Source organism: Flavobacterium sp. 11 (assembly GCF_002754315.1).
Taxonomy (GTDB): domain Bacteria; phylum Bacteroidota; class Bacteroidia; order Flavobacteriales; family Flavobacteriaceae; genus Flavobacterium; species Flavobacterium algoritolerans.
The window spans coordinates 1,614,803-1,672,473 of the sequence record NZ_PEFE01000001.1 but is presented as its reverse complement, the minus strand read 5'-3'; the positions used below and the strand labels follow the sequence as shown (position 1 = coordinate 1,672,473).

52 protein-coding genes and 2 tRNA genes (1 of these 54 cut by a window edge) are annotated in these 57,671 nt (G+C 34.2%); 31 read left to right on the top strand and 23 right to left on the bottom strand.

What is annotated here, in order from left to right; translation table 11 throughout:
* Positions 1-79 precede the first annotated feature (79 nt).
* Entirely contained in the window at positions 80-421 is a 342-nt protein-coding gene (locus tag CLV00_RS07330; RefSeq protein WP_099714504.1) for a hypothetical protein, read from the bottom strand.
* Positions 422-544: 123 nt separating this feature from the next.
* On the opposite strand from CLV00_RS07330, the gene CLV00_RS16395 reads away from it, so the two are divergent.
* The 6 genes from CLV00_RS16395 (at position 545) to CLV00_RS07300 (ending at position 7,133) form a co-directional block, all read left to right on the top strand.
* Positions 545-721 carry a DUF5522 domain-containing protein gene (locus CLV00_RS16395; RefSeq protein WP_158234588.1) on the top strand — a complete coding sequence of 59 codons (177 nt, stop codon included), beginning with the start codon at positions 545-547 and terminating at the stop codon, positions 719-721.
* Positions 722-925: 204 nt separating this feature from the next.
* Entirely contained in the window at positions 926-2,908 is a 1,983-nt protein-coding gene (locus CLV00_RS07325; protein ID WP_099714503.1) for a urocanate hydratase, read from the top strand.
* 49 nt (positions 2,909-2,957) lie between these two features.
* On the top strand, positions 2,958-3,494 hold the full coding sequence (locus CLV00_RS07320) for a DUF4136 domain-containing protein (RefSeq protein ID WP_099714502.1): 537 nt from the start codon (positions 2,958-2,960) through the stop codon (positions 3,492-3,494).
* A 60-nt stretch (positions 3,495-3,554) separates the two neighbouring features.
* Positions 3,555-3,956 (top strand): group III truncated hemoglobin, encoded by a 402-nt coding sequence (locus tag CLV00_RS07315; protein WP_099714501.1) that lies wholly within the window; start codon positions 3,555-3,557, stop codon positions 3,954-3,956.
* Between the two features lie 38 nt (positions 3,957-3,994).
* A complete protein-coding gene (locus tag CLV00_RS07310) occupies positions 3,995-5,152 on the top strand; it encodes an esterase-like activity of phytase family protein (protein WP_233206868.1) in 1,158 nt (385 codons plus the stop codon).
* A 223-nt stretch (positions 5,153-5,375) separates the two neighbouring features.
* Complete coding sequence (locus tag CLV00_RS07300; RefSeq protein WP_099714498.1) at positions 5,376-7,133, top strand: aromatic amino acid hydroxylase; 1,758 nt, start codon at positions 5,376-5,378, stop codon at positions 7,131-7,133.
* 58 nt (positions 7,134-7,191) lie between these two features.
* On the opposite strand, the gene CLV00_RS07295 is transcribed toward CLV00_RS07300, so the two are convergent.
* The 5 genes from CLV00_RS07295 to alaS all read right to left on the bottom strand — a co-directional run bounded on the left by CLV00_RS07295 (position 7,192) and on the right by alaS (position 13,557).
* Positions 7,192-7,812 carry a DUF4230 domain-containing protein gene (locus tag CLV00_RS07295; protein WP_099714497.1) on the bottom strand — a complete coding sequence of 207 codons (621 nt, stop codon included), beginning with the start codon at positions 7,810-7,812 and terminating at the stop codon, positions 7,192-7,194.
* A 2-nt stretch (positions 7,813-7,814) separates the two neighbouring features.
* Positions 7,815-8,771 carry a GSCFA domain-containing protein gene (locus tag CLV00_RS07290; RefSeq protein ID WP_099714496.1) on the bottom strand — a complete coding sequence of 319 codons (957 nt, stop codon included), beginning with the start codon at positions 8,769-8,771 and terminating at the stop codon, positions 7,815-7,817.
* A gap of 134 nt (positions 8,772-8,905) precedes the next feature.
* Positions 8,906-9,763 carry a hypothetical protein gene (locus CLV00_RS07285; RefSeq protein WP_099714495.1) on the bottom strand — a complete coding sequence of 286 codons (858 nt, stop codon included), beginning with the start codon at positions 9,761-9,763 and terminating at the stop codon, positions 8,906-8,908.
* Positions 9,764-9,898: 135 nt separating this feature from the next.
* Entirely contained in the window at positions 9,899-10,678 is a 780-nt protein-coding gene (locus CLV00_RS07280; protein ID WP_099714494.1) for a hypothetical protein, read from the bottom strand.
* 242 nt (positions 10,679-10,920) lie between these two features.
* The gene (gene alaS, locus CLV00_RS07275) at positions 10,921-13,557 is read right to left on the bottom strand and encodes an alanine--tRNA ligase (protein WP_099714493.1); all 2,637 of its coding nucleotides are present in this window, start codon (positions 13,555-13,557) and stop codon (positions 10,921-10,923) included.
* Positions 13,558-13,900: 343 nt separating this feature from the next.
* Here alaS and CLV00_RS07270 point away from each other — a divergent pair, with 343 nt between their 5' ends.
* The 10 genes from CLV00_RS07270 to CLV00_RS07225 all read left to right on the top strand — a co-directional run bounded on the left by CLV00_RS07270 (position 13,901) and on the right by CLV00_RS07225 (position 23,156).
* Positions 13,901-14,878 (top strand): M23 family metallopeptidase, encoded by a 978-nt coding sequence (locus CLV00_RS07270; RefSeq protein WP_099714492.1) that lies wholly within the window; start codon positions 13,901-13,903, stop codon positions 14,876-14,878.
* Between the two features lie 74 nt (positions 14,879-14,952).
* Positions 14,953-15,285, top strand: coding sequence for a MerR family transcriptional regulator (locus CLV00_RS07265; RefSeq protein ID WP_099714491.1), 333 nt, complete (start codon positions 14,953-14,955; stop codon positions 15,283-15,285).
* Positions 15,286-15,352: 67 nt separating this feature from the next.
* Entirely contained in the window at positions 15,353-15,940 is a 588-nt protein-coding gene (locus CLV00_RS07260) for a LemA family protein (protein WP_099714490.1), read from the top strand.
* Between the two features lie 83 nt (positions 15,941-16,023).
* The gene (locus tag CLV00_RS07255) at positions 16,024-16,461 is read left to right on the top strand and encodes a TPM domain-containing protein (protein WP_099714489.1); all 438 of its coding nucleotides are present in this window, start codon (positions 16,024-16,026) and stop codon (positions 16,459-16,461) included.
* The gene (locus CLV00_RS07250) at positions 16,461-17,276 is read left to right on the top strand and encodes a YgcG family protein (protein ID WP_099714488.1); all 816 of its coding nucleotides are present in this window, start codon (positions 16,461-16,463) and stop codon (positions 17,274-17,276) included. Before CLV00_RS07255 ends, CLV00_RS07250 begins: the two co-directional genes overlap by 1 nt.
* 69 nt (positions 17,277-17,345) lie before the next feature.
* Positions 17,346-17,759 (top strand): Rrf2 family transcriptional regulator, encoded by a 414-nt coding sequence (locus CLV00_RS07245; RefSeq protein WP_099714487.1) that lies wholly within the window; start codon positions 17,346-17,348, stop codon positions 17,757-17,759.
* A 245-nt stretch (positions 17,760-18,004) separates the two neighbouring features.
* A complete protein-coding gene (locus CLV00_RS07240; RefSeq protein ID WP_099714486.1) occupies positions 18,005-20,548 on the top strand; it encodes a TonB-dependent receptor in 2,544 nt (847 codons plus the stop codon).
* 196 nt (positions 20,549-20,744) lie between these two features.
* Positions 20,745-21,929, top strand: coding sequence for a chromate transporter (locus CLV00_RS07235; protein ID WP_099714485.1), 1,185 nt, complete (start codon positions 20,745-20,747; stop codon positions 21,927-21,929).
* Positions 21,930-22,052: 123 nt separating this feature from the next.
* Positions 22,053-22,793 (top strand): DUF2490 domain-containing protein, encoded by a 741-nt coding sequence (locus CLV00_RS07230; protein WP_099714484.1) that lies wholly within the window; start codon positions 22,053-22,055, stop codon positions 22,791-22,793.
* Positions 22,794-22,919: 126 nt separating this feature from the next.
* Complete coding sequence (locus CLV00_RS07225; RefSeq protein ID WP_099714483.1) at positions 22,920-23,156, top strand: hypothetical protein; 237 nt, start codon at positions 22,920-22,922, stop codon at positions 23,154-23,156.
* Positions 23,157-23,255: 99 nt separating this feature from the next.
* Here CLV00_RS07225 and CLV00_RS07220 read toward each other — a convergent pair whose 3' ends face one another.
* From CLV00_RS07220 to era, 3 genes are all read right to left on the bottom strand, one after another.
* A complete protein-coding gene (locus CLV00_RS07220) occupies positions 23,256-24,047 on the bottom strand; it encodes an SDR family oxidoreductase (RefSeq protein WP_099714482.1) in 792 nt (263 codons plus the stop codon).
* A gap of 79 nt (positions 24,048-24,126) precedes the next feature.
* The gene (gene der, locus CLV00_RS07215; protein ID WP_099714481.1) at positions 24,127-25,437 is read right to left on the bottom strand and encodes a ribosome biogenesis GTPase Der; all 1,311 of its coding nucleotides are present in this window, start codon (positions 25,435-25,437) and stop codon (positions 24,127-24,129) included.
* 160 nt (positions 25,438-25,597) lie between these two features.
* Complete coding sequence (gene era / locus CLV00_RS07210) at positions 25,598-26,479, bottom strand: GTPase Era (protein WP_099714480.1); 882 nt, start codon at positions 26,477-26,479, stop codon at positions 25,598-25,600.
* 117 nt (positions 26,480-26,596) lie between these two features.
* Between era and CLV00_RS07205 the strand changes: the two genes are divergently transcribed.
* The 3 genes from CLV00_RS07205 to CLV00_RS07195 all read left to right on the top strand — a co-directional run bounded on the left by CLV00_RS07205 (position 26,597) and on the right by CLV00_RS07195 (position 27,831).
* Positions 26,597-26,669 (top strand) — tRNA-Met (locus tag CLV00_RS07205).
* A 136-nt stretch (positions 26,670-26,805) separates the two neighbouring features.
* Positions 26,806-26,878 (top strand) — tRNA-Met (locus CLV00_RS07200).
* Positions 26,879-27,120: 242 nt separating this feature from the next.
* Positions 27,121-27,831 (top strand): endonuclease/exonuclease/phosphatase family protein, encoded by a 711-nt coding sequence (locus tag CLV00_RS07195; RefSeq protein ID WP_099714479.1) that lies wholly within the window; start codon positions 27,121-27,123, stop codon positions 27,829-27,831.
* Positions 27,832-28,053: 222 nt separating this feature from the next.
* On the opposite strand, the gene CLV00_RS07190 is transcribed toward CLV00_RS07195, so the two are convergent.
* Positions 28,054-28,908 carry a leucine-rich repeat domain-containing protein gene (locus CLV00_RS07190; protein WP_099714478.1) on the bottom strand — a complete coding sequence of 285 codons (855 nt, stop codon included), beginning with the start codon at positions 28,906-28,908 and terminating at the stop codon, positions 28,054-28,056.
* 182 nt (positions 28,909-29,090) lie between these two features.
* On the opposite strand from CLV00_RS07190, the gene CLV00_RS07185 reads away from it, so the two are divergent.
* Positions 29,091-29,573: a DUF1761 domain-containing protein gene (locus CLV00_RS07185; protein ID WP_099714477.1), complete on the top strand. Its 483-nt coding sequence runs from the start codon at positions 29,091-29,093 to the stop codon at positions 29,571-29,573.
* A gap of 59 nt (positions 29,574-29,632) precedes the next feature.
* On the opposite strand, the gene CLV00_RS07180 is transcribed toward CLV00_RS07185, so the two are convergent.
* Positions 29,633-29,911 (bottom strand): 4a-hydroxytetrahydrobiopterin dehydratase, encoded by a 279-nt coding sequence (locus tag CLV00_RS07180; RefSeq protein ID WP_099714476.1) that lies wholly within the window; start codon positions 29,909-29,911, stop codon positions 29,633-29,635.
* Positions 29,912-30,009: 98 nt separating this feature from the next.
* Here CLV00_RS07180 and CLV00_RS07175 point away from each other — a divergent pair, with 98 nt between their 5' ends.
* Complete coding sequence (locus tag CLV00_RS07175; protein WP_099716274.1) at positions 30,010-31,158, top strand: 8-amino-7-oxononanoate synthase; 1,149 nt, start codon at positions 30,010-30,012, stop codon at positions 31,156-31,158.
* Here CLV00_RS07175 and CLV00_RS07170 read toward each other — a convergent pair.
* Complete coding sequence (locus CLV00_RS07170; RefSeq protein WP_099716273.1) at positions 31,151-32,041, bottom strand: diacylglycerol kinase family protein; 891 nt, start codon at positions 32,039-32,041, stop codon at positions 31,151-31,153. The genes CLV00_RS07175 and CLV00_RS07170 overlap by 8 nt on opposite strands.
* Positions 32,042-32,105: 64 nt before the next feature.
* Here CLV00_RS07170 and CLV00_RS07165 point away from each other — a divergent pair, with 64 nt between their 5' ends.
* Complete coding sequence (locus CLV00_RS07165) at positions 32,106-33,074, top strand: App1 family protein (RefSeq protein ID WP_099714475.1); 969 nt, start codon at positions 32,106-32,108, stop codon at positions 33,072-33,074.
* A gap of 32 nt (positions 33,075-33,106) precedes the next feature.
* Here the strand turns inward: CLV00_RS07165 and CLV00_RS07160 are convergent, their stop codons facing one another.
* Entirely contained in the window at positions 33,107-35,014 is a 1,908-nt protein-coding gene (locus CLV00_RS07160) for an ATP-binding cassette domain-containing protein (RefSeq protein WP_099714474.1), read from the bottom strand.
* Positions 35,015-35,087: 73 nt separating this feature from the next.
* On the opposite strand from CLV00_RS07160, the gene CLV00_RS07155 reads away from it, so the two are divergent.
* Complete coding sequence (locus tag CLV00_RS07155) at positions 35,088-35,471, top strand: DUF983 domain-containing protein (protein ID WP_099716272.1); 384 nt, start codon at positions 35,088-35,090, stop codon at positions 35,469-35,471.
* Between the two features lie 2 nt (positions 35,472-35,473).
* Here CLV00_RS07155 and CLV00_RS07150 read toward each other — a convergent pair whose 3' ends face one another.
* The 7 genes from CLV00_RS07150 to topA all read right to left on the bottom strand — a co-directional run bounded on the left by CLV00_RS07150 (position 35,474) and on the right by topA (position 45,278).
* Positions 35,474-36,526: an FAD-binding oxidoreductase gene (locus CLV00_RS07150; protein WP_099714473.1), complete on the bottom strand. Its 1,053-nt coding sequence runs from the start codon at positions 36,524-36,526 to the stop codon at positions 35,474-35,476.
* 100 nt (positions 36,527-36,626) lie between these two features.
* Positions 36,627-37,517: a gliding motility protein GldN gene (gene gldN, locus CLV00_RS07145; protein WP_099716271.1), complete on the bottom strand. Its 891-nt coding sequence runs from the start codon at positions 37,515-37,517 to the stop codon at positions 36,627-36,629.
* Positions 37,518-37,570: 53 nt separating this feature from the next.
* Positions 37,571-39,118: a gliding motility protein GldM gene (gene gldM, locus CLV00_RS07140; RefSeq protein ID WP_099714472.1), complete on the bottom strand. Its 1,548-nt coding sequence runs from the start codon at positions 39,116-39,118 to the stop codon at positions 37,571-37,573.
* 45 nt (positions 39,119-39,163) lie between these two features.
* Positions 39,164-39,811 carry a gliding motility protein GldL gene (gene gldL / locus CLV00_RS07135; RefSeq protein ID WP_099714471.1) on the bottom strand — a complete coding sequence of 216 codons (648 nt, stop codon included), beginning with the start codon at positions 39,809-39,811 and terminating at the stop codon, positions 39,164-39,166.
* Between the two features lie 46 nt (positions 39,812-39,857).
* Positions 39,858-41,267: a gliding motility lipoprotein GldK gene (gene gldK / locus CLV00_RS07130; RefSeq protein WP_099714470.1), complete on the bottom strand. Its 1,410-nt coding sequence runs from the start codon at positions 41,265-41,267 to the stop codon at positions 39,858-39,860.
* A gap of 267 nt (positions 41,268-41,534) precedes the next feature.
* On the bottom strand, positions 41,535-42,686 hold the full coding sequence (locus tag CLV00_RS07125; RefSeq protein ID WP_099714469.1) for a formimidoylglutamase: 1,152 nt from the start codon (positions 42,684-42,686) through the stop codon (positions 41,535-41,537).
* Positions 42,687-42,758: 72 nt separating this feature from the next.
* Complete coding sequence (topA, locus tag CLV00_RS07120; RefSeq protein WP_099714468.1) at positions 42,759-45,278, bottom strand: type I DNA topoisomerase; 2,520 nt, start codon at positions 45,276-45,278, stop codon at positions 42,759-42,761.
* A gap of 395 nt (positions 45,279-45,673) precedes the next feature.
* Between topA and miaB the strand changes: the two genes are divergently transcribed.
* The 8 genes from miaB (at position 45,674) to CLV00_RS07080 (ending at position 54,896) form a co-directional block, all read left to right on the top strand.
* The gene (miaB, locus tag CLV00_RS07115; RefSeq protein ID WP_099716270.1) at positions 45,674-47,119 is read left to right on the top strand and encodes a tRNA (N6-isopentenyl adenosine(37)-C2)-methylthiotransferase MiaB; all 1,446 of its coding nucleotides are present in this window, start codon (positions 45,674-45,676) and stop codon (positions 47,117-47,119) included.
* A gap of 81 nt (positions 47,120-47,200) precedes the next feature.
* Positions 47,201-48,457, top strand: coding sequence for a sigma-54-dependent Fis family transcriptional regulator (locus tag CLV00_RS07110; protein WP_099714467.1), 1,257 nt, complete (start codon positions 47,201-47,203; stop codon positions 48,455-48,457).
* 100 nt (positions 48,458-48,557) lie between these two features.
* A complete protein-coding gene (locus CLV00_RS07105; RefSeq protein ID WP_099714466.1) occupies positions 48,558-49,061 on the top strand; it encodes an LptE family protein in 504 nt (167 codons plus the stop codon).
* A gap of 80 nt (positions 49,062-49,141) precedes the next feature.
* Positions 49,142-49,912, top strand: a complete 771-nt coding sequence (locus CLV00_RS07100; RefSeq protein WP_369800919.1) for a hypothetical protein — start codon at positions 49,142-49,144, stop codon at positions 49,910-49,912.
* 83 nt (positions 49,913-49,995) lie between these two features.
* Positions 49,996-50,340 (top strand): preprotein translocase subunit SecG, encoded by a 345-nt coding sequence (gene secG, locus CLV00_RS07095; protein ID WP_099714465.1) that lies wholly within the window; start codon positions 49,996-49,998, stop codon positions 50,338-50,340.
* A gap of 139 nt (positions 50,341-50,479) precedes the next feature.
* On the top strand, positions 50,480-50,755 hold the full coding sequence (groES, locus tag CLV00_RS07090) for a co-chaperone GroES (protein ID WP_007137725.1): 276 nt from the start codon (positions 50,480-50,482) through the stop codon (positions 50,753-50,755).
* A gap of 39 nt (positions 50,756-50,794) precedes the next feature.
* Positions 50,795-52,423: a chaperonin GroEL gene (gene groL, locus CLV00_RS07085; RefSeq protein ID WP_099714464.1), complete on the top strand. Its 1,629-nt coding sequence runs from the start codon at positions 50,795-50,797 to the stop codon at positions 52,421-52,423.
* A gap of 115 nt (positions 52,424-52,538) precedes the next feature.
* A complete protein-coding gene (locus CLV00_RS07080) occupies positions 52,539-54,896 on the top strand; it encodes a hypothetical protein (RefSeq protein ID WP_143394881.1) in 2,358 nt (785 codons plus the stop codon).
* 290 nt (positions 54,897-55,186) lie between these two features.
* Here CLV00_RS07080 and CLV00_RS07075 read toward each other — a convergent pair whose 3' ends face one another.
* The 3 genes from CLV00_RS07075 to CLV00_RS07065 all read right to left on the bottom strand — a co-directional run.
* Positions 55,187-55,867, bottom strand: coding sequence for a DedA family protein (locus CLV00_RS07075; RefSeq protein WP_099714462.1), 681 nt, complete (start codon positions 55,865-55,867; stop codon positions 55,187-55,189).
* Positions 55,868-56,140: 273 nt separating this feature from the next.
* A complete protein-coding gene (locus CLV00_RS07070) occupies positions 56,141-56,482 on the bottom strand; it encodes a heavy-metal-associated domain-containing protein (protein ID WP_099714461.1) in 342 nt (113 codons plus the stop codon).
* A gap of 18 nt (positions 56,483-56,500) precedes the next feature.
* Positions 56,501-57,671: the 3' portion of a TonB-dependent siderophore receptor gene (locus tag CLV00_RS07065; RefSeq protein ID WP_199074768.1), read on the bottom strand. Its footprint extends 842 nt past the window's final position; 1,171 of the gene's 2,013 nt are visible here — the last part of the coding sequence; the start codon falls outside the window, past its right edge; its stop codon occupies positions 56,501-56,503.

Genomic DNA, 57,671 nt, shown 5'->3' with positions numbered 1-57,671 from the left:
AATACTGTAGAATTGTTTTAACTCAACAAACAAAAAGCGATAAAATACAATCGAATGTAACCAAATGATTCTCGAAAGACTATTCCTTTTTTATGTCTAAATATTTTAAGAATCGAAAAGAAGGTCTGTTTTTTAGGTATTCAAAATTTGATTCATTCGCATAAGCTTCTCTTTCGAAACTTATATTTCTATAAGCAAGATTTGCATTTTTATACTGAATCAATCGAAAACAATACTCTAAGAGATACCAAATAAAAAAGGGAAGTATTAATAATTCTGCCTGCTGACGAAGATGAATTTTCTCGTGATTTACAAAAACGCTATTTCTTTTATCCATTTCATATTTTACAAATACAAAAGGAAATACAGCCAATCCACGATATCCTTTAGGAATTAAATATTTAGCAACAATCAGAAACATTCGCTATAAAATTTATAAATTTGTAATGATAAAATGGTTCTATTTAATGAAAATCTCAATCGTTTGAGTTGATTTTAATGAATTAGTAATCCAAATAAATTTTACAATAGAATAATCCCAAATATGATTGACGAAAGTAATGAAAATAAATTGATAGAGGGGGAAGATTTCTATTACACACCCGAAGGCTATAAATGTTTTACTGAAAAATACCATTTAAAACGTGGTTATTGCTGTAAAAGTGGTTGTCGTCATTGTCCGTATGGTTTTGATAAAAAAACAGGAACCAACAAAAAGTAAACTCATTTAAGAATTCAAAATAAGAAAACGTCAGTTTCAAAAACCACAAATAAAAATGGATATTTGTTTACAGAAATATAGAATCAAAATTCACAAATCCTACCATAGGTCGGATATTCGTTATCCTTAGTTGTTTCATTTTTTATAAGAAGTCTGAACTTCTAAAACGAATCAACAAAAAAAGTAACGAATCAAAATCTAAAAATGACTTTTCAAGAGCAAATACAACAAGGAATTCCATCGGTTTTACCAAAACCAAAACCATACGAAATAGACATCAATCACGCACCAAAGCGCAAAGAAATCCTTTCGACAGAAGAAAAAAAACTGGCGTTACGCAATGCCTTGCGTTATTTTGAACCGCAACATCACGCTGAATTAATCAAAGAATTCTCAGAAGAACTGGAAAGCTACGGGCGTATTTATATGTACCGTTTGCGCCCCGATTATGAAATGCGTGCGCGTCCAATTAATGAATATCCAGGAAAATGTGAGCAGGCCAAAGCAATTATGCTGATGATTCAAAACAATTTGGATTATGCCGTGGCACAACATCCACATGAGTTAATTACGTATGGTGGAAATGGAGCCGTTTTTCAAAACTGGGCACAATATCTTTTGACGATGCAATACTTATCGGAAATGACCGAGGAACAAACTCTGACCATGTATTCCGGCCACCCAATGGGATTGTTTCCTTCCCATAAAGAAGCTCCGCGAGTTGTCGTAACTAACGGAATGGTAATTCCTAATTATTCTAAACCGGACGATTGGGAAAAAATGAATGCATTAGGTGTTTCTCAATACGGGCAAATGACAGCCGGAAGTTACATGTACATAGGTCCTCAGGGAATTGTACACGGAACAACAATCACCGTTTTGAACGGTTTTCGTAAAATAAAACGCAGTCCAAAAGGTGGTTTATTCGTCACTTCCGGATTAGGCGGAATGTCTGGCGCACAACCAAAGGCCGGAAATATTGCCGGTTGCATCACTGTCTGTGCCGAAGTAAACCCAAAAATAACGCACATTCGCCACAGTCAAGGATGGATAAATGAAGTGATAGAAAACGTGGAAGAACTCGTGAAAAGAATCACTTTGGCGCAAGCCAATAAAGAAGTCGTTTCCATCGGATATCTTGGAAATGTAGTAGACGTTTGGGAAAAATTTGATAAAGAAAACATCCATATCGATTTAGGTTCCGATCAGACCTCGCTACATAATCCTTGGGCGGGTGGTTATTATCCAGCTGACATATCCTTTGAAGAAGCAAATGAAATGATGGCTGATAATCCCGATTTATTTAAAACAAAAGTGCAGGAAACATTACGCCGTCACACTACTGCTATCAATAAACACACGGCAAAAGGAACGTATTTCTTTGATTATGGAAATGCTTTTTTATTAGAAGCTTCACGTGCCGGTGCTGATGTTATGGCAGAGAATCATATCGATTTCAGGTATCCGAGTTACGTACAGGATATCATGGGACCTATGTGTTTTGATTATGGTTTTGGCCCTTTTCGATGGGTTTGTGCTTCGGGAAAACCAGAAGATTTAGCCCAAACAGATTTAATCGCTTGTCAGGTTTTGGAAGAAATGGCAAAAACAGCTCCCGAAGAAATTCAGCAACAAATGCAGGACAATATTCATTGGATAAAAGGCGCACAAGAAAATAAATTAGTCGTAGGTTCCCAAGCCAGAATCCTTTATGCTGATGCTGAAGGTCGTGTTAAAATTGCCGAAGCTTTTAATCAGGCGATTGCAAAAGGCGAAATAGGAACTGTCGTTTTAGGCAGGGATCACCATGATGTTTCCGGTACAGATTCTCCATACAGAGAAACTTCAAATATTTATGACGGCTCAAGATTTACAGCTGATATGGCGATACAAAATGTCATTGGAGACAGCTTTCGAGGTGCTACTTGGGTATCCATTCACAATGGCGGTGGCGTAGGCTGGGGCGAGGTAATAAACGGTGGATTTGGTATGGTTCTTGATGGATCTAAAGAAGCTTCAAGACGTTTAGAATCAATGCTTTTCTGGGATGTAAACAATGGAATTTCCAGAAGAAGCTGGGCTAGAAATGACGGAGCATTATTTGCAATAAAAAGAGCGATGGAGACGCAACCTTTATTGAAAGTGACCATCCCTAATATAGTAGCCGACAATTTGTTGGATTTTTAAAAATTTGAACGTAACTTTAGTAAACATATAGTAATCAAATAACTAACCCATGAAAGCAATTAAACTCCTTCCAGTACTCCTACTTTTTATAGCTGCCTCTTGCAGTTCCGTAAGAGTGTATTCCGATTATGATAATAATGTAGATTTTAGCCAATATAAAACGTATGCTTTCCATAAGAAAGGCATCGATCGAGTTGAAATTTCAGAATTGGATAAAAAAAGAATCCTTAATGCCATAGACCGAGAATTAAGCAAAAAAGGGATGACCAAAAGTGAAAATCCAGATTTGCTGATTAATATTCTTACCAAAGAAAGAGAACGAATAGACGTAAACCAATACAATGCCGGTTGGGGCTATGGATGGGGTTACGGATGGAATCCTTATTTATGGGGAGGTCGAAGTACCTATGTTTCCTCTTCAACTGAAGGAACATTGTATATTGATTTAATTGATGCCAAGAAAAAAGAATTGGTTTGGCAAGGTGAAGGTGTTGGGTATCTGACTGAAAATCGCACTGAAAAAGAAAAACAAATCAATGAATTTGTCGCAAAAATTTTAGAGCAATTTCCACCGAAAGCAAAATAGTTTACCATTACATTTCAACATAAAAGCCTACCTTTGCGTAGGCTTTTTTTATACCCAATCATGGCACAATTTAACGACATTACCACATTCGAAGATATCAAATTACTGGTTGATACTTTTTATTCTAAAGTTCAAAAAGACGAATTTATTGGTCCCATATTCAACGAGAAAATAGGCAACCGCTGGCCAGAACATCTGGAAAAAATGTATCGCTTTTGGCAAACTATTTTGCTTGAAGTCCATTCTTATTCCGGAAGTCCATTTCCGCCGCACAAACAGTTACCGGTTGCCAAAGAACATTTTGACCGCTGGATGGAAATTTTTACGGAAACTACGGATAGTTTATTTGCAGGTCCATTAGCCGAAGAAGCGAAACTACGTGCTAAAAATATGGCTGAAATGTTCAATTACAAAATTGACTATTTCCGTAATCTTGAGAAAAATCAAACGAACAATTCGTAGTTTTTAAAATTATTTTCTAATCCAAAATCAGTTCCTTTTTGGCAATAATAATACATTCTTACATGCGCAATTTATTATTTCTTGTTGTTTTACCTGCTTTTCTTTTTTCTTGTTCCAATTTAAAACAAACGCCTGAAAACAGAACAACACCAAACTTAAAACTAATCAGTTCGATTGAAATTCCATTTGATGAAACGTTTCAAAATACAAAAGTGGGCGGATTATCCGGAATAGATTATGATGCAAAAAACGATTTGTATTACTTGATATGTGATGATCGATCCGTTTTTAATGATTCCAGATTTTATACCGCAAAGATTAATTTGTCCGAAGACAAAATAAAAAGTTTTGCTTTTCAAAACGTAACTTATTTGAAAGATGAAACTGGAAATAGTTATGGTAATTGGAATAACAGTCCAACTACTTCATCAGATCCAGAAGACATCCGATTCAATCCAAAAACGAACACTTTAGTTTGGAGCAGCGAAGGCGCACGAGTGATAACTGCAGATAAAGAGGTTTTACAAAATCCTTCCCTGAACTTCATGAATTTAAAAGGCGATTTTCTTGGAAATGTTACACTTCTTGAAAATTTAAAAATGCAGAAAGAAGAAAAAGGTCCACGAAATAATGGCACTTTAGAAGGGATAACTTTTGATAAAAAGTATAGAAATATCTATACCAACATTGAAGAACCTTTATTTGAAGACGGTGACCAAGCCAATACCAGCAAAGGAGGTTTGATTCGGTTGTATCAATTTGATGCCAAAACAAAAAAGAACACAGCTCAGTACGGTTATCAACTGGAACCTATTGCGCTTGAACCAAATCCGAAAGGAGCTTTTGCTGTAAATGGTATTTCGGCAATTCAGTATTATGGTAAAAACCAATTGCTAGTTGTGGAACGCTCCTACTCGACCGGAACACAAGCCTGCACGGTAAAAGTATTTTTGTGTGATTTGAAAAAGGCAACTAACGTTACAAATCACCCTTCCTTGCAAAACCAAAAATTGGAATTAGCTTCTAAAAAACTGATACTAAACATGGATGATTTGGGAATTTTTATTGATAATATTGAAGGGCTTACTTTTGGACCAAAATTATCAAATGGTAATCCATCTCTCATTTTTGTTTCGGATAATAATTTTTCTGATAAACAAAAAACGCAGATTTTGGTGTTTGAGTTTATTAAGTAATAAATCAAAAAAAAGCTATTATTTACAAAACTCCCCTAGCCCCGATTGCAATGAAAAGCTTTTTGCGAAAGCCGTTTTGGTCTTTCTTGTTGCTGCAGAGCGACCAAAGGAAGCTCCTGCGGGAACGGTAGAAAAACAAACGGGTTTGCAAAAACTTGCAATGAAAAGCGGGAAATAGCTCCTGAAATTCGTACTTTTGCAGTAGAACTACAACGTTTTCGATATGAACTCAACTATAGAAAGCAATCCGTTATTAGACCGATTGCCAAAGCACCTAAAACAATTCATTAAACCTCAGGATTATAGCGATTACACGCCCATAAATCAAGCGGTTTGGCGTTATGTGATGCGCAAAAATGTAGATTACTTATCAAAAGTAGCCCACAGTTCCTACTTGGAAGGTTTGAAAAAAACAGGAATCGAAATTGACAACATTCCGAGTATGTATGGAATGAACCGCATTTTGACCGAAATAGGTTGGGCAGCAGTTGCCGTGGATGGATTTATTCCGCCTAATGCTTTTATGGAGTTTCAGGCGTATAATGTGCTTGTAATTGCTTCTGACATTCGCCAACTCGAACATATAGAATACACGCCCGCGCCGGATATTATTCACGAAGGAGCCGGTCATGCGCCCATTATTGCCAATCCGGAATATGCGGAATACCTGCGTCGTTTTGGGGAAATAGGCTGTAAAGCGATTTCTTCGCATAAAGATTACCAAATGTATGAAGCTATCAGACTGCTTTCAATCTTGAAAGAAGCTGAAGATACACCGCAAGCCGATATTGATGCTGCCGAAAAAGCAGTGGAAGATTTGCAGAATAATATGGGCGAATTATCGGAAATGGCGCAAATCAGAAACCTGCATTGGTGGACTGTGGAATACGGTTTGATTGGAACTATTGACAATCCAAAAATTTATGGTGCCGGACTGCTTTCGTCTATTGGTGAAAGTGCGTGGTGCATGACGGACAATGTGAAGAAAATACCTTACGATATATCTGCAGCGAACCAGAGTTTTGATATTACAAAACTGCAACCGCAACTTTACGTTACTCCAGATTTTGCTTATTTAAGCTTGGTTTTGGAAGAGTTTGCCAATAAAATGGCGTTGCGTACCGGAGGATTATCCGGAATTAATAAACTGATTCATTCCAATGCTTTAGGAACAATTGAATTGAGTACCGGAGTTCAGATTTCGGGCATTTTCACCAATGTTATTGAAGAAGAAGGAAAACCCGTTTATATCCAAACAACCGGAAAAACAGCATTATCATACCGTGAAAAAGAGTTAGTAGGTCATGGAACTGGCAAACATGCCGAAGGTTTTGGAAGTCCAATTGGAAAACTTAAAGGAATAAATCTCGCAATTGAAGACATGAGTCCAAGAGATTTAAGCGCTTATTCCATCACTGAAAGTAAAACTGTAACTTTAGATTTTGAAGGTGATATCACCGTAAAAGGGGAAATTATTACCGGATCGAGAAACCTGCACGGAGAGATTATTTTAATCAGTTTAAAGAATTGTATCGTGACACACGGAGAAACTATTTTGTTCCAGCCGGAATGGGGAATTTATGATATGGCTGTAGGTAAAAAAGTGATTTCAGCATTTTCAGGTCCTGCTGATGTGAATAGTTTTGATTTGATTTCGCATGTTCCAACAAGCAAAACCATCAAAGCGAAACATACGGCGGAACGCGATGATTTAGAGGTTTTATACCAAACGATTCGAAACATAAGAGAAACAAAGGATACAGAAACTTCTTTAGCTCCAATTTTTGATAAATTACACACCAATCATCCAAACGACTGGTTGTTAGCTGTTGAAATCGCAGAGCTTTTGAAGGACCGAAACGAACCGCAATTACTACAGGAAATAATGGTTTATCTTGATCAATTGAAAGTAAAAAGACCCGAAGTAGCCCATTTGATTGCTGGTGGTTTGGACTTGATTTTCGATAAAGAGAAAGCTTAAAAAAGGAACCGCAGATTCGCAAATTATTAAATGGGTTAATCTGCGGTTCTTTTTTTAATTATAATTTTATTTTTTGCCCAAAATCTTTCTCGCTTTCGATAACCTTTCCTTCGTATTGCAATTTCCACCCCATGGTATTGGTCAGAATCAATATTTTAGATAATTCGCTTATCAAGCGATTTTGAGCATTTGTTTTCAACGATGATTTTTCTATTTTCTTCGCCAGATTCGCTTTTACCGATTTGTTGATTTTATTGTAATCATCTCCCGTAAACGGATTCAATTTACTTTGTTCTACATCATAAAACTGAATATCAGGACTTATTTTTATTTCCTCTTTTGGAATACTTACAATTGTGATGGTTTTATTCTTTTCATCGATATCGTATTTCATTTTGTGCAAATCATACGCTACAGTCACATCGGCATTGACGACAACCAAGGCTTTTTTCTCGAAAGAAAGCATGTCCAACAAATATTTTTGCTGATTTTTATAGGTGATAACTTCCGAAAAATGACCTTCAGTAACTACCAATTTTCCAACGTTTAGAATTTGTTGCTGAATGAGATTCGTGTTGTACGTGATGTCTTCATCATCGTTTTTCTTAAAATCACAGAATTTGAACAATAAAAATATTCCAACAATAACTCCTATTCCAATAAGTATTCTTCTAAGCATAATTAAAATTTCATGAATGAATATTGATTCTCCAATTTAGTGATTTTTTCTCTGACTTTGGTCTCGAACTTTAAATGACTTTCAGAATCTGGATTAAAAGGCTTGTGTGAAAGACTTTTTTGAATATTTTCTACTTCATCCATCACAGCAAAAGCAGTTTCAGAAATAGTAGTTTCCTTGAAACGTTTCCAGATATAATCGATTGCCACTTGATTGGGATGCAACATATCTTCGGCATAAAAACGGTAATCCCGAAGTTCATCCATCATGATTTCGTAGCTGGGAAAATATTCAGTACTCAGTTTACAGTGCTCAGTATTCAGAACATCGTGAATTGCAGAAATTAAGTTGGCTTTACTCCATTGATTTTCTACAAAACCGTCTTTAATGTGGCGCACCGGCGAAACCGTAAAAATAATAGTGCAATTTGGATTTACAGCATGAATTAATTCTAGTGTATTTGCTATACTATCTTTTATTTCCTCAACAGAAAGTAATTCTTTCTTGAACTGTTTTTGAGGTACTTTATGGCAATTCGCCACAATAGAATCGCTTTCTATATTACGATAAACCCAAGAGGTTCCATACGTGATGACAAAATGCGTTGATTCGGTTATTTGTTGATTTGTTGATTTGATTATTGTGTTTAATGATGCTACTAATTCCTCTTTATTTGAATTACTCAAATCTGAATGTACATCAAAACAATGCCACCGTTCATTGTGAAAAAAAATATCGTTTTCTGTAAATTGCTTTCCTGAAACTGCAAAATCAATTAACTTTTCAATCGCTAGCGGATGAAACAAAATCCCAACTGGATTACAGCTGTTTTTAAATTTGAAATAGTCCAATTTCTCCGCCATATTTACCGCAAAACAAGAGCCTAAAGACATAATAGTAGCATTATAATCTATTGGATAATCACTTTTAGGAATGGGAATTTGGGTTCTGAATTGCATTGCTATTTTATTTGCTACAAATTTGAATAATTTTAGCGAATTAAATGAGGTTTAGTTCTTTTTTCATTGGTATAAAAAACCCTTTCAGAGTTTTAAACTTTGAAAGGGTTTATCAATCCTATAAACTCAAAAATTTATTCATAAAAATATTGAAAAGTTACATCGTGAATATTGTTTCCATTATAGATATAATACTCTTTCATCTCACTTGGATATCCATTAGCATTATACGTATATTGATTAAATTTAGGGAAAGAGCCCGAAATATTAGATTTCAAAACATTATTAAACTTATGTAAATGATATTGTAAAGCTGAGACATTATAAAGAGGTGGAATCTCTTGAAACATAATCTTATTTAAACCTAAAACACCCTTTTTAGGATTCGATTTCGTATCGTATTCAAAACTGCCAAAAAGAAAACTAGCATCCAAAGACTCTGATTTAATAAGATTTTTGTTTACATCAAAAGAAAACTTACCCTCCCATACAAGTGTTTCCATATTATCTCTTGAATCACTGGAATACATTTTACAATTAACTGTATTAGTATTTATTTTAGCATATACTACTCTCAATATACCTTTAAACGTGTCAAAATATTGTTCTCTGGTAGAAGAAATTAAATCTTCGTTACTATCGTACAAAAAATCTGTTTTCAGAACAAGTTTATCCTGATTAGCAATAATATTTTTTACTTTTATACTAGTGATTAAATTACCCGTATAAGTATATTCAGTCTTATAATTATACAAAAAGCCTATGTTCCCAACTACCGAAAGATCTTTTTTTGCTATAACTTCACTGACAATTTTGTTCCCGTTGTAAACAAAATCAGTCGTGCTCATTTCTTTTCCATCCTTATCTAATTCAATAATTTTTTTGACGAGTATTGATGATGGCGTTACAGGTGTATCACTTTCACTACTACTATCACTTGAACATGATGACACTAGCATCAAAACACTTAAGATTAAAGTTATTTTTTTCATATTATAATTTTTAATAAAATTAAACTATAAAAAATAATTTAACACTATTAATTGTATAAAAAAACTCAAATATCTTTTTAATTCGATATTTGAGTTTTGATTTATGTCTGGAAGTATCAGTGAGTATTTCTTACACTAGTAGAAGTATTGTGTTTTCAGATATCCTCTATTTCCATTAGCAAAAAGTGCTGTTTCCGAAACCTGTTCTGTTGGATAATTCTCAGAATCATATTTAAAGGAACTTTTGTAAAAATTAGCTAACGATAATACTTGATCTCCATTTGTAGTAGTTGCAATTACTGTATTTATTAAACTGTTATTAGAGGATATGGTCTCCATATAGTCTAATAATTTCTTATATCCTAAGATATTAAACAACGGATTATTTTTAGCATCATAGTCAAAAGTTATACTCTCACTTGAAGTTATTCCTACTGGCGTAGTATCTAAAACTCTTTCCTCTTTAATCAAATTTTCATTTTCAAAATACAATATTCCGTGAAATTCTTTTACCTCCTGATTTCCTGAACCAATCGTGAATTTTTGATAAGAAACGGTCTTATCTGAATTATGACTGTATTTTATTCTGAAATTACCTAAAGATTCAACTTCAACCAATTTTCCTTCAAGATAACTGTATTCAATAGTCTCACTTTGTTGATTTGTTTTATTTAGCACTACAGTTTTCGTTATTAAACCATCGGTATACGTAAAATCAGTACGCTTCTGAGCACCATCAATACGAACTATTTCAGTTCCATTATAAGCAAACAACATTGTTTCTGAAGTTCCTTGCGCTGAAGTCTCAACAACTTTTTTTAGCAATTTTACACTATCGTCATTATCATTTGAACACGAACAAAGTGTCATTACAAAAATTGATAATACCAAAAATATGTTTTTTGTCTTTTTCATTATATTAAATAAATCGTATTCGCCTTTATCTAAGGTTTTAGCGCTACATCATTCAAACCTAGAAAAATAAAATAAAAGCTACAATATTCATCGCTACAATCCCTATATTTCGGTTAAACTACTATTTTCAAATCTAATTGTAACGTCACGCAAATACTATAAAATAAGGTATTAAACAAAAAACAAACCCTTTTAGAACATCTGTCCTAAAAGGGTTTCTATTATAAATTATAAATTTGGTTCTACTTTACAAACTCAATTGCTTTTTCTAAAGCTTGCTGAATTCCTGCGACATTCTTCCCTCCTGCTGTTGCAAAAAACGGTTGTCCACCACCGCCACCTTGGATAAATTTACCCAATTCACGAACAACTTGTCCAGCATTTAGGTTTTTCTCCGCGACTAATTCTTTAGAAACATAACAAGTTAACATTGGTTTTTCTTCATCGGCTGTAGCTAAAACCAAAAATACATTATTCCCTAAATTCCCCAATTCATAAGCCAAATCTTTTGCTCCTTCTGGATTCAAATCGACCTGTTTAGCTAAGAATTGAACACCGTTTATTTCCTGTATTTCAGCAATTAAACTCGCTTTCAAATTTTTAACTTTATCTTTTACCAAAGCCTCGATTTGTTTGGACAATTTTGCATTTTCTTCTTGCATCGAATGAACGGCTTTCAAAATATCCTGAGGATTTTTCAAGGCTGTTTTTACTTCATTCAATGTGCTTTCATACGATGCGAAATGTGCTTTTACCGCATCACTTGTAATGGCTTCAATACGACGAATTCCCGCAGCAACCGCTCCTTCAGAAACGATTTTGAAATGCCAGATTTCAGCTGTGTTTTTCACGTGGATTCCTCCGCATAATTCCATGCTTTCGCCAAATTTAATCGCACGAACCTCATCACCATATTTCTCTCCAAAAAGCGCCATCGCTCCTTCTTGAACCGCTTGTGCAAAAGGAATATTTCGTCTTTCAATAAGAGGTAATTGCTCTTGAATTCTTGCATTTACAAAATCTTCCACTTGTTGCAATTCAGCTTCAGTCATTTTAGCAAAATGCGAAAAGTCAAAACGCAAATAGTTTGGATTTACTAAAGATCCTTTTTGTTCTACGTGCGTTCCAAGAATACTTCTCAAGGCTTGGTGCATCAAGTGAGTAGCCGAGTGATTTCTGGAAGACAAACTTCTCAAATCCTGATTTACTTTAGCCACAAAACCAGCATTTACATTTTCCGGTAATTTTTTTGCAAAATGCAAAATCAGATTATTTTCCTTTTTAGTGTCGATGATTTCTATGGTTTCATTTGCCGAAACCAACGTTCCTTTATCACCCACTTGACCTCCACCTTCTGGATAGAATGGCGTATTATCTAAAACAATTTGGTATAAAACACCATCTTTTTTACTGTCAACTTTACGGATACGAGTGATTTTCACGTCACTTTCTGATTGATCATACCCTACAAATGTTTCTACATTTCCAGGAATCAACACTGACCAGTCTTCGGTAGAAACTTCTGATGCTGCACGGGAACGATTTTTTTGTTCTTGCATAGCAGCATTAAAACCAGCTTCGTCCAGTTCGAATCCTTTTTCTCTAAGAATCAATGCAGTTAAGTCAATTGGAAATCCGAAAGTATCGTATAATTCAAATGCTTTTGTTCCAGAAACAGTTGAACCTTTAGTTTCGGCAACTACATTTTCTAATAATTGTAATCCTTGGTCTAATGTTCTCAAGAAAGAAGCTTCTTCTTCACGAATCACATTGGTAACCAATTGTTGTTGCGATTTGATTTCCGGGAAAAATTCCCCCATTTGATTCGCCAAAACAGCAACCAATTGATTGATGAAAGGTTCTTTGGTGTTCAAGAACGTAAATCCGTAACGAATTGCACGACGTAAAATTCTACGAATTACGTAACCAGCTCCTGTGTTTGAGGGCAATTGTCCGTCGGCAATAGCAAAAGCTACCGCGCGAACGTGATCAACTACTACACGAATAGCAATATTGGTTTTGTTTTGCTCTTCGCTGATATTTAAAACTTCGTTTGAAGTGTATTTTAATCCTGTAATTTGCTCTACCTTTTCAATAAGTGGCGTAAAAACATCGGTATCATAATTCGAAGTTTTTCCTTGCAATGCCATACACAAACGCTCAAATCCCATTCCGGTATCAACGTGTTTTGCAGGCAGTTTTTCTAAAGAACCATCGGCTTTACGGTTGAACTCCATAAATACATTGTTCCAGATTTCCACAACTTGCGGATGGTCATTGTTTACCAAATTTTTTCCTGAAACTAAAGCTTTTTCTTCTGCAGAACGAATGTCAACGTGAATTTCTGAACATGGACCACACGGACCTTGATCTCCCATTTCCCAGAAGTTGTCTTTCTTGTTTCCAAGAATGATTCGGTCTTCATCGATCAATTCCTTCCAAATGTCCCAAGCTTCCTGATCGAACGGTACGTTTTCATCCGGATTTCCTTCGAAAACGGAAACATATAAGTTTTCTTTTGGAATTTTATACACTTCTGTCAAAAGTTGCCAAGCCCAGTTGATGGCTTCTTTTTTGAAATAATCACCAAAAGACCAGTTCCCCAACATTTCAAACATGGTGTGGTGATACGTATCAAAACCTACATCTTCTAAGTCATTATGTTTTCCTGAAACACGAAGACATTTTTGCGTATCGGCAATTCTGGTGCTTTTTGGAGTTCCGTTCCCCAGAAAATATTCTTTGAACTGCGCCATTCCTGAGTTGTTGAACATCAGTGTTGGATCATCCTTTAGAACTATGGGTGCCGATGGAACGATTAAGTGTCCATTTGATGCAAAAAAATCCAGAAATTGTTTACGTACGTCTTGTGATTTCATTTTTATTGTTTGTTCGGTTATTTGTTAATTTGGTTAATCGGCTGTGTCGCATAAACGAATGACCAAATAATCAAATCAACATTTTTTGCCCCAGATAGCAGTGAAAAGCTTCGAGATTTATAGATTTATTTTTTCTTGAGATGGCAGAGCGACTCCCGAAGTCTCGGGATAAGCTCCTGCTGGCTCATTAGAAAAAAAGATTTATAAACGAGAACTTGTAACGAATAGCTGGAATAGGCACATTATTTTATTTATTATTGAAAAAAGGGTGTAACAAATGAAACATTTATTAAATTTGTTCGTCTAACCTTTTACAGTGTGCAAAAATAGGGTATTTTAAAATATGTCGAAAGTAAAATATTATTACGATTCCGAAAATCTAGCCTATAGAAAAATAAAAACACGAAAAAGAAGAAAACTTGGTGTTATTATTCTGTTTTTATTGGCATCGGCATTGTTTGGTTTTTTGAGTTTCATTGTTTTATTGAACACTCCTTATTTTGAAACGCCGAAAGACCGTTTGCAAGCGCGTGAAATTGAAAATTTGAGATTGAATTATGCGCTGCTGAACAAAAAAATGGATCAGGTAAATGGCGTTATTGAAGCTATTGAAAATCGAGATAATAATTTATATCGTGTGTATTTCAACAAATCAGCGATTCCGGATTCTATTCGAAAAGCGGGATTACCGGGAATAAGCAGGTATAAAACACTAGAAGGTTATGACAATTCCCAGTTGGTAATCAATACCACAAAAAGAATTGATGTCCTTAGCAAGGAATTAGCGATTCAGTCGAAATCATTGGATGCGATTTTGAAATTGGCAGAAGCCAAAAGTGATTTTTTGTCAGCTATTCCTGCCATTCAGCCAGTACGAAATGAAAATTTAAAGCAAATGGCATCTGGTTTTGGATACCGAACGGATCCTTTTACAAAAGCAAGGAAGATGCATGAAGGCATGGATTTTACAGCTAAAACAGGCTCTCCAATTTATGCCACAGGCGACGGAGTTGTAGCAAAAGCGGACAATACTGCCTCAGGATATGGAAATCATATTGTTATTCGGCATGGATTTGGATACGAAACTTTATACGCGCATCTGAGCAAATATAAAGCGAGAGCAGGACAACGTGTAAAACGAGGCGACATTATAGGTTATGTAGGAAGCACGGGAAGATCCGAAGGACCGCACTTGCATTATGAGGTTCACAAGGATAAAAAAGTGGTGAATCCGCTTAATTTTTATTACGGAAATATTTCGGCTGTAGAATATGTTGTGATTGCACAATTAGCAAATCAAGAGAATCAATCATTAGATTAATGCTCCTGAAAAGTAATCAGGTGTAGGAGAAAAAAGTCTACAGGTTGCAGAATTAAAAGTCAAATAAAAGAAACATGCATATTGAGCTTTCTAAAGATAAAAGATATTACAGCATTGGCGAAGTAGCCAAAGCATTTGACGTGAATGCATCGCTGATTCGTTTTTGGGACAATGAATTTGATATTCTGAAACCAAAAAAGAATGCGAAAGGCAATCGAATGTTTACTCCGGAGGATATCACTAATTTACAACTGATCTATCATTTGGTTAAAGAAAGAGGTTTTACGCTGGAAGGTGCCAAAACCCATTTGAAAGAAGGACAGAAAAAAACGTTGGATAAATTTGATATTATTCGAAAATTAGAAACGATACGCACACAATTAACAAATATAAAAAACGAATTGTAGTCATTATAAGACTACTTATCGATTGAAATTTTTAAACAATTAAACAATAAACTTAAATTAAATAAACATGAAAAGATTTTTGCCTTGGATTATCGGAGCAGTTGTAATTTTTGTAATTTACAGCTGGGTTAAAGGAATTAACAATACTGCAGTAACTTTAAACCAAAATGTAGAACAATCTTGGGGTGATGTTCAAACGGCGTATCAAAGAAGAAATGACCTTATTGGAAATTTAGTAAATACAGTAAAAGGTGCCGCTGACTTTGAAAAAAGCACGTTGACAGCAGTTATCGAAGCACGTTCTAAAGCTACTTCTGTAAAAATTGATCCAGCAAATATTACTCCGGAACAATTAGCTGAATTCAACAAAGCACAAAGCGGTGTGAGCAGTTCATTGTCTCGATTATTAGTAACTGTTGAAGCATATCCTGAATTGAAAGCCAACCAAAATTTCTTGAAATTACAAGACGAATTGGCTAGTACTGAAAATCAAATTCTAACAGCGAGAACGCGTTTCAACGAAGCTGTTAAACCATATAACTCTCATATTAAAACGTTCCCAAACAGCTTATTTGCTGGATTGTTTGGATTCAAAGAGAAAGCATACTTTAATGCAGTTGAAGGTGCTGATAAACCAGTTGAAGTAAAATTCTAAAGTTAGATTATTTAGACTTCTAGCTTTTTAGAAGTCTAAATAAATCAAATTTAAATTCAAGAAACAACCTTTAAAATATTTCAATGTCAAAAGTAGAAGATTTTTTAACCAAAGAAGAAGAACAAGAAATTGTTGAAGCTATTCGTATGGCTGAAAAAAATACTTCTGGCGAGATTAGAGTTCACATAGAAAAAACTACTTCCTTGGATGCGTATGATCGCGCCTTGGAAGTTTTTCATGAACTGAAAATGGATGAAACTGAGCTCCAAAATGGTGTTTTGATTTACTTAGCGGTAGAAGACAGGCATTTTGTAATTTGTGGTGATAAAGGTATTAATGATGTCGTACAAGATGATTTTTGGAATTGTACCCGAGACATTATGGTAGCAGAGTTCAAAAAAGGAGATTTCAAGCAAGGTCTTGTTGATGGAATTGCCAGAGCAGGCGAACAATTGCAAAAATATTTCCCTTGGCAAGAAGGCGATACAAATGAATTATCAAACGAAATATCTAGAGGATAATGCTATTACAAAAAAAGAGTACCCTAATTTCCCTGAAGCTGTTTGTATGTTTGCTATTAACACAAATTGGTTTTGCGCAATTTACCATTCCTGAAAAACCAACTTTACAAACTTCTGTTTATGATTATGCTAATGTTCTAAGCGCAACAGAAAAAGCACAATTAGAAGAAAAACTAATTAAATATTCAGATTCTACTACTACTCAAATTGTGGTGATTACCATAGAAAGCCTTAAAGGAGAAGATATTGGTATCCTTACTCCAAAATGGGGACATGCTTGGGGAATTGGTGGGACTGCAAAAAACGATAATGGTGTACTTATTTTATTGGCAAAAGCCGAAAGAAAAATATGGATTTCACCAGGATATGGCCTTGAAGATCGATTGACTGCCGGTATTGGTGGAGAAATTACACGAAACATTATTATTCCTGAATTTAAAGCAGGAAGTTATTACAAAGGACTCGATAAAGGAACGGATGCTTTATTTGATGTTTTCAAAGGAAAATACAAAGGAGAGCGAATAAAAAAGACAACCAAAGATAAAGGATTCCCCATTTTACCCTTAATCGTTATTGTCATCATTATACTGGTATTGATATCCCGAAACAAAGGCGGTGGCGGAAATTCCGGTAACAGAGGCGGCGGTATTGGCCCAAGTTTATTGGATGTCATTATTCTAAGCAGTCTTGGAAGAAACAGTGGCGGAGGTGGTTTCGGTGGAGGTTCATCTGGTGGTGGATTTGGCGGAGGCGGTTTCGGCGGAGGATTTGGTGGCGGAGGTTTCTCTGGCGGTGGATCTGGCGGAGATTGGTAGTATTGAGTCCGTATCTTTAAAAAATAATTACATCTGAAATTCAAAAAAACATAAATCAATTACAGTAAAATGCTTTCACATAAAGCCAAATACGCGCTAAAAGCCCTCTTATATTTAGCGCAACAAGAAGAAACCCATGTTTCTCGAACTATCGAAATTGCCGAGGCGGCCTCTATTCCAAAAAAGTTTTTGGAACAGATTTTATTGGATTTAAAACGTGGCCATTTCGTAGGAAGTAAACAAGGTAAATTTGGCGGTTATTATCTCCTAAAATCTAAAAACGACATTACTTTAGCCGATATTCATAGGCTTTTTGATGGTGCAATTGCTTTACTTCCTTGTGCATCATTAAATTTTTACGAACGCTGTTCTGATTGTGTCGATGAATCGGAATGCCTATTACGACACGGATTGATTACCATTAGAGAAGAAACTTTAAAGGCAATGGAAGGCATCACTATTGCTTCATTAGTAAAAAAATAAAAAAATATTTTTTAAACTCTACTAATTTTATAGAATTAATTATATATTTGCCCCAGATTTAATACATAATTAACAATCCAAATTTAAACGTATGAAAACGTACCAAAGTAAGTTTGCTTTATTGAATAAGCAACCCGGAAAAAATCAACTAATTGTAATTGAAAAAAAGAGCTGTCAAATGATGTGTATGTGTTAGTTTAAAAAAATTTAAATTAAATTCTACTAATTACATATACTTAATATAAATGAAAAATTCTATAAAAAATATACTTACTCTATTATCCGTTCTAACTTTCTCAATATCATTTGCACAAAACATTGAAGGTGTAGTTACAACAAACCAAAACATTCCGTTAGAAGCAACAAATATTGTTATAAAAGGAACAACTTCTAACACAATTTCTGATTCTAGCGGGAAATTTATAATAGACACAAAAGGAAAACTCCCTTTAACTCTTTTAGTTCAATATGTAGGATACAAAACTGCAGAAATAGAAATTACTTCTTTAGCAATACCTTCATTGCAAATAACGCTTATTGAAGAAAATGCTTTGGTAGAGGTGGTAGTTTCCTCAAGACGCCGAATAGAAAAAGTACAAGATGTGCCAATCGCAATATCAGTAATAACAGGAAAACAGGCAGAACAAACTGGAGCTTTTAACGTTAATCGCATAAAAGAACTTGTTCCATCAGTTCAATTATATTCTTCAAACCCAAGAAATACAGGTATTAATATTCGAAGTCTAGGCTCTCCTTTTGGACTTACAAATGATGGAATTGATCCTGGTGTTGGTTTCTATGTTGATGGTGTTTATTATGCCCGTCCAGCGGCAACCACTCTAGATTTTATCGATATCGAACAAATTGAGGTATTGCGTGGTCCGCAAGGATCATTATTTGGTAAAAACACAACTTCAGGAGCCTTTAACATTACTACTCGTAAACCGAGTTTTACTTCAGGTGCTGACTTTGAAGTGAGCTATGGAAATTATGCATTCCTACAAGCCAAAGCATCTGTTACAGGAGCATTAGGTAAAAAAATTGCAGGTCGTATCTCTTTTTCCGGTACGCAACGTGATGGTCTAATTGATAATGTCGCAACAGGAAGACCTACAAATTCCCTCAATAATCAAGGAATAAGAGGACAATTACTTTATACACCTTCTGAGAGAACCAATATTATATTAGCTGCAGATATTACTACGCAACGTCCAGATGGATATGCTCAGGTAGTTGCTGGTGTAGCGCCTACACAAAGAGCGCCTTATCGTCAATTTGATGCTATTATTGCTGATTTGAATTACCAACTTCCGAGTTTTAATGCGTTTGATCGTAAAATTGACCACGATACGCCATGGCGTTCCGGACAAGATATGGGAGGTATATCTCTTAATGTTGATACAAAAATTGGAAACGGAACACTTACGGCAACTACCGCTTGGCGTTTTTGGAATTGGGATCCATCAAACGATAGGGATTTTACAGGATTACAAGTGTTAGCAAAATCGCAAAACCCAACCAGACAAACACAAATAACACAAGAAGTACGTTATGCAGGTCAGCTTACCTCTAAATTAAGTGGTGTTGTAGGTGTCTTTTTTATTGACCAGACATCACAAACAGATGGTACAGAAGAATCCGGTAATGCTCAATGGAGATTTGCACAAAGCACCACCAGTAATTTATGGAAAACACCAAATCTATTTGAAGGTTACGGTATCAAAACCGATGCCCGCATTAGAGCTTCCAGTGCAGCAGTATTTGGTCAATTGGACTGGGCTATAACAGAACGTCTACACGTTTTACCAGGTTTGCGCCATAATTTTGACAAAAAAGATGCTGATTATAATCGTACAACATACGGAGGGCTTCAAACGAGTGATCCAGCGTTAATTGCTTTGAAAAAATTAGTTTATACAGATCAATCATTTTCATCTAACACTGACAACACTGACTTTTCTGGAAACATAACCGTTTCTTTTAAAGCTACTGACAAGATTAATGCGTATGCAACTTTTGCGAAAAGCTACAAACCTGTTGGAGTAAACGTAGCTGGATTACCTACTCTTGCCGGACAGCCAATTCTTGAACTTGCCGTAATTAAACCAGAAGAAGTAAATCATTATGAAATTGGAGTAAAAACATCACCGTTTAAAAACTCAATATTCAATTTAACCTTCTTTAATACCGATATCAAAGATTTTCAAACAAATGTACAGGCAGCAGAATTAGGTGTAAACCGTGGCTATCTTGCCAATGCAGATAAAGTACAGGTAAAAGGGGTAGAACTGGATGCGAGTTTTGTAATCAGCAAACATTTAACCATCAATGGAGCAGCAACATATACAGACGGTAAATATGTTAAATTTACAAATGCACCCCTTCCGTTAGAAGAAACTGGAGCGGCAGTATCTTTTAAAGATGTTTCCGGAACTGCTTTACCGGGTGCTTCGAAATGGGCAGGATCTTTAGGAGGAGAGCTTTCAGATAAAGCAAAATTCTTTGGAAATGCAGGAAAAATATTCCTTGGAATCGATTCTTATGCACGTTCTGAATTCTCTTCAAGTCCTTCTGCTTCAAAATATTTAGTAGTTCAGGGTTATGCCCTATTTAATGCTCGTTTAGGTTTCCGTGCAACAGATGGTTTGTCTGTACAATTCTGGGGACGTAACCTTTTAAATAAAGATTATTACGAACAACTATTGCCTGCCGGTGGAAATTCAGGACAATATGCAGGTGTATTAGGCGATCAAAGAACGTATGGAGTTACATTGAAATATTCATTATAATAGTTCCAAACTTTTAAATTATAAATACAAAAATACCGCAATTCGTTTTATAACGACTGCGGTGTTTTTAATTCAAACTAAAGTTTAAATAGATTTAAAACTAACTTCCGATTTGGAAATTAGAGACCAACTTCCATGACTCTATAATTCCAATTTAGAATCGCATTTAACATCCTGAACCATTTAATTAAAATATATGTCTCAGCCAGAAATAACAACTCCAAATTATACTTTACTGGATTTAATAAAATATTTTCTTAAACTGGGGACAACTGGTTTTGGAGGTCCAGTCGCTTTGGTCAGTTATATGCAAAATGATTTAGTTGAAACCCGAAAATGGATTAGCGAATCTGATTTTAAAGAAGGACTGGCTCTTTCTCAATTAGCTCCCGGTCCCTTGGCTGCTCAATTAGGCATTTATATTGGATATGTTCACTATGGCATTTTGGGCGCAACTGTTTCAGGATTTGCATTTGTTCTTCCCTCCTTCATCATGGTTATATTGATAGGAATAGCTTATCAAGCCTATGGAAGTCTACCTTGGATGCAAGCCATATTTTACGGAGTAAGTGCTGCCGTAATTGGAATCATCGTAATGAGTTCCTACAAACTTACCATCAAATCGATTAGTAAATTTGAAATTTCAGGGATTAAAAAAAACTGGTTACTTTGGTTTTTTTATATCAGTTCTGCTATACTAACGGCTGTAACTCAAAAAGAAGAGGTGCTCTTATTCATCGCTTTAGGTTTTTTATACATGGTTGTCAAAGCTCCGCCGGAATGGATCAAACGACCTAAAACAACTTCTTATTTTTTAATAGGTTCTGCTGGATTCTCTACTATAGAACTTGGAAAATTAGGTGATTTGGCCTGGTTCTTTACAAAAGCCGGAGCATTTGTTTTTGGAAGCGGGCTGGCAATTGTTCCATTTTTACATAGTGGAGTTGTCAATGAATATGGATGGTTAACGGAGAATCAATTTGTTGATGCGGTAGCCGTAGCTATGATCACTCCTGGACCAGTTGTCATTACAGTTGGTTTTATTGGCTTTTTGGTTGCCGGCTATAAAGGAGCTGTTGTTGCTGCGTTAGCGACTTTCCTGCCTTGTTATCTTTTTACTGTGATTCCTGCTCCTTATTTCAAAAAAATTGCCAAAAACCAAAGCATCAGAGCCTTTGTAGATGGAATTACCGCTGCGGTGATAGGAGCTTTAGTAGGAGCGGTAATTGTCATTGCCTCTCGTTCAATTATAGATTTTCCCACAATACTGATTGCTATAGGAGCAATATTAACTCTCATTTACACTAAAAAAATACAAGAACCACATATTATTGGTATTGCTGCACTCTTAGGTGTTTTACTGAAACTAATAGACACATAGTTCTAAATAAACGATGTAAATTTTGACAAATTAAAATATTTAATTGAAGTCCTTTTAAAAAAAAACACAACCCATAGAATTAATAGAGTTTTTGTAAATTTGCCAAAATTGAAATAAAACTCCGTGAAAACCATTAGAATCATTTTCTTTTTATTTGTAACAGTTCTCTGTCAAGCGCAAACGGAGAAGGATATAGATCATCAAAGCATTCTTTGGACACGATACAACAATCAATTGGTATTAAATGAAAAATGGTCTTTGCATACCGAGTTTGACAATAGAGTCTTTTTAAAACCAGTAAAAGAGAATTTATATGTCATACGAATTCAAGGCCGCTATAAAATCAACGAACATTTAGAAGCAGGAATTGGCTTTGCCCATTTCTCTGTTGCTACACAAGAACCTGAAGTTTCCTATGATTTTAAAATACCGGAATACAGAGGACAACAAGATCTTACTTGGAAGCTAAACGTTAATAAAGTAACATTGCTGCAACGATTTCAAGCAGAAGAACGATTCATTCATAATGCCAATAAAGAATCATTGTTACCCGGCTCTACATTTACATGGAGATTCAGATACAGACTTCAAGCCGATTACATTTTTTGGAAAAAAGAGAATCAATTTTTAAAAACTATTCTTTCAGATGAAATAATGTTCAATGCGGGAAAAACTATTATTAAAAACACTTTTGATCAAAATAGGATTTATGCTGCGCTACAATATGGCATAAACAAAAACATTGCATTAGAGTTGGGTTATCTAAACAGTTTTCAACGCCGAACCAATGGAATTAATTATTTCAATAGAGATATTATCCGATTCAGTATTTTTCATAAAATAAAACTCAAAAAAAAGGTTTAGAATAGTATTTATGACCTTTCGCTACCATGTATAATTAATGATTTATTTTAATTTTAAACATTGATTATCAATAGATTAACTAAATATTTTGAATTTTCGGCGTAACTTTAATAAAAAGATATAGCCATGAAAAATTTTGCAATTAAACTCGTTTGGTTTACTACCATTTATGTTTTTGTATTTGCCGGTTTATGTCAAACTAACGTAGCTTTGCCGGTAATAATGACCTTATATTGTGTTGGCATACCATTAATCTTGTTTATGGTTTATACCGTACTACATGATGATTATAAAACCACAAAAACATTTAAAGATTGGTACGGTGATCATCCAATGGAAACTTTGGAAGAAGATGAAAATTAGGAATATTATAATTTTATTAAATAACAAAAATCCCGATTGCTAGGGATTTTTTATTCTTATCAATTTCTGATTTAAATTTTCATTAGACAATATTAAAATTTATCTTACTTTGCTTTTTAAAACAAAATAATGCAACCACTTTGGGAAAAATCGTTTCATATTAACCCCCAGCGTTTCTTTGCCACCAATATAAACTTCAAATTTATCTGACTCAACTGCTTTCACAAATTTTTTGGCAAAAACACTTGTTGGCATTCCGTTTTGAGTTGCTTCATCATCTATATTTTGTTTTGATCCGTCTGCAGTCAAGGCATTTTTAGCTACATTAGTTTGAATAAATCCAGGGCAGACTAGTGTCACACTGATATTATCTTTTTGATGTTCCATTCTCAAAACATCAAAAAAACCATGTAAAGCATGTTTTGCACCACAATATCCGGAACGATATGGCGAACCAAATTTCCCCATCAAACTGGTAATGGTTACAAAATGGCCTTTCTTATTCTTGATAAAATGAGGTAATAATGCTTTTGTTAAGGCAATCGTCCCGAGATAATCTGTTTCGATTAGTTTTTTATCTACTTCAAAATCGGTTTCTACAATCAGCGAGCGCTGGCTAACACCGCCATTATTGATAAGCACATCCACTTTTCCAAAGACGGCAATGGCTTTTTCTGCATGATTTTTGGCGTTGTCAAAATCAACCAAATCAAAAGGTAAAATGGCGACTTCTGTGTTTGAACATTTAGATTTTACCGTTTCTAAAGCATCACTATTTCTAGCCGAAAGAATTAATTTGCAATTTTTACCAGCTAATTCATACGCTAAAGCCTCTCCTATTCCGCTTGAAGCGCCTGTAATCCAAACTACTTTGCCATTTATTGCATTCATATTTTTTCATAAAAATAAAAAAAGTTTATCGAGCTTTTACAAACTCAATAAACTTTCTATTTTAATTTAGAAATAAAAACTATTTCTCTCTGATATAAATATCGATTGGCACCCCCGAAAAGTCCCAGTTTTCTCTAATTTTATTTTCCAGATAACGTTTGTAAGGTTCTTTTACATATTGTGGCATATTGGCAAAAAACACAAATTGTGGTGTTGGTGTTGGCAACTGCATGCAATATTTAATTTTTACATATTTCCCTTTTGTCGCTGGTGGTGGGTATGCTTCAATCACTTTCAACATAAATTCGTTGAATTTTGAAGTAGCAATACGTTGCTGTCTGTTTTCGAAAACTTTCACGGTCGCTTCCAATGCTTTCAACAAACGTTGTTTTGTCAAAGCCGAAACAAAAAGAATAGGCACATCCGTAAATGGCATTAATTCTTCTCTGATTTTAGCTTCATAATCACGAGTCGACATCGTTTCTTTCTCGACTAAATCCCATTTGTTCACTAAGATGACAACACCTTTACGGTTTTTCTCCGCTAACCAAAAAATACTTTGATCCTGACCTTCAAAACCACGAGTGGCGTCAATAATCAAAATACAAATGTCAGCATGCTCAATCGCACGAACCGAACGCATTACCGAGTAAAACTCTAAATCTTCCTTTACTTTTGCTTTACGACGGATTCCCGCAGTATCCACTAAGTTGAATTCGAAACCAAAACGGTCAAATTTTGTATCGATAGAATCACGGGTTGTTCCCGCAATATCAGTAACAATATATCGGTCTTTACCAATTAAGGCATTGATAAAACTTGATTTTCCAGCGTTAGGACGACCTACAACTGCAAAACGAGGCAATGCAACTTCTTCTTGGGTTGGTTCTGGTTTTACTGGAAAAGCATCAATCAATGCATCCAATAAATCTCCTGTTCCACTTCCTGAAATACTGGCAAACGTGTAATATTCTCCTAAACCAAGGTTGTAAAACTCTACCGCATCTTTCTCACGCATCGCATTATCCACCTTATTTACAGCAAGTAAAACCGGTTTCGTTACTTTACGCAACAATCTCGCAACAGCATCATCCATTGGAGTAATGCCTTCCTCAACATCAACTACAAAAATGATAACATCCGCTTCATCAATAGCAAGTTCTACTTGTTTACGAATTTCGCCTTCAAAAACGTCATCCGACCCACGTACGTAACCACCTGTATCAATTACAGAAAACTCTTTTCCGTTCCACTCGCTTTTACCATAGTTTCTATCTCGGGTCACCCCAGATACTGAATCTACAATAGCTTCTCTTCTTTGTATCAGCCTATTAAAAAGGGTTGATTTCCCTACATTAGGTCTTCCTACTATCGCAACAATGTTATTCATAATATAAATTCAAATATTTTGCAAAGGTACTCTATTATTTTGTAATCTAAGCTATCCGTTTTTTGCGTGAAGGATAGCAGTAAAAATCCTTTGTTGCAATTCTTTTTGCAACAAAGATTGTAACGTATAGCCTGACCCTTGTGGTCACGCCCAAATTATATTATTGATTGTATCCGAATCGTTTTAACATATTTGCGTTGCTTCTCCAGTTTTTATTCACTTTTACGTACAACTCAATATGGATTTGTTTGCCAAAGAATTTCTCTAAATCGACACGGGCTTCCATTCCTACTTTTTTCAAAGCGGCACCTTTATGCCCTATAATGATTCCTTTTTGGGTATCGCGTTCCACCATAATCAAAGAACGGATTCTAATGATGTTTTCATCCTCAAAAAACTCTTCGGTAACAATTTCTACTGCGTATGGGATTTCTTTGCTGTAATTCAACAAGATTTTCTCACGGATGGTTTCATTTACAAAGAAACGCTCCGGTTTATCTGTCAATTGATCTTTTGGATAATAAGCAGGTGATTCCGGCAACAATTCAATGATTCTTCCAAAAACTTCCGGTACATTAAAATTCTGTAAAGCCGATATTGGAAAAATTTCCGCATTAGGAACTTTGGCAGTCCAGAAAGCCACTTGTTCTTCCAGTTGCGCCTGATTTGAATTATCGATTTTATTCAATAATAATAGAACAGGAATTTTGGCATGGATAATTTTATTAAAAAACGCTTCGTCTTTCAACTCTTGTTCTCCAATTTCCACCATATAAATCAGCACATCAGCATCTTCAAAAGCTGACTTCACAAAATTCATCATTGATTCCTGCATTTCATAGGCCGGTTTGATGATTCCAGGTGTATCTGATAAGATCATTTGAAAATCTTCTCCATTTACAATTCCTAGAATTCTATGACGTGTTGTTTGTGCTTTTGATGTGATTATTGACAATCTTTCTCCAACAAAGGCATTCATAAGTGTTGATTTACCAACATTTGGATTCCCGATGATGTTTACAAAACCTGCTTTATGTGACATTTCTATTATAATTTATTCCGCAAAGGTAGTCATATCAAGTCAATAGACGAAATAAAACATTTTTTAAAATTTTCGTTGGAAATTTAGAAATTCGTCGTACATTTGCACCCGAAACAACGCGGGATAGAGCAGTAGGCAGCTCGTCGGGCTCATAACCCGAAGGTCACAGGTTCGAGTCCTGTTCCCGCTACTAAGAATTTTATTGAAATTACAAACGCACATCGCGGGATAGAGCAGTAGGCAGCTCGTCGGGCTCATATCCGCCACGGCGGACACAGATTTAAGCCAAATGCTGTTAAGAATTTTATTAAAATACAAACGCACATCGCGGGATAGAGCAGTAGGCAGCTCGTCGGGCTCATAACCCGAAGGTCACAGGTTCGAGTCCTGTTCCCGCTACTAGAAAGCTTCAGAGAAATCTGGAGCTTTTTTTATGGAATAAACTTGAGGATGCAATAGCATCAACAACAACCATACTACAATTAATTATAGTTAGTACGATTATACCTATATTTGTTTAAAACATAAGTAGCATTCTACCACACTAAACTAGCTATATAGAGATTGCTTTTTGTAACAAACTCACACATATATAAAAGTCATCTTTAACTGCAACGGACAACACAACGACTACTATCAAAATGAAAATAATAAGCTGGAATTGTAATATGGCTTTTCGAAAAAAAGCGGAGTTTATTCTGAAAGAACAGCCAGACATTCTAATTGTGCCTGAATGTGAACATCCGGACAAATTAATTTTCAAAAATGATATAGCTAAGCCAACAGATTTATTTTGGTTTGGAAAAAATCAAAACAAAGGGCTTGGAATATTTTCGTATTCAGACTTTAAGATTAAACTTTTAAGTATTCACAATCCTGAATTTAAATATGTACTACCCTTATCCGTTAGCAACAATGAAATTGAGTTAACTATTTTTGCGATATGGGCTCAAAAACCTCAAAATCACGATTGCTATACAGAACAAATTTGGAACGCAGTTCATTTTTATAGCGACTTGTTGAATAATGAAAATGTAATTCTTGCGGGGGATTTTAACAGTAGTTCAATTTGGGACAAGCCAAAAAGAATTTACAACCATACTAACCTTGTTAACTTTTTAAAAAATAAGAATATCTATAGCACCTATCATAGTTTCCATAGTCAGACACAAGGAAAAGAAACCGCTTCAACTCTATTTATGCACCGAAAAATTGACAGACCATATCACATTGACTTTTGCTTTGCATCTAAAAATCTAATTGACAAAATTAAAAGTGTGGAAATAGGAGAATATGAAAATTGGACTAAATATAGCGACCACAAACCTATAACTGTGTCATTTGAAATATGACAATAGAAATAACAGATGTTTTGAGTTAAAGTGTGATTTATTGGAATTGTCATTTCGCATCATATTTCCTTCAAAGTCGAAAATTGAAAGATTACAAGTCAAAACAATCTAAACAAAAAAAAACCTGTGAAGCAAGCTTCACAGGTTTAGACAAACTAAGTTTATTAAAACAACTAAATATGTAATATCAAAGAGTAGTGCAAACTCTTTATTATTTCTAAATTAATCTTCAGAAGCAATAGCTGTATTTTTACCAGTATTCACTTCTAATAAAACCGCTACTCCCTTATCATTTATCATTGTCATATTTAACGTATCTAAAACCGCTAAATTTCTAGATGTTAATCCATTAAACATATTGTAAGAAATATTCATTTCTTTCAATTTATCTAATTTCTCAAGCTCGAAAGGTATCTGACCAATCATTTTATTATCAAACAAACTAAGATTTTCAAGTGATGTCATGTTTACTACTTCACTACTTAATCCTCCTGAAAGTTTATTACTGTTTAAAAGCAATGTTTTTAGCGTTTTTATTTCATATAATGAGGTCGGAATTTGCCCTACTATTTCATTATTGAATAACGAAAGTGTTTCTAATTGATTCAAAGCTCCTATTTGCGTTGGTAATTCTCCTGAAATGGCATTCATATACAATTCTAAATCTTTCAAATTACTCATTTCACAAATAGAAGAAGGAATTGTTCCTGATAATCTATTGAAAGAAAGATTCAATACTTTCATTTCTTTTAATTTCCCTATTGAAGAAGGAATTATTCCTGATATTTGATTTTTGTGTAAATCCAATTTTTGTAAACTTACCAGGTTTAAAATTTCTTCAGGAATTTCACCAATCAAATTATTATTGTCCAAGGCAATAGAAATCACTTTATCGTCTTGCAACGTAACACCATGCCAAGTAGAAATAGGTGATGCTAAATCCCATTTTACTTTCCACTGATCTCCATTTGTAGATTGATACAGTTTTACTAACGCATCTTTCTCAGATTGAGACACATCTGCAAACATTGAAAATGAAAACAAAAGGGTTAAAAATAGAGTAGTTATATTTCTCATAACGTTAGATTTATTTTTTTAATACACATAAAACTACACACTACGAAGCCAATCAGCAAATAAAATCGACGAACTACACTGTTTTGTGATTTTTATAGAGTTATATCTTACAAGAATGTTTGATTTTCTTAATTAAATATTAATTTGTTAAATTTGATTTACTAATCTTTAAAACCAATTTTATGGAAATCAATTTTCTGGCACTTTTTGTTGCTGCGCTATCTACACTTGTAGTAGGATTTGTTTGGTACAATCCAAAAGTTTTTGGAACCATTTGGATGAAAGAATCCGGTATGACCGAAGAAAAAATGAAAGGAGGAAATATGCTCTTGACATTTGGACTATCATTACTGTACGCTTTTTTCATAAGCTTTATAATACAAATGCTGACAATACATCAATTTGGCGCATTAGGAATGGTGGGAGGAGATCCAAGTATCGCAAAACCTTCTTACGAGGCTTTTATGGCAGATTACGGAATGGCATTCAGAACTTTCAAGCATGGAGCTTTACATGGTTTTATGACTGGACTATTTTTAGTATTACCGGTTATAGGAACTAATGCATTATACGAAAGAAGAAGCTTCAAATATACTTTGGTAACAGGTGGTTTTTGGATTGTATGCTTTATGATTATGGGAGGAATTATTTGTGCCTGGAAATAATTTCCAAAAAAAATAAAATAAATTTCGTCTTGGCATTCTTCAAAACGAAATTTATTTTTTTATTGAATTCCGTCAATAGCTTTGGCTAAATCTAAATCCTTATCGGTAACTCCGCTAGCATCATGTGTTGTCAGCCTGATTGTGACTTTATTATACACATTGAATAATTCCGGATGGTGATTTCTTTTCTCGGCCATCACTCCTACTTGCACTATAAAACCTAATGCTTGAGTAAAGTTTGAAAAGACAAACTTTTTCTCAATTCCATTATTAGCAAATTGCCAATCTTTAAGCGCTTTTAACTCTGGTTGAATTGTCTCTGCTGAATAGGTTTCCATAATGTACTTTTTAATTTATATAAAGTTAGTTAATTTCGAGACATTGAGAAATACTTTAACTTTATTAACTAATTTTGAAAAAAAATTACTCTTCAATTTTGACTACACCTTATTCTTTTAAAATTTATAGTGAGACAGCGCAACTTCCTTCAAACTGGGACGACTTAGCTGTTTCTACCATTTTTTTATCCAAAAAATACTTGGAGATTTTAGAAAAATCATCTCCGGAAAATATGGTGTGTCATTTTATTGGACTATTCGAAAATGAAACTTTAGTTGGGATTGCTCTCTCTCAATTTTTAGATTTAAACCTACTGGAATCTTTTGGAGATCGAGACAAATGCATTAAAACTACTGTTCGAAATTTAGTTTTCAGAAATTTCGGTTCTCATGTTCTTATAATTGGAAACAATATGCTAACCGGGCAAAATTCTTTTGCTTTATCAGAGTCTATTGATAAAAAGAAAGCAATGCAAACCTTGAGGTCAGCTACATCAGCATTGCAAAAAATATTTCAGTCTAAAGGCAAAAAAATCCATATAACCACTTATAAAGATTTTCACAAAGAAGACATTAGAAATTTTGGTATTCCTGAATTCGAAAATGATTATCAGTTTTCGACACAACCGAATATGATTTTTCACATTAATGAAAACTGGAAATCAGAACAAGATTACATTGACTCACTTTCAAAAAAATACAGAGATCAACACAAACGAGCCCGAAAAAAAGCAACCATTATTGAGAAAAGAAAAATGCATTTGGAGGATATCATTGCTCTGGAAGATACTATTTATGACTTGTATCTTCATGTGGCCAAAAATGCGCCTTTCAATACTTTTTTTCTACCTAAAAACCATTTTAGGGTTTTCAAAGAAATCTTTAAAGACAAGTTTCTTTTTTATGGCTATTTTATTGATGAAAAATTAATTGGATTTAATACTTTAATAAAAAATGGTGCTGTAATGGACACTTATTTTCTTGGGTATGACGAAAGTATTCAACGCGAAAAAATGCTGTATTTAAATATGCTGTATGATATGATCGCATATTCCATTAATAAAGGTTTTAAGGAAATTGTGTTTGCAAGAACGGCATTGGAAATTAAAAGTTCTGTTGGCGCAAAACCTATAAAAATGTATGGATTTATAGCCCATAGCAATCAAATAGTCAATTCGTATATGCCTAAAATATTTAGATATCTCGAACCTGAAACCAATTGGCAGGAACGAAACCCCTTTAAATAATCCCGCTGATTAAATTCGGAATAGCTACTTTCATTTGTTTGGGTAAAATTTCAATATTCAGATTTGTCTCGGTACCGCAATATTCCCCATCAATTTGAAAACTAACTGGAACATTTGTCCTAACCATTGCTTTATCTGTAGAAATTATTTCAACATCTTCTGAATCTAAAGGCATATTCCCTGAAATAATTTTCCCAAGTACTACCAAATCTAAATTTTTCAAAATAACTAATTCAAACTTTCCATCATCCATAACGCCATTAGGATTGATAGAAACTCCTGTACCATATTTTTGAGAATTCGCAATCACAATCATTCTTGCTGTACATTCTATTGTTTCAAAATCGCCTGTTATTGTTGCAGTAAAAGGATCGTCTAAATCAATCAAAGTGGTAACTGTTTGTATTGCGTATCCCCATTTTCCTCGAATACTACTATTTTCATAGTTCTTAATCATTTCTGCATTTACGCCTAAGTCGCTCAAATGGATACTTTTTTTCCCATTGATAGAAATCATATCTATTTCCATGTAGTCGTTATGAAATGCGATTTCTAGGTTTTCTTCGATTGTGGATGGCAAATTTAAATCAACAGCTAAACCATTGGCAGAACCAGCCGGTATAATCCCAATAATAACGTCATGATTTTCCATGGCTTCAGCAACCATTTTTATTGTCCCATCACCACCGGCAACAATAATTCGTTCCGGATTATAGGTTTCATAGAGCACTTTTATATTCTCAATATCAGAGGCTCCCGAAGTATTATAAATTACAAGATTTAAATTCTCGTTTCCTGCAAAAATTGTTGTCGCATCAATCAACTCTGATTTGTCAACATCCCCAGAGATTGGATTTACAACCAGCATAATATTATTTTTCAAACTTTTTCTTCTTTTATTGATTAAAAACAATTAATTTCAACAACACTCAAAAGTACTACAATAAATGAAACCAATTTTAAAATTATATCGCGGCTATGCTAATGAACAGGAATTGATTGTGATGGGGCATGTTTTTAAGCCAACAACAATTCAAGAGTATAATTTTCAAAAAAAGAATCTGAAAAACGCTACTTCGGTAATTAAAATGTTTCAAATAAAAACACAGGCAAACGCCGATGTATACTTAGAACACAACAATGCCAAAATTCATACCAAAACATTAATCGACGGTTATTTTAAATTCTGTGTTCCATTAGACCAAAACACTAATTATGGATGGATTGATTACGAAGTAAGTATTGTTTACAAAAATGAATCCATAACAACCCGAGACAGCTACATTCGACCTCACAAAGGAAATTTAGGAATCATATCAGATATTGATGATACTTTTTTAGTTTCGCACACGCTGAATCCTTTGAAAAAATTATATGTTTTATTATTTAAAAACGTAAACAAGAGAAAAATCTATGAAGATGTTGTGACGCATTATCAGGCTTTAAGCACCGCAGGAAGGGAAAATAAAGAGGAATTCAATGCTTTTTTCTATGTTTCCAGCAGCGAATGGAATTTGTATCGTTTTATCACAAAATTCACCGAAATTCATCAGCTCCCGAAAGCAGTTTTATTATTGAAGGATATTAAAACAAGCCTCACTGATTTTTTCTTGACCGGCAGAGGCAATCACAATCATAAGTTTGACAAAATAAAACACATTTTAGAATTTTATCCCAATTTAGAATACGTGCTTCTTGGAGATGATTCGCAACACGATCCATTTCTATACGAGGCCATTTGTAAAATTTTTCCAGTAACCGTAAAAGCCGTTTATATTAGACAAACCGGAACTAGCAAAAAAGAAAAAGTAACTGCGGTTTTGAAAAATTTAGAAACCTTGAAAGTTTCTGTTTGTTATTTTCAGAATAGTAGCGAAGCCATTGCACACTCTAAAATGATTGGGATTATTGCATAAAAAAAGAGTTCCAAAATTGGAACTCTCTATTTTTATAAATTATCTATTTCTTCCTGAACTATTTCCCAATCTGAGAGAAGTTTGTCCAATTCTGCTTTTTTCTTATTGTATGCCGTGAAAAATTTAGCGTCTTCAATGTGTTTATCATAATTAGAAGCGAGCATTTTATCATCTTGCTGAATGTCCTTTTCTAATTGCTTGATTTGACTCTCGACTTTGCTCAACTTATTCTGCAACGCTTTCCCTTTTTTCTGATCTTCATAAGAAGCTTTGTTGCTTTCTTTAGGCGCAGCTGCTTTTTGGGCATCTTTTTTCTCCACTTCACGCATATTTTCCATATTGCGTTGCTCTAAGAAATAGTTGATATCCCCTAAATATTCTTTTATTTTTTGATCTTTGAATTCGTAAACCAAATTTGACATTCCCTGCAAGAAATCCCTATCGTGAGAAACCAGCAATAGAGTTCCGCCAAATTTTTGAAGTGCGGCTTTCAAAACATTCTTAGATTTAATATCCAAGTGATTCGTAGGCTCATCCATCAGCAAAACATTGATTGGTTGCAAAAGCAATTTACATAGCGCTAAACGGTTTCTCTCGCCTCCAGAAAGGACTTTTACCTTTTTTTCCACATCATCACCACGAAACAAGAAAGAACCCAGCATATCGCGTACTTTCATTCGGTTTGTATCTGCAGCTGCATCTTCCATGGTTTGCAACAAAGTGATTTCGCCATCCAGATATTCGGCTTGATTTTGCGCAAAATAACCCAGCTGTACATTATGTCCTAACTTGATATTTCCTTTATACTCGAATTCGTCAACAATAGCTTTAATGAAAGTCGATTTTCCTTGTCCGTTTTGTCCAACGAATGCAATTTTACTTCCACGTTCCACTAACAAACTGATATCTTTCAAAATCGTTTTATCACCGTAACTTTTAGTCACGTTTTCGGCTTCAATTACAACTCTCCCCGGTTCTTTTGAAACAGGAAAAGTAATATTCATCACCGAGTTGTCATCTTCATCCACTTCGATACGTTCTACTTTATCTAATTTTTTGATTAACGATTGTGCCATCGATGCTTTGGAAGCTTTAGCACGGAATTTTTCAATTAATTTTTCCGTTTCTTCAATCTTTTTGGCTTGGTTTTTTTGCGTTGCCAATTGTTTCTCACGAATTTCATGACGCAGTTCTAAATATTGAGAATATGGTTTATTGAAATCATACGCTTTTCCTAGGGAAATTTCGATCGTTCTGTTCGTAACATTATCCAAAAACATTTTATCGTGCGAAACAATCACCACAACTCCAGGATAATTTCGAAGGAAACTTTCTAACCAGATGATACTTTCTATATCCAAGTGATTCGTAGGCTCATCCAGCAACAAAACATCATTGGCCTGCAATAATAATTTGGCCAATTCAATACGCATTCTCCATCCACCAGAAAAAGTTTCGGTTTGATTATCAAATACGTCTCTTTTAAATCCTAACCCAAGTAAAATTTTCTCGGTATCTCCCACATAATTATAACCGCCTAATAAATCAAAACGATGGGTATAATCAGATAGGTCTTCTATGATTTGACTGTATTCATCACTTTCATAATCCGTTCTTGTAACTAACAAGTGATTAATCTCTTCGAGCTTTTTCTCTACAATTTTAATCTCTGTAAAAGCTTCGTATGCTTCTTCCAAAACTGTTCTTCCTTGTTCAAAATCAATATCCTGACGCAAGAATCCCATACGAAGATCTTTCTCTTGAGAAATAACACCTGAATCAGGAGCAAAATCTTTAGCCAACATTTTAAGCATGGTAGATTTTCCCGCTCCATTCTTCCCTACAAGACCCACACGGTCTCCGGCACCCAATCGAAAGGTAACTTCTTCAAACAAATAAGTACCACCAAACGAAACGGATAAATTGTGTATATTAAGCATGTATTGTTATTTTATTCCTTTTCGAATGTGTAAATTTGTAACTCTAAGAAAGGAAAAATTAAATTTTTTGCAAATGTTAAAAAAAGGATCCAAATTATATAGCATTTTAACAGGAACTTGTCCTAAATGTCAGAATGAGAGTATGTATTTGGACAAAAATCCGTTACATTTCAATAAAATCTTGAAAATGCATGAAAATTGCAGCCATTGTGGTTTAAAATATCAAATTGAACCTTCCTTTTTTTATGGTGCAATGTATGTCAGTTATGGATTGAATGTCGCTGTTGGAATTGCAGCTTTTTTAATCTCATTTGTAATCTTTGGCTCCAGCCTAAAAGTGGCTTTTATTGCTATAATTGCATCACTTATTGTCTTATTCCCATTTGTCTTGCGCTGGTCCAGAAACATTTACATCAATATGTTTGTTTCGTATGATCCAAAAACGAACCAAAAATAATATTACTGCTGCCCTTTAGGCAGAAATCTTTTAATATCAATTTCTTTATTTAGTGGAACTTGATATTCTATATTTTCAAATAACGCTTTTGCCATTGCCGGTCCTAGCATAACTCCTCTGGTTCCCAAACCATTGAGAATATGTATGAATTCATAATTCCTATGTGTCCCCACTAACGGTCTTCTGTCCTTGACCGTTGGTCGAACGCCAGCAAAATGCTCGACAATTTCAAAATCACACGTAATAATTTCCTTTATTCTATCTACTAATTCTGTTTTTCCTTCCTCAGTAGGTAAATCCGTTTTATCTTTCCAATTATACGTTGCGCCAACTTTGAATAAATCATTCCCAAGTGGCAAAATAAACACACTCGTATTCACAATTACATCTAAATCTAACTCAGGTGCTTTAATAATAAAAAGCTCTCCTTTGGTTCCGTCTAAGGGCAACTGATTAAAATAAGGATTGGCATGCATCCCAAAACCTTCCGCAAAAATGATATGCTTGGCGTGAATATTTTTATATTGAATACCGTCAGAATTAATTATTAAAGCATCATAATTAAAAGATTCTTCTTGAAACAAATTGTTATGCTTCAGATGCTCTCTGTATTTATTTAAAAGCAAAGCGGTGTCTACATAGCCCGTTTGTAAAACTTCGCCATAACCATAAGGAGAATCAATTCCTATGTACTTTTTAGAAATCAACTCTGTTGACAAAAAAGGAGCAAGCGCAACTTTATCCGAAGCGGCAAACCAATTATTCTGTTCTTCAACGGAAAAGAATTTTCTTAAAATAGGACTTTTGAAATCAACCTTACAATTTAGTTTTTTTTCTAAAAGAGTATAAAATTCATTCATTAAAACTAATTGCTCTTGAGCCTGCCACACCTCGCTAAAACGTTTTAAAATAACAGGATTATACAAACCTCCAGCAATTTTAGATGAATTTTGAGAATTATTATCCAAAACAAAAATAGATTTATTATTCCGCAAAGCAATCTCTGCGAATGAAATACCTGCTAAACCAGAACCTATAATTAAATAATCAATCATTTGAAATTATACCTTTTAAATAAGTGCAAAGTAAACACATTAAAACAAAAAAACTCTTACCATTACAGTAAGAGTTTTTTAATATATTTTAAAACCGGTATTAATAATTCCACATATCTTGTTCGAAATTGCGAATTTTTTCTTTTACTCTTTCCGATTCTAATAATTGATTTTGAGCGTTATCTTTCATGTATTCTTCAATAGTTCTATCGCCGTATACATTTTCTTCTTTGTAAATGACACTATTAAAACGCCTCGAGTTTAATATTTGATCAAATGAAACTGGCATCGCTGAATTTTTATCATTGAACGCTTTTGCTTCATGCAAAACATCTCTTGCAGCTGGGAAGAATACCCAAAACAATTCGATATAATCCTTTTCATCACTGTTCATTGTATAAACATCCGGAGTTACAGGGCAAATTCCCAATAAACGATACTTCAATTCACTCTGACGTTTGTCAAAATACCAGTATCCTTTAATTTTATATTGGGTTACATCTTGAGCAGCTAAGTCTTGTCTTAAAATATACTCATCAGATATTTGGTTTCCAGCATTAATTTGTTCTCTACCTGCGTCAGTAGTATCTATACGAGTCAATGAAGTTTGAATATCTTGCATTGATTTTTTGGTATTAAAATAACTATCGGTGTATACCTCAGTAATTTTACCATTTTTCAAAGCTTTTGTAAGCACATCATACAAAGACCTTCTATCAGAACCAATATTTGAAGTATCAATAGGAAAATACAAAGCAAAATTAATTTTTTCACTTAAGTCAATAATTTCCCATGTGGTCTTACCCATTAAAACATCTCTATCATGCACATAACCATAGACTAATGGTTTATCATTATCTGAAATGAGTTGTGCCGCAGTTTTAAGTCCTATTTGGTCAGGAGTTTTTGCATTAAGCAAATTAGACTGTCCAAAAGAGGCGAAACTTCCCGTAATAGAGACAATAGCGATTAAAAAATTTCTTACATTCATCATGGTATCATAATAAGATATTGAAGTAGGTCAAATATAAACTTACTTATTATTTATTGTATTTCAAAAATTACTGGAGCAGTTCTTGGCAATAAATAGCTACCTGCACCTACAAGTTTTGTTTTTATTTCAGAAATAGTAACTTGATCTCCTCTAACTGCTTTTGAAAGTACAGCATTACACTGTGCATTCAACTTGTTTCCTGTAACAACTACAGTAGGCTGACCAGTTACTTTTAAATTAAATCCAATTACGTTTAATCCAACTTCAAAGTCGAAATCAACTAATTTAGCTCCAATTGTAGCAATTTGTAAATTTGATTTAGGTCCTTTTACAACACCCATTTCTCCTCTAATAGTTCCTGTTGGACCAGGAATACCTTTTATTCTAAAGGTTTTCTTGTCAGAAACTTTAGACCCGTCAGGAAGTGCACCTGTTACATTAATAACCACTTCAGAACCTGAACCTGGACTCATATTGTATTTACCACCACCTGCAGAACTTAATCCTGGAGCGCTAGCAGAAACTTTATCAGCAGAAACTCCTGCAAAAGAAATAGTCATTGGATTTACAACACCTCTGTAAACTACATTCATTTTATCAGCAGAAATAGTAGCCGATTTTGGTCTCGCAACAACAACATATTTATCTTTAATAGGTAAGCTAACTACTTTCCCATTCTCATCAAAATTAAATGAACCGCCAATAGCATGTTCTCCAATATTACCAGCTCCAAAAGAGAACTTAGCTTGACCCGCTTGCGCTTGTACACTAGATCCATTAACAATAACAGATTTTGCTTTTAATGATGGATCAAATTTACCTAGAATAATTTTTCCTGTTACCGCTTCTCCTTGAAAGAAAACAGATTTATCAAGAACTACAATAGGTTGGTAAGCTGTAAGTGATGCTGCAGCAACTAAGTCCGACTGGAACATTCCTGTCATTACATCGCTTTCAGTAGTTTTGATATCAGCTTGCAATTGAGACAATTTAGTAATTGTAGCAATAAGTGGATATCCCTTATAGTTGTAATCAATCCAATCTAATTTAGCACCTGCTTTTTCAGAATAAACTGGTTTTGTAGCAAATCTAGCTTCAATCTTTTTCATTTCAGATTCAGCAATTGAACTTCCACCAATCGCTTTTATTTGAGTTGAGAAATTATTGATTTTATCTAAGAACTCTTTACCTTGTTTAGAAACTCTATCTCCAGTAAAGAACATTCTGTCAATTAAATCTCCTTTATCCATTTGCTCGTATGGCAAATTTCCTTCGGCATCTCTTTCAAATTTCGTAGTAACCTTTGTTTTGATATTTTCTATGTAGTCGTTAAACTCTTTAGACAAAGCTCTAATTTTTTCAACTTTAGCTTTTTTATCACCAAATTGCCCTGGTTGATCCACTGCTTTTTGAGCTAATTGTTGAAATGAACTTTCATTTCTAGTATCAGTTATAGAGTTAGACTCTACTATTTTATTATTTAAAATCCCAAAAGCTGATAATACCTCTTTGGACATATTTAATGCTAACATCGCGATAAAAACCAAGTACATTAGGTTAATCATCTTCTGTCTAGGGGTTAGTTTTCCTCCTGCCATATTTTCTACTAATTAGTTTGTTGTTTTTTTATAGTTTGAAACTAATTATCCTTTATTACCCATTGCAGAAAGCATTCCACCATAAACATTGTTCAATGAAGCAATATTTGCAGTCATAGATTGCATTTGTTCTTTTAATTTCCCTGCATTTTCAGCAATTTCTTTATTTGCTTCAGCATTTCTTGAAGCACTTTCTAATTGTACTTTGTATAAGCTGTTTAAAGATTCCATCTGTGCCGCAGCCATAGACAATTCTTCACTGTATTTTTTAGTTGCAGAAATAGAATCTACTGTTGGAGCAATTCCTTTGGCAGCTGATTCAAAATTTTTGATACTATTCCCTAAGCTTGCCATTAATTCTCCATCAATTTTAGCGTCTTTCAACATCGCATCCAATTTTTGAGATAACAATCCTTGAGTATCAGCAGGAGCTTCAACTTTTTTCTTAGATTCACCTTTTACTCCATTTGCTAATTCAGGATAAACTAATGTCCAATCCAATTCATCATCAACTGGTTCAAAAGCAGAAAGAGCAAAGATTAAAGCTTCAACAACAAGACCTATTGTAAGCATTAAATTCCCTGTTATAAATCCAAATTCAATGTGTGTAATTTTGAATAATGCTCCAATAATTACAACCGCAGCTCCCATACCGTATGCGAAATTCATTTGTTTTTTACTTAGTAATGCCATAATAGTTTTTTTTTAATTTAATAGATATAGATTTGGTTTCTTTTATTTATTTCTTTTTCCCGTTACCGGTGGTTTGAAGTCCCATGTAATCTTGAACTGTTCTAAAACCGATATAACTTCTTGCAGAATCTGCATATTCATGATCACGAGTACTCACTTGAAGGAAGTAAGCAACATCTTTCCATGAACCACCACGAACCACTTTTCTTTGATTTTTATAATCCTGAACATTCGGGTTCATTGAAGAAACATATTCGTAAGCATTTGGATCATATGATGAATCAGTCCACTCAGAAACGTTTCCAGCCATATTATAAAGATTATAACCATTTGGCTCATAGGATTTTGCTTCTACAGTATACAAAGCTTCATCAGCCGCATAATCACCTCTGTTAGGTTTAAAATTCGCCAAGAAACAACCTCTGTCATTTTTAGTGTAAGGACCACCCCAAGGATAAGTAGCTGATTCTAAACCACCTCTTGCTGAATATTCCCATTCTGCTTCTGTTGGCAATCTGAAAGAGTTTATTAAATCGTGACCTTTCTTTTTAGATTTTATGTAGGTGTTTTTATTTAAAGTTCTCCAAGCACAAAAAGCTTTTGCCTGAGTCCATTTAACTCCTACAACTGGATAATCTCCGTAAGCTTTATGCCAGAAATAATCATTGTGCATTGGCTCATTATAAGAATAAGCATAATCTTTAATCCAAACCGTTGTGTCAGGATATACTTTTACTTCTTCTGTTCTGATGAAGTTTTTTCTATTTCCAACTTTAGCTTTTGCAGCTGCTTGAATGTCCATCCAAGAATAACGGAATTTTAATTTATTTACATCTATAGTTCTTAATCCATTGTATGAAGCCTCTATTGGCAAATACATTGAATCCATTACTTCGGCGTAATATGCATCTGGATACAACTTAGTATCCTTGATTAGTTTCACTTTCTTGTTAAGCTTTCTTCCTGCATAAGGATCATCAGCAGTACCTACACTATAATAATTATCATACATGTATTTATCATAAGCTGTCATCTTTTCAGGATCTGAATCATTAAAAGCAAAATCACCAATACTTCCGGCATTTTTACCTTTACCTTTAGGATCTCCCGCACCAGCAGTCTGACCACTTTCATCAGCAAGAATAGCTAATCTAACTCTCATAGTAGAATCTTTTACCCATTCTACAAATTGACGGTATTCACTATTGGTAATTTCCGTTTCATCCATATAAAATGAACGAACAGTAACAGTTTTTGTAGGAGCATCTTCCACATTAGCTAAATCACCATCTGATTTACCCATAATAAAAGCACCACCAGGAATTAAAGCCATTCCATAAGGCTTTTCAGGATGCCATTTACCTCCATTAATACCAACTAATTCTCCTTTATCGCTTGATTTACCACAGCCGATTAAAAGGGCCAAAATTGACGTATATGCAATGAACTTCTTCATATAAATTTGGTTATCTATTCATTATTTTTAAGTGTGTAAACCTATTTATTATTTATTAATAAAACAATATTTTTGTTATGAAATTAATTTGAGCTCAAAAATAATGTTAAATAAAATACAAAAAAAATATTTTGTCGATAAAATGCTAAAATAATCGATAAAATACACAAAAATCGATTTTTTTATCTGTTTTATAATGTTAAGCTTATAAAATCCATTAATTTTTAAACAATTTTCAAGGACAGAATTGTAAATGTAAAATAATGATTACAAAATATTCTTTCGTTGTGCTTTCCACCATCTTTCAGGCAATTCTTGGTTGCATGCCAATAAATATTCTTCATAGGAACATGGTAATAACGTATTTCTTTTTAGTTTATTATTAACATTTGAAATAAATGGAATTTCTATCCACCATCGATCCGTTTTATCACTTTTATAAAAAACAAGTTCCTCTTCTTCTAATGGAACAATGTATTTTAAATAATTCTCTTTGCTTCCAAAAGGATACTCATTAGAACGATAATGAAACCCTTCTATGAAATACCAAATTATCTGTGCGATGATGACAGATTCTTGTGCCGAATTATTATGATTGAATATTCCAAATGACGATACTTTATCACTTATTCCCGCATATCGTGACAAAGAACAAATTTCTTTTCCATTAAAACCATTTGGTGCAAACGAAATAAAATTTCCAGAATCAGATGATTTAACCGAATTCAAATCAATACTTACTAAATCAGCATCTCTAAAAACAGGCTCCGAAATAGAAATATTATTAGAAACTTCCCCTAATCTATAGGCATCAAAAAACAGTTTTTCTATCAAATCTATTTCTTCCTGCGAATTAAAATACGTTTGATACCCAATATTACAATAATTGAAAAGATTATTAGGCTCGTCTACAATTATTTTTGTCAAATAAGACGAAGACGAGACTTCCTCTTCATCCTTACCAAAATCAAATTTATTATCAATGGAAACTAGATTGACCATTTGTTCCAAATCATCGTAAGCTCTATAGAGCGCGTACGTCAAATCTTGAGAACCGCCAATAACTATGGGAGTTATTTTTTTCTTGATTAAACTTGCAACCACTTTTTTTAAGGCAAAATAAGTGTCTTCAGCAGAATTTCCTGCCAGAATATCACCTAAATCAGCAATAGAAGCATCCCAATTCCCTGGAAACAATCCGTAAAGCTCTTTTCTAAGTGGTATTAAATCTACATCCGAAACAGCTTTTTTGTCTCCTCGATTTTCTAAAACGCCTATTACAGCAATTTTAATCTTATTTAAATCCGGAAACTGTTTTTCTGTATGCAGCACAATTTTACTTCCCAATTGCTGAGAAGTCAATACGTTTATATAAGCAAGGATTTCATCATCTACGGGTTTCAGAAAATCAAATTCCATTTTATTTCTTTTTTTTCCTCTCCACAACCCTCTTCAGAGGAGAGGGAAGGTAAGAATGGAATGTGTTTATACTTATTTCTTCTTAACAGCTGCTTTCTTAGCTGCTGGTTTTTTTGTCGCTGTTGCTTTCTTTGCCGGTGCTTTTTTTGCTGGTGTTTTCTTGGCAATCATTTCCTGAACTTCGGCTAATGTCAATTTTGTGGCATCAACATCTTTACTTAATTCAATTTTGATTTTACCTTTAGTAATTACCGAACGTCCCCAACGGGCTTTTTCAACTAAAATTCCTTCTTCTTCCCAATTATGTAAAACCTTATCAATATTCTTTTGCAATTTATCTTCAATCAAGGCTTCAATATCCGATTGAGAAAGATTATCAAAGTTATACTTTTTACTCACATTAATAAACAAACCGTTCCATTTGATAAAAGGACCAAAACGACCCACACCTTTCTGTACACCTTCTCCTTTATAAACTGCTATTGGCGCATCGGCGGCGGCTTTTTCATCAATTAATTCCTGAGCTCTTTCAAAATCTACATCTAGAGGATTTTCTCCTTTTGGCAACGAAACAAAAGCGGCTCCGTGACGAATATATGGACCATAACGACCATTACTCACCTCAACTTCTTCTCCTTTATATTCTCCAAGATTTTTTGGCAACAAGAATAAATTCAAAGTTTCCTCTAAAGTGATGTTTCCTATATTTTGATCTGCCATTAAACTGGCAAATTTTTTCTCTTCATCATCGGCAGCTCCAATTTGTGCCATTGGCCCAAATTTCCCTAAACGCACCGAAACTGGTTTCCCTGTTTTTGGATCAGTTCCCAGAATTCTTTCACCGCTTTCTCTATCTGCATTCGCTTCTACATCTTTCACAGTTGGGTGAAATTTATCGTAGAACTCTTGCATCATTTTTGTCCAAACGATATTTCCTTCTGCAATTTCATCAAAATCCTGTTCCACTTTTGCAGTGAAATTATAATCTAAAATGTTTCCAAAATTCTTAACCAAGAAATCTGTAACAATAGTTCCAATATCTGTAGGAACTAATTTCCCTTTATCAGAACCTGTATTTTCTTTCAGTAACTTCTCTCCTACTTTCCCGGATTGTAAAGTCAATTGCGTATAATTACGTTCTTGACCGTCAAGATTTCCTTTCTCTACATAATTTCTGTTGATAATAGTAGAAATTGTTGGCGCATAAGTAGAAGGACGACCAATTCCTAATTCCTCTAATTTTTTTACCAAAGAAGCTTCCGTATATCTTGCTGGTGGTCTAGAATATCTTTCGGTTGCTGAGATATAATTGTTTTGTAATTTTTCGTTGACTTTCATCGCAGGCAACATTCCTTCTTGCTCCTCTTCATCGTCATCATGACCTTCCAAGTATACTTTCAAGAAACCTTCAAAAAGCAAAACTTCTCCAGATGCCGTGAATATTTCACCGTGATTATTTGCTTCAATTTTCACGTTAGTACGTTCTAATTGTGCATCACTCATTTGCGAAGCCAATGTTCTTTTCCAAATTAAATCATACAAACGCGCTTGATCTCTGTCGATATCTACCGTATGTCTTGACATATCCGTAGGACGAATCGCCTCATGCGCTTCCTGTGCTCCTTTGCTTTTATTGACAAAAGTTCGAGGTTTAGAAAATTCTTTTCCGTAGGATTTGATGATTTCCGCTTCAGCTGCTTCCATTGCATCTTTAGATAAGTTCACACTATCCGTTCTCATATAAGTAATAAGTCCGGCTTCGTACAAACGCTGTGCGAGTTGCATGGTAATTCCAACAGGCAAATACAATTTACGGGCGGCTTCTTGTTGCAAAGTCGAAGTTGTAAAAGGTCCAGTTGGTGATTTTTTGGTAGGCTTCGTTTCTAAATCGGCTACCTTATATGTAGAACCTATATTTTTATTTAAAAAATCTTCGGCTTCTTTTTTAGTATTGAAATTTTTAGGCAGTTTGGCTTTGAATGTTTTTCCAGATTCGTTAGTAAATTCAGCCACAACAGAATATGTTGCAATGGCTTTAAAATTCTGAATTTCTCTTTCACGCTCTACAATCAAACGAACAGACACTGATTGTACACGACCCGCAGAAAGTCCCCCTTTAATTTTTCTCCAAAGTACAGGCGACAATTCATAACCAACTAATCTGTCCAAAACACGACGTGCTTGTTGTGCATTAACTAAATTATAATCGATTTCTCGTGGATTATCAATTGCTTTTAGAATCGCAGTTTTAGTAATTTCGTGAAAAACAATTCGCTTGGTTTTGGTTTTGTCTAATTTTAATTCTTCGGCTAAATGCCAAGAAATAGCCTCACCCTCGCGATCCTCATCACTTGCTAACCAAACCATTTCGGCTTTTTTTGCTAATCCTTTTAATTTAGTGACCAACGCTTTTTTATCGGCAGAAACTTCGTATTTGGGTTTAAAACCATTTTCCACATCTACACCAATTTCTTTGGAAGGTAAGTCAGCAATATGCCCATAACTGGACTCTACTTGAAAATCACTTCCTAGAAATTTCTCGATTGTTTTTGCCTTTGCAGGGGACTCAACTATAACTAAATTCTTTGCCATTGCTCTATTTTTCTGGGACAAAAGTATCTAATTTTTTTAAATATTGGGCTTTAGATTTTATTTTTGAATTATTTCACAATCATTAATAGGTAAGTTATTGACATACTCGACTGTTTTTTAGCCTCGACTATAGTGAAAAGCCCAGAGCAAAAAAGTAAAAGTTCCCTGTTCTAAAAAAGCGAACAACGGAAGCTTTTTTTTAGGACTTTGGAAACTTTACTTTTTTTGTGAGTCCCGAAGGGTTGGGATTGTAACGGAAAGCGGGACACAAGCAAAGCGAACTGACGAAGTAAATAGCTCCCCAGAAAAAATGCCTTAAAATAGTGTTAATTCTTAATCTGACATCTTGTCATATTTATTTGAATTGCGTTATCTTTGTGCTTTGAAAATACATGATGGAAAAGATTATTGAAGAAAGTAAGCAAGGCGAAAGTCTTGTTCTGGAGAATAAACCTGAGAACACAAAAAAACTATTTATAGAAAGTTACGGTTGTGCGATGAATTTTTCGGACAGTGAAATTGTAGCTTCTATTCTATCCGGAAACGGATACAATACAACGCAAGTTCTGGAAGAAGCCGATTTAGTTTTGGTCAATACCTGTTCTATTCGGGACAAAGCGGAGCAAACTATTCGCAAACGTTTGGAAAAATATAATGCTGTAAAACGTATTAATCCAAAAATGAAAGTGGGCGTTTTAGGCTGTATGGCGGAACGATTGAAAAGTCAATTCCTTGAAGAAGAAAAAATCGTTGATCTTGTTGTGGGTCCTGATGCCTATAAAGATTTACCAAACCTTTTACTGGAAGTAGAAGAAGGTCGTGATGCGATTAACGTGATTTTGTCGAAAGACGAAACCTATGGTGATATTTCGCCGGTTCGATTGATGAGCAACGGAATTACCGCTTTGGTTTCAATTACTCGTGGTTGTGATAATATGTGTACGTTTTGCGTGGTGCCGTTTACCCGTGGACGTGAGCGCAGTCGTGAGCCTCAAAGTATCATGAAGGAAATTCAAGATTTGTGGGACAAAGGGTTTAAAGAAATTACACTTTTGGGACAAAACGTAGATAGTTTCCTTTGGTATGGTGGCGGATTGAAGAAAGATTTTGAAAATGCTACCGAAATGCAAAAAGCTACGGCAGTTGATTTTGACCAATTACTGGAAATGGTAGCTGTTGGTTTCCCTAAAATGAGAATCCGATTTTCGACCTCTAATCCACAAGATATGCACGAAAGTGTTTTGCATGTGATTGCGAAACATCCTAATATTTGCAAACACATTCACTTGCCGGTTCAGTCCGGAAGCAATAGAATTTTGAAAGAAATGAACCGTTTGCACACGCGTGAAGAATACATGACTTTGATTGACAAAATCAGAACTATTATTCCAAACAGTTCGATTTCACAGGATATGATTGCTGGTTTCCCTACAGAAACCGAAGAAGATCATCAAGACACTTTGAGTTTGATGGAGTATGTAAAATATAATTTTGGTTATATGTATTCGTATTCAGAACGTCCGGGAACATTGGCAGGAAGAAAAATGGAAGATGACGTTACCGAAGAAACGAAAGCAAGAAGATTACAGGAAATTGTCGACTTACAACAAAAACACGCTTGGTTTCGCTCTGAGGAATTCATTGGACAAACGGTAGAAGTTTTGGTAGAAAAAGTTTCAAAAAAATCGACAGAAGAATTTTCAGGAAGAAATTCACAAAGTATTACGGTGGTTTTTCCGAAAGAAAATTACAAGATTGGGGATTTTGTGAATGTGAGAATTATTTCTTGTACCAGCGGAACTTTGAAAGGAGCAGCAGTTGGTTTGAGTGAGATGAATTAAGAAAAGTTTAAAATTTAAGGTTTAAAGTTGTCTCAATAACTTGAAACTTTAAACAAATAGAACTTTAAACAAAAATAAAATATGGAATCAGTTCAAGCTATAAAACAACGATTTGAGATTATCGGGAATGACCCGAAGCTCAACCGTGCGATAGAAAAAGCCATTCAGGTAGCTCCAACTGATATTACCGTTTTAGTAGCGGGAGAAAGCGGTGTGGGAAAAGAGAATATTCCTAGAATTATTCATTCGCTTTCGCACAGAAAACACGGAAAATACATTGCCGTAAACTGCGGAGCCATACCTGAAGGAACGATTGACAGTGAACTTTTTGGTCATGAAAAAGGCGCTTTTACCGGCGCAACCAATACACGTGAAGGTTATTTTGAAGTAGCTGACGGCGGTACTATTTTCTTGGACGAGGTTGGTGAACTGCCTTTAACTACTCAAGTGCGTTTGTTACGTGTTCTTGAAAATGGCGAATTTATAAAAGTAGGTTCTTCCCAGGTTCAAAAAACAGATGTACGAATTGTAGCCGCTACAAATGTCAATTTATTTGATGCTATCGAAAAAGGGAAATTCCGTGAGGATTTATATTATCGTTTAAGTACAGTAGATATTACTTTGCCTCCTTTACGCGATCGAAAAGATGACATCCATTTGTTATTCAGGAAATTCGTTGCTGACTTTGCCCATAAATATAAAATGCCACCTTTAAAACTGGACGAAAACGCTATCCAATTATTGCAGAAGTTTCGTTGGAGCGGTAATATTCGTCAATTGCGAAATGTAGCCGAACAAATCTCTGTTTTGGAAACTAATCGTGATATTTCAGCCGTGACTTTACAATCATATCTGCCAGTTCTGGGAAACAATTTACCATCTGTGATAAAGGATAAGAAAAGCGAAAGTGATTTTAGTACCGAAAGAGAAATTTTGTACAAAGTACTTTTTGATATGAAAAGTGATTTGAACGATTTGAAAAAATTAACTTTGGAATTGATTCAAAACGGCGTGTCTAAAGTTCAAGAAACCAATCAGCATTTGATAAAAAAAATATATGGTTCGAAAGAAAATGATAGCGAAATAGATTTTGAAGAAGAACCAAGATCAGCCTTAATCACTACTCAAAACAATGAAGAGCTGTATCAGGAACATGATGATAATTATCTTTTTGCAGAAACAATCGAAGAGGAGGAAACGTTGCGTTTAGAGCAAAAAGAAATCGAAATGATTAAAAAATCATTAGAAAAAAACAAAGGAAAACGAAAAGCTGCCGCAGACGAATTAGGCATTTCTGAAAGGACTTTATATAGAAAAATCAAACAATTTGACTTGTAGTTTTTACCACAAAAGCACTAAGACACAAATGATTTAATTCAAAAAGAATATCTTTGACCCGAGCGTTAGCAAACCGGCGAAGCAAATTTTAAAATAGAAAATGAAATATATAAAACTTATTCTGCTTTCAATAATTATAGTAAGCATCAACAGTTGCTCGGTTTATAACTTTACCGGAACTGGTAAAATTGATGCCGAAACATTTCAAGTTGGCTTTTTTCAAAATAACGCTGAATTAATTGAACCTGGTATTGACAGAACATTTACATTAGAACTTCAAGATTTAATCCAGAATCAAACCAATTTAAACTTGGTCAAAAGTAGTGCTGATTTGACTTACGAAGGAGAAATTGTAGATTACAGAATAAGTCCAATGACTGCTACTGCAGATCAGCGAGCAGCTCAGAACCGATTAACAATTCGAGTGAATGTTCGTTTTACTAATAAGAAAAAAGAAACAGATGATTTTGAAAAACCATTCACTTTTTTCTATGATTATCCTGCGGAACAACAATTGACAGGAGCAACTTTGAACAGTGCTTTAAAGGAAATTTTTGAAAGAATTACACAAGACATCTTTAATGAGTCACTTGCAAAATGGTAAATGGGTTTAAATTCGATAATTTGTTGATTCGGTTAACCGAGTAACAAACAAACGAATAACCAAATAAACGAATACCCTTTATGAACGTAACCGATTATACTTATTTGATTAATAAACCTGATGCTATTCATGAAAAGCAAACGGAAGCTTTGGAAAAAGTACTCGTTGAGTTTCCTTATTTTCAAAGTGCCAGAGCAATTCAATTAAAAGGGCTTTACAATCAAAATAGCTTTAAATACAATACTGCTTTAAAAGTTACTGCAGCACATTCAACTGACCGATCTATTTTATTTGACTTCATTACTTCGGATACGTTCACTTCGATTCAAAAAGGTCTTTACGATAAAAAAGCACTAGAAATTCTTGATATAAATGTGGTCGACAGTGAAACCATTGTTACTGAAGAAAAAACGGAATCTAAAATAAATTCTTTAGAAAGATCCATACTCACATCAATAAAAGAAGCTTCTGCTGTCGATGTTGATGATGCTTCAAAAACTACCGAAGAGAAACTGGCAATTGGAAAACCTTTAGATTTTTCTAAAAGTGAGCAACATTCCTTTCAAGAATGGCTTCAACTTTCCCGCACTGAACCTATCGAAAGAGAGAAAGAAAGTGCTATTAATTTACCACTTCCTATAATAGATGAAGATAAAAGAAAGAAATTAGAATTAATCGATAAGTTTATTGAAGCCAGTCCAAAGATTTCTCCGGTAAAACATGGAGTTGCTTCGACCGTTACTTTTGACTTAAATGCAGCCGACAATTCTTTCTTGATGACAGAGACTTTGGCCAGAGTATATTTAGAACAAAAAAATATCAAAAAGCGATTCAAGCTTATGAAATATTAATTTTGAAATATCCAGAAAAAAGTAGTTTCTTTGCAGACCGCATATCGGATATTAAGATTTTACAACATAATAATAATTAAACAATGAGCACATTTTCAATTTTTTTAGTTTTAATAACTATAGTTTGTTTTCTATTAATCGTAGTTATCATGGTTCAAAACCCTAAAGGTGGAGGATTATCATCTACAATAGGTGGTTCTCAAATGTTAGGTGGAGTACAAAAAACAACTGATTTTTTAGACAAAAGCACTTGGACATTAGCAACTATACTAATTGCACTTATATTACTTTCTAGCTTAAGCTTTACAGGAACATTAAGTGATACTGATTCTAAAATCATCGAAAACACAGGAAGTGCAGCACCAGCTACAAACACGCCAGCTGCTCCTGCTCAAAATACTCCTGCTGCAACAAATCCAGCAGAATAAATTATTACAACATATTCTAAATGCCAGCCTGTCAAAGCTGGCATTTTTTATAAGAAATTATGTCAGTTTCATTAGGATGGCACAATTTCTGAAATCTCCATAACCGTAATAAAAATAAATAATATAAAAATATACAATCATGGCTTTAAACATTAAACCTCTTTCAGACAGAGTTCTTATCGAACCCGTTGCAGCTGAAACAAAAACTGCTTCAGGAATTTTTATTCCAGATACAGCAAAAGAAAAACCACAAAAAGGAACTGTTGTTGCTGTTGGAAACGGAACAAAAGAACACACAATGACTGTAAAAATTGGTGATTCTGTGCTTTATGGAAAATACGCTGGTACGGAATTAAAACTGGAAGGAAAAGATTATTTGATCATGCGTGAAGACGATATTTTAGCAATAATATAATCGAATTAACAAATAAACGAATTAACAAATAAAATTAAAATGGCAAAAGATATAAAATTTGATATTGAAGCACGTGACGGTTTAAAACGTGGTGTTGATGCATTGGCAAATGCGGTAAAAGTAACGCTAGGACCAAAAGGTCGTAATGTAATTATTGGAAAAGCTTTTGGTGGACCAAACGTTACTAAAGATGGTGTTACCGTTGCAAAAGAAATTGAATTAAAAGATCCCTTGGAAAACATGGGTGCTCAAATGGTAAAAGAAGTAGCGTCAAAAACTAATGATTTAGCCGGAGACGGAACTACAACTGCAACTGTTTTGGCACAAGCTATCGTAAAAGAAGGTTTGAAAAACGTTGCTGCAGGTGCAAATCCAATGGATTTGAAACGCGGTATTGACAAAGCGGTTGAGGCTATTGTAGCTGACTTAGCGAAACAAGCAAAAGTAGTAGGAAGTGATTCTGAAAAAATCAAACAAATTGCTTCAATTTCTGCTAACAATGACGAAGTAATTGGTGAGTTAATCGCTACTGCTTTCGCAAAAGTAGGAAAAGAAGGTGTTATCACTGTTGAAGAGGCTAAAGGAACTGATACTTATGTTGATGTTGTTGAAGGAATGCAATTTGACAGAGGATATCTTTCTCCTTATTTTGTTACTAATTCAGAAAAAATGGAAGTAGAATTGGAAAATCCTTACATCCTTTTGTATGACAAAAAAGTTTCTTCTTTAAAAGAATTATTACCAGTTTTGGAACCAGTTGCTCAATCTGGAAAACCATTATTGATTATTGCTGAAGATGTTGATGGTGAAGCATTGTCTACATTGGTGGTAAATAAATTACGCGGAGCCTTAAAAATCGCTGCTGTAAAAGCTCCAGGTTTTGGAGACAGAAGAAAAGCAATGCTTGAAGATATTGCTATCTTAACCGGAGGAACAGTAATTTCAGAAGAAAGAGGATACACTTTAGAAAACACAACTATCGAAATGCTAGGGACTGCTAAAAAAGTGACTATCGATAAAGACAACACTACAATTGTAAGTGGTGCTGGCGAAGCTGATATCATCAAAAATCGTGTCAACCAAATCAAAGGTCAAATGGAAGCTACCACTTCTGATTATGACAAAGAAAAGTTGCAGGAACGTTTGGCTAAATTAGCTGGTGGAGTTGCTGTACTTTATGTTGGTGCTGCTTCTGAAGTAGAAATGAAAGAGAAAAAAGACAGAGTTGATGACGCACTTCACGCAACTCGTGCTGCTGTTGAAGAAGGAATTGTTGCCGGTGGTGGTGTTGCTTTATTGAGAGCTAAAAATGCATTAAGCACTCTAAAAGCTGACAACGCTGATGAAGCAACAGGAATTCAAATTGTATCTCGTGCTGTAGAGTCTCCATTGAGAACTATTGTTGAAAATGCAGGTCTTGAAGGTTCAGTTGTTGTTGCAAAAGTTGCTGAAGGAAAAGGTGATTTTGGATACAACGCAAAAACGGATGAATATGTTGACATGCTTAAAGCAGGTATTATTGATCCTAAAAAAGTAACTCGTGTAGCGTTAGAAAACGCAGCTTCGGTTGCCGGAATGATATTGACTACTGAATGTGCTTTGATTGATATTAGAGAAGATAATGGCGGTGGAAACCCAATGGGTGGAGGTATGCCAGGAATGATGTAATAAAAATTAAGAAAAATCTTAAAAAAATAAAATCCGAAGCTCATCACTTCGGATTTTATTTTTATATTTATAGTTTTAGATACAAATCAAAATTAACCTCCTGATACTGATTTTTATGTTATCAAAACTTAATTGGCTACTCCTTTTTTTGTTTATTTTCTGCCCTAAAAACTTCAGTCAAACTAATGGACCGAAAGAACAAATAGTAGAAAAACTAAATAACTATTTTGCTTTAGAGCGAGAAAACATTCATTTACACTTAAATAAAGATACATATTTATCCGAAGAAGATATTTGGTTTAAGGGCTATGCTTACAACCGAAAGGAACTTTTACCTTTTTACAAAACTATGAACGTTTTTGTAGTTCTGTACAATCAAGCAGGCATAAAAATAAATCAACAACTTGCCTACTCAAATACGGGTACTTTTGAAGGAGCATTCAAAGATTTAAAGAAATTGCCCTCTGGGAATTATTACATTCAAGTGTATACTAATTGGATGAATAACTTCCAAGAAAATGAGTCTAGCATATATCCAATAAAAATCATCAATCCTGCAAAGACCGATTTTTTCGACACTACAAAAAGCAATTTGGCATCTGCTCAAATAGAAATTCATCCAGAAGGTGGCACTTTAGTTTATGGAATCACTAATACCGTTGGTGTTAAAATCGTAGACATGTTCAATAATCCAATTGGAAATTTGACAGCAAAATTAAGAAACAGCATTAACGAAGTAGTTTCAGAGATTGCAATTAATAGCGATGGATTGGGAAAATTCATTGTTACACCCAAAAATGATCCCTATTCACTAACGTTAGAAATAAATAACAAAATCATTCAACAAACACTCCCAAACCCTTCTACTAAAGGATTGTCTCTTGAAGTAAATTGTTATACATTAAACAATAAAGCATCAGTTAAAATCAAAACGAATGCTACAACATTTAATGATTTAAAATCAAAGCAATTATTTTTAGTTGTTCAGCAAGATGAAAGGGCTTTACTATTTGATATTGCTTTAGATTCAAATTCATTAGAGCAAAATATCATATTTTCAACCGAAAACATCTCCAATGGCGTCAATACGGTGCGAATTATAGATGAAAACATGAATCAGCTTGCAGAAAGAACCATCATCAAACTCCCTAATTTAACTCAAAAGTTTACTCTTTCTAAAAAAACAACTAACACTGGTACCATACAAATTGAAGGTCTATCCAGTCAGAACGATGCTAACCTCAGCGTTTCAATAGTACCCGCAAATTCTATTGCAACCGAAAAAAACACTTCCATAACTTCTGATTTTTTATCTAATTTCTATTTAATTAAACCAATAAAAAACATTGATTTATACCAAACGAACCCAAATACCGCCAAGAAATACGAGTTGGACTTAGCCATGCTCAATCAATCAAAATCCAAATACTCGTGGAACGAAATTGTTCAAAATCCACCACAACCCAATTATGAATTTGACATGGGACTTACGGTAAAAGGAAGAGTATTGACTCCTACTTTAAAGAATGCGAAAGATTACAACATTAGATTCCGTGCGTTTCATCATCAAATCAATGTTCAATCTCCTATAACTGAAACAGGAGATTTTGAATTCAAATATCTGGTATTGAAAGACTCAGCTTCAGTAGATTTCAGTTTGCTCAAAAACGTTGAAGCAACACCTTTAAAATTAACTCATACAGCGAAAATAACAAATGGTAATCGAGAATATAAGTTCCCATTTAAAGGATTTAACCCTACCGACTTACAACAAACAACAAACTCTCAAATTTTAGAATTACCTGTTTTCGAAGATGACATTATTGAATTAAATACTGTCACTGTTAAAGCAGAGGCTAAAAAAAATATGTTAACCCATGCCAACACTATGGAAAATAGAAATTTAAGAGGTTATAAAATTTCCGAACAAGAGACAATGAACCTTTTAACTTTTATTAATACTCGTGGATTTAAGGTGTCTGACAATGGTATGGATGTTAGCATTACGGTCCTAAATTCTGGTTCAAATATTCCAGCTCGACCCGAAATTTTTGTCGACAATATTCAAATTAGGGACTTTTCCTATTTGCAAAACATACAAATGAATGAACTGGAAGAAATATACATGAATCCGAATGCATTAATCCCATCTGGTAGAAATCTTCAAGGAATCATAAGGATATACACTAAAAAACCTATATATAGTACTCTAAAAACTAATGTAAAAAGCTCAGAATTGGCAAATGGTTTTACTACAGCACCAAAATTTGAAAACTCTAACTATAATTCAACTTTGAGCCAAGGTTTTTTGTATTACGGGGTAATTAATTGGATTCCTACCCTATTAACGGACCAAAAAAATAGTTCTCAAATTGATGTTCCAAATTTCAATCAGAAAAAAATAAAAATAATTATAGAAGGTTTTACTTATAATGGCGAACTGATTTCTGAAACGCAAATTATTGATTTATAAAAAAACTCTTTTTTCGATAATTCATAATAAGTAAAATCAATTAACCCATTGGCTTTACTAAGAAAATCAGCTATAGGTACTATTTAGTCATCTAAATCAGAATACGCACTAAGCTGTTTTTTTTACTGCTATAAATATGTACATCTCATTAATTCCTGAATCTATGCAAAAAAAGGAGCATAAACTCTAGATTTATGCTCCTTCTTATTCATTATTATCAAATTCCAAAATGACTTCTTTAATAGTCTCTGTTTTTACGAGACGGTTTTTTTATGATAAAAAATCATTAATTATTCTTGAGTTTTTGACTTTCTGCTGAACTTATAAATTACCGGTAAAACAGTAATCCCAACTAAAGCTATAACAATTATTTCGATGTGCTCTTTCAAATCAATCTGATAATTTTCAAGTAGAAAACCATATAAATAATGCCCTGCGAAAATCAATGTGAATGACCAAATGAAAGAACTTAAAATGTTATAAAACATAAATTTCTTTTTGTCCATAGAAACAATTCCAGCTACTATTGGCGCAAATGTTCTAAATATTGGCAGGAATCGAGCAAAAATAATTGCTTTGCCTCCGTATTTTTCAAAGAAATCTTTTGATTGAACTAAATATTTTTTCTTAAACCAAAAACTATCTTCCTTATTGTACAAGTAATAACCGCTTTTTGAACCAAACCAATATCCAACAACATTACCCAAGATACCTGCTAAAGCCACAAGTGTTGATAAAAGAACAACATTCGCAAAATCATTTTCAATGAATAAAATGTTTTCTATTAAATCACGGCTGTAAATCCCTGCTAAAAACAACAAACTATCTCCTGGTAAAAAGAACCCCGCAAAAAGACCTGTTTCTGCAAAAACAATAAATAAAACTATATAAATACCCAATTTAATTCCATTAACATCAAAATGAATATAAAAAAGCGGGTCAATCAAATTCTTCCAATCAAAATCGTTCATTCTACGGTGTTTTATGCTAAAATTATTCGTGCGTGAAAGTACGGATAATATATCTTAACCACAATTTATGCTACTATTTTAAAGTTTTATTAACTATTTAAATTAGCCGAATTAACTTTCCATTGCCAACAATCAAATATTGTTTTTTTTATTCGGGATTCTAGCGCTTTAAAAACATGGCTTTTTATAGTTAACCACCATAATTTCATTCAAAAAAACATTCAAAATATGGCATTAAAAAAACCAAAGCTTTCACTTTGGTTTTCTTTAAAATCATTTTCGCTCATATTGGCAACAAGTATGAAGCTTTTCATAATCTTCCTTTAATGCCTTGACTTCATCTGTATCGTGACCAACTTTTGCAATCGCTTTTTGAATCGTAAGAACATCCGTTTTCTGTTCGTTTGCAATCAAATATAAAGTGCCACAATCCATATGCCAATCGGCAGATTTCACTCCCGAGACACTTAATGCCGCTTTTTCAATTCTCTTTTTACACATTTCACAATTCCCGCTCACATGAAATTCAACTTTAGCATTTTTATTTTTCACTTCTTGAGCCTGAACTGTAAATCCAACAAATGTCAGTAACAGTACTACAATTATATTTTTCATAATTTAATTTTTTTAAGACTATTTAATTTTAAAACGTAAACCCGCATAATACATTTGTCCAAAAACTGGACCATAAACTATCGACGCATCAAAAGTAGGACCAAATGGATTTTCATTACCCAAGATAACGTTATCTTGTTTGTAATTTCCAATATTTTCTCCACCAATATAGATTTCAAAAGTAGAAGAAAAAGTTCGTGTAACTTGTATATTCATCACAGAAAATGATGGCGATAATTCTGGTAGCCTATCTTCTACAGGATTTGTTGATGTATTGGGCAATTGTTGTTTGCCGAGCCAATTGAAAGTATAATCAAACTTCCATTGTTTTCCTTTATCCAAAATATGGGTTTCATATCCTAAATTCCCAAAGAAACGATGTTTTGCCTGCAATGGCCTTTGATACGTTCCTGACAAATAATCCGCTTGAATATCATAGTACTTGTAGGCTGTCCTCAAATTAAAATGTTTAGCTAATTCATAATTAAACTCTACTTGCAAACTATTGGCATACGATTTCCCAATTAAGTTGTAAAACAAAACCTGTTGCGGACTTTGCATCACATCAACAACTGCCTGATTTTGAAAATCGGTTCTGTAGAAATCAAAACCAACATCAGCACTTTTACCAAAAAGTAAAAAGCCCTGCATAAAACTCAGCCCGTAATTCCATGCAATTTCAGGATTCAAACCGTATATTTTTCCATTGGTATCCAAAAAATCAAAGGTTCTTGAACTTGCCAAAAGCTGTTGATTTTCGGCAAAAACATTAGCGCTTCGTTTCCCTCTTCCTGCTGAAAATCGCAAAACACCTTTCTCCCAAGGATTGTATCGCACATGCAATCTTGGCGTAGCAAAAGTTCCCAAACGATTATGATTGTCTATTCTACCGCCAAGAACTACACTAAAATCATCTGTGTTATCATAGGTATATTCGAAAAAAGCGCCAACCGAATTATCAATCCTGCTGTAATCATTTGCATTGACAAACTCACCGTATTTATCATAGGTGAAGTTCAGACCCGTTGAAAATTTATGTTTTGTATTATTGATAATCGAATTAAAAATAAGGTTCGAATAATAACTTTTTTGTTTAATATTATATTTATTTAACCCAAAATAAGAATTTTGATCATGACTATTAAAAGCATTTTGAAAACCAATACTCTGATACGGCATATCCGGAAAA

What these genes read in the sequence shown, in the direction of transcription:
- CLV00_RS07330 (WP_099714504.1), bottom strand. Translation starts at nt 421, where the DNA reads ATGTTTCTGATTGTTGCTAAATATTTAATTCCTAAAGGATATCGTGGA.
- CLV00_RS16395 (WP_158234588.1), top strand. Translation starts at nt 545, where the DNA reads ATGATTGACGAAAGTAATGAAAATAAATTGATAGAGGGGGAAGATTTC.
- CLV00_RS07325 (WP_099714503.1), top strand. Translation starts at nt 926, where the DNA reads ATGACTTTTCAAGAGCAAATACAACAAGGAATTCCATCGGTTTTACCA.
- CLV00_RS07320 (WP_099714502.1), top strand. Translation starts at nt 2,958, where the DNA reads ATGAAAGCAATTAAACTCCTTCCAGTACTCCTACTTTTTATAGCTGCC.
- CLV00_RS07315 (WP_099714501.1), top strand. Translation starts at nt 3,555, where the DNA reads ATGGCACAATTTAACGACATTACCACATTCGAAGATATCAAATTACTG.
- CLV00_RS07300 (WP_099714498.1), top strand. Translation starts at nt 5,376, where the DNA reads ATGAACTCAACTATAGAAAGCAATCCGTTATTAGACCGATTGCCAAAG.
- CLV00_RS07295 (WP_099714497.1), bottom strand. Translation starts at nt 7,812, where the DNA reads ATGCTTAGAAGAATACTTATTGGAATAGGAGTTATTGTTGGAATATTT.
- CLV00_RS07290 (WP_099714496.1), bottom strand. Translation starts at nt 8,771, where the DNA reads ATGCAATTCAGAACCCAAATTCCCATTCCTAAAAGTGATTATCCAATA.
- CLV00_RS07285 (WP_099714495.1), bottom strand. Translation starts at nt 9,763, where the DNA reads ATGAAAAAAATAACTTTAATCTTAAGTGTTTTGATGCTAGTGTCATCA.
- CLV00_RS07280 (WP_099714494.1), bottom strand. Translation starts at nt 10,678, where the DNA reads ATGAAAAAGACAAAAAACATATTTTTGGTATTATCAATTTTTGTAATG.
- alaS (WP_099714493.1), bottom strand. Translation starts at nt 13,557, where the DNA reads ATGAAATCACAAGACGTACGTAAACAATTTCTGGATTTTTTTGCATCA.
- CLV00_RS07270 (WP_099714492.1), top strand. Translation starts at nt 13,901, where the DNA reads ATGTCGAAAGTAAAATATTATTACGATTCCGAAAATCTAGCCTATAGA.
- CLV00_RS07265 (WP_099714491.1), top strand. Translation starts at nt 14,953, where the DNA reads ATGCATATTGAGCTTTCTAAAGATAAAAGATATTACAGCATTGGCGAA.
- CLV00_RS07260 (WP_099714490.1), top strand. Translation starts at nt 15,353, where the DNA reads ATGAAAAGATTTTTGCCTTGGATTATCGGAGCAGTTGTAATTTTTGTA.
- CLV00_RS07255 (WP_099714489.1), top strand. Translation starts at nt 16,024, where the DNA reads ATGTCAAAAGTAGAAGATTTTTTAACCAAAGAAGAAGAACAAGAAATT.
- CLV00_RS07250 (WP_099714488.1), top strand. Translation starts at nt 16,461, where the DNA reads ATGCTATTACAAAAAAAGAGTACCCTAATTTCCCTGAAGCTGTTTGTA.
- CLV00_RS07245 (WP_099714487.1), top strand. Translation starts at nt 17,346, where the DNA reads ATGCTTTCACATAAAGCCAAATACGCGCTAAAAGCCCTCTTATATTTA.
- CLV00_RS07240 (WP_099714486.1), top strand. Translation starts at nt 18,005, where the DNA reads ATGAAAAATTCTATAAAAAATATACTTACTCTATTATCCGTTCTAACT.
- CLV00_RS07235 (WP_099714485.1), top strand. Translation starts at nt 20,745, where the DNA reads ATGTCTCAGCCAGAAATAACAACTCCAAATTATACTTTACTGGATTTA.
- CLV00_RS07225 (WP_099714483.1), top strand. Translation starts at nt 22,920, where the DNA reads ATGAAAAATTTTGCAATTAAACTCGTTTGGTTTACTACCATTTATGTT.
- CLV00_RS07220 (WP_099714482.1), bottom strand. Translation starts at nt 24,047, where the DNA reads ATGAATGCAATAAATGGCAAAGTAGTTTGGATTACAGGCGCTTCAAGC.
- der (WP_099714481.1), bottom strand. Translation starts at nt 25,437, where the DNA reads ATGAATAACATTGTTGCGATAGTAGGAAGACCTAATGTAGGGAAATCA.
- era (WP_099714480.1), bottom strand. Translation starts at nt 26,479, where the DNA reads ATGTCACATAAAGCAGGTTTTGTAAACATCATCGGGAATCCAAATGTT.
- CLV00_RS07195 (WP_099714479.1), top strand. Translation starts at nt 27,121, where the DNA reads ATGAAAATAATAAGCTGGAATTGTAATATGGCTTTTCGAAAAAAAGCG.
- CLV00_RS07190 (WP_099714478.1), bottom strand. Translation starts at nt 28,908, where the DNA reads ATGAGAAATATAACTACTCTATTTTTAACCCTTTTGTTTTCATTTTCA.
- CLV00_RS07185 (WP_099714477.1), top strand. Translation starts at nt 29,091, where the DNA reads ATGGAAATCAATTTTCTGGCACTTTTTGTTGCTGCGCTATCTACACTT.
- CLV00_RS07180 (WP_099714476.1), bottom strand. Translation starts at nt 29,911, where the DNA reads ATGGAAACCTATTCAGCAGAGACAATTCAACCAGAGTTAAAAGCGCTT.
- CLV00_RS07165 (WP_099714475.1), top strand. Translation starts at nt 32,106, where the DNA reads ATGAAACCAATTTTAAAATTATATCGCGGCTATGCTAATGAACAGGAA.
- CLV00_RS07160 (WP_099714474.1), bottom strand. Translation starts at nt 35,014, where the DNA reads ATGCTTAATATACACAATTTATCCGTTTCGTTTGGTGGTACTTATTTG.
- CLV00_RS07155 (WP_099716272.1), top strand. Translation starts at nt 35,088, where the DNA reads ATGTTAAAAAAAGGATCCAAATTATATAGCATTTTAACAGGAACTTGT.
- CLV00_RS07150 (WP_099714473.1), bottom strand. Translation starts at nt 36,526, where the DNA reads ATGATTGATTATTTAATTATAGGTTCTGGTTTAGCAGGTATTTCATTC.
- gldN (WP_099716271.1), bottom strand. Translation starts at nt 37,517, where the DNA reads ATGAATGTAAGAAATTTTTTAATCGCTATTGTCTCTATTACGGGAAGT.
- gldM (WP_099714472.1), bottom strand. Translation starts at nt 39,118, where the DNA reads ATGGCAGGAGGAAAACTAACCCCTAGACAGAAGATGATTAACCTAATG.
- gldL (WP_099714471.1), bottom strand. Translation starts at nt 39,811, where the DNA reads ATGGCATTACTAAGTAAAAAACAAATGAATTTCGCATACGGTATGGGA.
- gldK (WP_099714470.1), bottom strand. Translation starts at nt 41,267, where the DNA reads ATGAAGAAGTTCATTGCATATACGTCAATTTTGGCCCTTTTAATCGGC.
- CLV00_RS07125 (WP_099714469.1), bottom strand. Translation starts at nt 42,686, where the DNA reads ATGGAATTTGATTTTCTGAAACCCGTAGATGATGAAATCCTTGCTTAT.
- topA (WP_099714468.1), bottom strand. Translation starts at nt 45,278, where the DNA reads ATGGCAAAGAATTTAGTTATAGTTGAGTCCCCTGCAAAGGCAAAAACA.
- miaB (WP_099716270.1), top strand. Translation starts at nt 45,674, where the DNA reads ATGGAAAAGATTATTGAAGAAAGTAAGCAAGGCGAAAGTCTTGTTCTG.
- CLV00_RS07110 (WP_099714467.1), top strand. Translation starts at nt 47,201, where the DNA reads ATGGAATCAGTTCAAGCTATAAAACAACGATTTGAGATTATCGGGAAT.
- CLV00_RS07105 (WP_099714466.1), top strand. Translation starts at nt 48,558, where the DNA reads ATGAAATATATAAAACTTATTCTGCTTTCAATAATTATAGTAAGCATC.
- CLV00_RS07100 (WP_369800919.1), top strand. Translation starts at nt 49,142, where the DNA reads ATGAACGTAACCGATTATACTTATTTGATTAATAAACCTGATGCTATT.
- secG (WP_099714465.1), top strand. Translation starts at nt 49,996, where the DNA reads ATGAGCACATTTTCAATTTTTTTAGTTTTAATAACTATAGTTTGTTTT.
- groES (WP_007137725.1), top strand. Translation starts at nt 50,480, where the DNA reads ATGGCTTTAAACATTAAACCTCTTTCAGACAGAGTTCTTATCGAACCC.
- groL (WP_099714464.1), top strand. Translation starts at nt 50,795, where the DNA reads ATGGCAAAAGATATAAAATTTGATATTGAAGCACGTGACGGTTTAAAA.
- CLV00_RS07080 (WP_143394881.1), top strand. Translation starts at nt 52,539, where the DNA reads ATGTTATCAAAACTTAATTGGCTACTCCTTTTTTTGTTTATTTTCTGC.
- CLV00_RS07075 (WP_099714462.1), bottom strand. Translation starts at nt 55,867, where the DNA reads ATGAACGATTTTGATTGGAAGAATTTGATTGACCCGCTTTTTTATATT.
- CLV00_RS07070 (WP_099714461.1), bottom strand. Translation starts at nt 56,482, where the DNA reads ATGAAAAATATAATTGTAGTACTGTTACTGACATTTGTTGGATTTACA.